Source organism: Stenotrophomonas sp. 2694 (assembly GCF_040548715.1).
GTDB classification, from domain to species: Bacteria; Pseudomonadota; Gammaproteobacteria; order Xanthomonadales; family Xanthomonadaceae; genus Stenotrophomonas; species Stenotrophomonas indicatrix.
The window spans coordinates 280,406-322,215 of the sequence record NZ_JBEPSG010000004.1; the positions used below are offsets into that span (position 1 = coordinate 280,406).

General features: G+C 67.5%; 38 protein-coding genes (1 of these 38 cut by a window edge). 26 read left to right on the forward strand and 12 right to left on the reverse strand.

What is annotated here, in order from left to right; all coding sequences use genetic code 11:
- Window positions 1–807, reverse strand: the 5' portion of a protein-coding gene (gene queG, locus ABIA73_RS07805) for a tRNA epoxyqueuosine(34) reductase QueG (protein WP_354275611.1). The gene continues 264 nt to the left of window position 1, outside the view; only the first 807 of its 1,071 coding nucleotides appear in the window; it begins with the start codon at window positions 805–807; its stop codon lies off the left edge, out of view.
- A 23-nt stretch (window positions 808–830) separates the two neighbouring features.
- Between queG and ABIA73_RS07810 the strand changes: the two genes are divergently transcribed.
- The 6 genes from ABIA73_RS07810 (at window position 831) to ABIA73_RS07835 (ending at window position 8,377) form a co-directional block, all read left to right on the forward strand.
- On the forward strand, window positions 831–2,315 hold the full coding sequence (locus ABIA73_RS07810; protein WP_354275612.1) for an NAD(P)H-hydrate dehydratase: 1,485 nt from the start codon (window positions 831–833) through the stop codon (window positions 2,313–2,315).
- A complete protein-coding gene (gene tsaE / locus ABIA73_RS07815) occupies window positions 2,312–2,794 on the forward strand; it encodes a tRNA (adenosine(37)-N6)-threonylcarbamoyltransferase complex ATPase subunit type 1 TsaE (RefSeq protein ID WP_025876369.1) in 483 nt (160 codons plus the stop codon). The genes ABIA73_RS07810 and tsaE overlap by 4 nt, the downstream gene beginning before the upstream one ends.
- Before the next feature lie 82 nt (window positions 2,795–2,876).
- Window positions 2,877–4,454 carry an N-acetylmuramoyl-L-alanine amidase gene (locus ABIA73_RS07820; protein ID WP_025876371.1) on the forward strand — a complete coding sequence of 526 codons (1,578 nt, stop codon included), beginning with the start codon at window positions 2,877–2,879 and terminating at the stop codon, window positions 4,452–4,454.
- Window positions 4,455–4,587: 133 nt separating this feature from the next.
- The gene (gene mutL, locus ABIA73_RS07825; RefSeq protein WP_025876373.1) at window positions 4,588–6,495 is read left to right on the forward strand and encodes a DNA mismatch repair endonuclease MutL; all 1,908 of its coding nucleotides are present in this window, start codon (window positions 4,588–4,590) and stop codon (window positions 6,493–6,495) included.
- 11 nt (window positions 6,496–6,506) lie between these two features.
- Window positions 6,507–7,436, forward strand: a complete 930-nt coding sequence (locus tag ABIA73_RS07830; protein ID WP_354275613.1) for a DUF1684 domain-containing protein — start codon at window positions 6,507–6,509, stop codon at window positions 7,434–7,436.
- Between the two features lie 2 nt (window positions 7,437–7,438).
- Entirely contained in the window at window positions 7,439–8,377 is a 939-nt protein-coding gene (locus ABIA73_RS07835) for a TraB/GumN family protein (RefSeq protein ID WP_025876377.1), read from the forward strand.
- Between the two features lie 81 nt (window positions 8,378–8,458).
- Here the strand turns inward: ABIA73_RS07835 and phaR are convergent, their stop codons facing one another.
- The 3 genes from phaR to gluQRS all read right to left on the reverse strand — a co-directional run bounded on the left by phaR (window position 8,459) and on the right by gluQRS (window position 10,861).
- The gene (gene phaR, locus ABIA73_RS07840) at window positions 8,459–9,004 is read right to left on the reverse strand and encodes a polyhydroxyalkanoate synthesis repressor PhaR (protein ID WP_025876379.1); all 546 of its coding nucleotides are present in this window, start codon (window positions 9,002–9,004) and stop codon (window positions 8,459–8,461) included.
- A 178-nt stretch (window positions 9,005–9,182) separates the two neighbouring features.
- Window positions 9,183–9,923, reverse strand: a complete 741-nt coding sequence (phbB, locus tag ABIA73_RS07845; protein WP_025876381.1) for an acetoacetyl-CoA reductase — start codon at window positions 9,921–9,923, stop codon at window positions 9,183–9,185.
- Window positions 9,924–9,940: 17 nt separating this feature from the next.
- On the reverse strand, window positions 9,941–10,861 hold the full coding sequence (gene gluQRS, locus ABIA73_RS07850; protein ID WP_354275614.1) for a tRNA glutamyl-Q(34) synthetase GluQRS: 921 nt from the start codon (window positions 10,859–10,861) through the stop codon (window positions 9,941–9,943).
- 92 nt (window positions 10,862–10,953) lie between these two features.
- On the opposite strand from gluQRS, the gene htpX reads away from it, so the two are divergent.
- The gene (htpX, locus tag ABIA73_RS07855) at window positions 10,954–11,820 is read left to right on the forward strand and encodes a protease HtpX (protein ID WP_025876385.1); all 867 of its coding nucleotides are present in this window, start codon (window positions 10,954–10,956) and stop codon (window positions 11,818–11,820) included.
- A gap of 716 nt (window positions 11,821–12,536) precedes the next feature.
- Here the strand turns inward: htpX and ABIA73_RS07860 are convergent.
- Window positions 12,537–13,364, reverse strand: coding sequence for an inositol monophosphatase family protein (locus ABIA73_RS07860; RefSeq protein WP_025876387.1), 828 nt, complete (start codon window positions 13,362–13,364; stop codon window positions 12,537–12,539).
- A 120-nt stretch (window positions 13,365–13,484) separates the two neighbouring features.
- On the opposite strand from ABIA73_RS07860, the gene ABIA73_RS07865 reads away from it, so the two are divergent.
- Together ABIA73_RS07865 and ABIA73_RS07870 are read left to right on the forward strand one after the other, a co-directional pair.
- A complete protein-coding gene (locus tag ABIA73_RS07865; RefSeq protein WP_059064673.1) occupies window positions 13,485–14,255 on the forward strand; it encodes an RNA methyltransferase in 771 nt (256 codons plus the stop codon).
- A gap of 413 nt (window positions 14,256–14,668) precedes the next feature.
- Window positions 14,669–16,795, forward strand: coding sequence for a putative bifunctional diguanylate cyclase/phosphodiesterase (locus tag ABIA73_RS07870; RefSeq protein WP_025876393.1), 2,127 nt, complete (start codon window positions 14,669–14,671; stop codon window positions 16,793–16,795).
- Between the two features lie 4 nt (window positions 16,796–16,799).
- On the opposite strand, the gene epmB is transcribed toward ABIA73_RS07870, so the two are convergent.
- Complete coding sequence (gene epmB, locus ABIA73_RS07875; protein WP_033831580.1) at window positions 16,800–17,840, reverse strand: EF-P beta-lysylation protein EpmB; 1,041 nt, start codon at window positions 17,838–17,840, stop codon at window positions 16,800–16,802.
- 97 nt (window positions 17,841–17,937) lie between these two features.
- Here epmB and efp point away from each other — a divergent pair, with 97 nt between their 5' ends.
- From efp to ABIA73_RS07900, 5 genes are all read left to right on the forward strand, one after another.
- Window positions 17,938–18,504, forward strand: coding sequence for an elongation factor P (gene efp / locus ABIA73_RS07880; protein ID WP_006379771.1), 567 nt, complete (start codon window positions 17,938–17,940; stop codon window positions 18,502–18,504).
- Between the two features lie 254 nt (window positions 18,505–18,758).
- Complete coding sequence (locus tag ABIA73_RS07885) at window positions 18,759–20,102, forward strand: TRZ/ATZ family hydrolase (RefSeq protein ID WP_354275615.1); 1,344 nt, start codon at window positions 18,759–18,761, stop codon at window positions 20,100–20,102.
- A 26-nt stretch (window positions 20,103–20,128) separates the two neighbouring features.
- Window positions 20,129–20,845: a bifunctional 2-polyprenyl-6-hydroxyphenol methylase/3-demethylubiquinol 3-O-methyltransferase UbiG gene (ubiG, locus tag ABIA73_RS07890; protein ID WP_354275616.1), complete on the forward strand. Its 717-nt coding sequence runs from the start codon at window positions 20,129–20,131 to the stop codon at window positions 20,843–20,845.
- Complete coding sequence (locus ABIA73_RS07895; protein ID WP_025876402.1) at window positions 20,842–21,537, forward strand: phosphoglycolate phosphatase; 696 nt, start codon at window positions 20,842–20,844, stop codon at window positions 21,535–21,537. The genes ubiG and ABIA73_RS07895 overlap by 4 nt, the downstream gene beginning before the upstream one ends.
- 11 nt (window positions 21,538–21,548) lie before the next feature.
- A complete protein-coding gene (locus ABIA73_RS07900) occupies window positions 21,549–22,253 on the forward strand; it encodes an isoprenoid biosynthesis enzyme family protein (protein ID WP_025876404.1) in 705 nt (234 codons plus the stop codon).
- Window positions 22,254–22,342: 89 nt separating this feature from the next.
- On the opposite strand, the gene ABIA73_RS07905 is transcribed toward ABIA73_RS07900, so the two are convergent.
- Genes ABIA73_RS07905 through yidD form a run of 3 tightly spaced genes read right to left on the reverse strand, consistent with a single transcriptional unit; the run spans window position 22,343 to window position 24,793 of the window.
- On the reverse strand, window positions 22,343–23,191 hold the full coding sequence (locus ABIA73_RS07905; protein WP_032978712.1) for a M23 family metallopeptidase: 849 nt from the start codon (window positions 23,189–23,191) through the stop codon (window positions 22,343–22,345).
- Window positions 23,191–24,537: a dihydroorotase gene (locus ABIA73_RS07910; RefSeq protein WP_032978714.1), complete on the reverse strand. Its 1,347-nt coding sequence runs from the start codon at window positions 24,535–24,537 to the stop codon at window positions 23,191–23,193. The genes ABIA73_RS07905 and ABIA73_RS07910 overlap by 1 nt, the downstream gene beginning before the upstream one ends.
- A 1-nt stretch (window position 24,538) precedes the next feature.
- A complete protein-coding gene (gene yidD, locus ABIA73_RS07915) occupies window positions 24,539–24,793 on the reverse strand; it encodes a membrane protein insertion efficiency factor YidD (protein ID WP_025876410.1) in 255 nt (84 codons plus the stop codon).
- A gap of 273 nt (window positions 24,794–25,066) precedes the next feature.
- Between yidD and dksA the strand changes: the two genes are divergently transcribed.
- The gene (gene dksA, locus ABIA73_RS07920) at window positions 25,067–26,287 is read left to right on the forward strand and encodes an RNA polymerase-binding protein DksA (protein WP_025876412.1); all 1,221 of its coding nucleotides are present in this window, start codon (window positions 25,067–25,069) and stop codon (window positions 26,285–26,287) included.
- A gap of 624 nt (window positions 26,288–26,911) precedes the next feature.
- On the opposite strand, the gene ABIA73_RS07925 is transcribed toward dksA, so the two are convergent.
- From ABIA73_RS07925 to cysS, 3 genes are read right to left on the reverse strand one after another with little or no spacing between them, the layout of a single operon-like run.
- On the reverse strand, window positions 26,912–28,159 hold the full coding sequence (locus tag ABIA73_RS07925; RefSeq protein WP_025876414.1) for an MFS transporter: 1,248 nt from the start codon (window positions 28,157–28,159) through the stop codon (window positions 26,912–26,914).
- On the reverse strand, window positions 28,156–28,608 hold the full coding sequence (locus tag ABIA73_RS07930; protein WP_025876416.1) for a SufE family protein: 453 nt from the start codon (window positions 28,606–28,608) through the stop codon (window positions 28,156–28,158). The genes ABIA73_RS07925 and ABIA73_RS07930 overlap by 4 nt, the downstream gene beginning before the upstream one ends.
- 55 nt (window positions 28,609–28,663) lie before the next feature.
- The gene (cysS, locus tag ABIA73_RS07935) at window positions 28,664–30,040 is read right to left on the reverse strand and encodes a cysteine--tRNA ligase (RefSeq protein WP_025876418.1); all 1,377 of its coding nucleotides are present in this window, start codon (window positions 30,038–30,040) and stop codon (window positions 28,664–28,666) included.
- 187 nt (window positions 30,041–30,227) lie between these two features.
- On the opposite strand from cysS, the gene ABIA73_RS07940 reads away from it, so the two are divergent.
- The 11 genes from ABIA73_RS07940 to ABIA73_RS07990 all read left to right on the forward strand — a co-directional run bounded on the left by ABIA73_RS07940 (window position 30,228) and on the right by ABIA73_RS07990 (window position 41,608).
- Window positions 30,228–30,791 carry a glycine zipper 2TM domain-containing protein gene (locus ABIA73_RS07940; RefSeq protein WP_025876420.1) on the forward strand — a complete coding sequence of 188 codons (564 nt, stop codon included), beginning with the start codon at window positions 30,228–30,230 and terminating at the stop codon, window positions 30,789–30,791.
- Between the two features lie 329 nt (window positions 30,792–31,120).
- Window positions 31,121–32,131 carry an N-acetylornithine carbamoyltransferase gene (locus tag ABIA73_RS07945; protein ID WP_025876421.1) on the forward strand — a complete coding sequence of 337 codons (1,011 nt, stop codon included), beginning with the start codon at window positions 31,121–31,123 and terminating at the stop codon, window positions 32,129–32,131.
- A gap of 72 nt (window positions 32,132–32,203) precedes the next feature.
- A complete protein-coding gene (locus ABIA73_RS07950; RefSeq protein WP_025876423.1) occupies window positions 32,204–33,397 on the forward strand; it encodes an argininosuccinate synthase in 1,194 nt (397 codons plus the stop codon).
- 133 nt (window positions 33,398–33,530) lie between these two features.
- On the forward strand, window positions 33,531–34,619 hold the full coding sequence (locus ABIA73_RS07955; RefSeq protein WP_025876425.1) for an acetylornithine deacetylase: 1,089 nt from the start codon (window positions 33,531–33,533) through the stop codon (window positions 34,617–34,619).
- 74 nt (window positions 34,620–34,693) lie between these two features.
- Window positions 34,694–36,022, forward strand: coding sequence for an acetylglutamate kinase (locus tag ABIA73_RS07960; RefSeq protein WP_025876427.1), 1,329 nt, complete (start codon window positions 34,694–34,696; stop codon window positions 36,020–36,022).
- A gap of 5 nt (window positions 36,023–36,027) precedes the next feature.
- The gene (locus ABIA73_RS07965) at window positions 36,028–36,627 is read left to right on the forward strand and encodes a GNAT family N-acetyltransferase (RefSeq protein WP_025876429.1); all 600 of its coding nucleotides are present in this window, start codon (window positions 36,028–36,030) and stop codon (window positions 36,625–36,627) included.
- Between the two features lie 10 nt (window positions 36,628–36,637).
- Window positions 36,638–37,594: an N-acetyl-gamma-glutamyl-phosphate reductase gene (gene argC / locus ABIA73_RS07970; protein ID WP_033831570.1), complete on the forward strand. Its 957-nt coding sequence runs from the start codon at window positions 36,638–36,640 to the stop codon at window positions 37,592–37,594.
- A gap of 19 nt (window positions 37,595–37,613) precedes the next feature.
- Window positions 37,614–38,909, forward strand: coding sequence for an argininosuccinate lyase (gene argH, locus ABIA73_RS07975; protein ID WP_033831569.1), 1,296 nt, complete (start codon window positions 37,614–37,616; stop codon window positions 38,907–38,909).
- Window positions 38,909–39,172, forward strand: coding sequence for a YciI family protein (locus tag ABIA73_RS07980; RefSeq protein ID WP_025876435.1), 264 nt, complete (start codon window positions 38,909–38,911; stop codon window positions 39,170–39,172). The genes argH and ABIA73_RS07980 overlap by 1 nt, the downstream gene beginning before the upstream one ends.
- A 10-nt stretch (window positions 39,173–39,182) precedes the next feature.
- On the forward strand, window positions 39,183–40,340 hold the full coding sequence (proB, locus tag ABIA73_RS07985) for a glutamate 5-kinase (RefSeq protein WP_025876437.1): 1,158 nt from the start codon (window positions 39,183–39,185) through the stop codon (window positions 40,338–40,340).
- A complete protein-coding gene (locus ABIA73_RS07990) occupies window positions 40,337–41,608 on the forward strand; it encodes a glutamate-5-semialdehyde dehydrogenase (protein WP_354275617.1) in 1,272 nt (423 codons plus the stop codon). Before proB ends, ABIA73_RS07990 begins: the two co-directional genes overlap by 4 nt.
- The last annotated feature ends 202 nt before the right edge of the window (window positions 41,609–41,810 follow it).

The window sequence follows — 41,810 nt, forward strand, 5'->3', positions numbered from 1 at the left end:
ATGCTCGTCGGTGCGCTTGGCGAACTTGTTCCAGGGGCAGACCAGCTGGCAGTCGTCGCAGCCATAGATGCGGTTGCCGATCAGCGGTCGCATCTCCACTGGAATCGCACCGTCATGCTCGATGGTCAGGTAGGAGATGCAGCGGCGCGCATCCAGCCGCTGCGGGGCGGTGATGGCCTGGGTCGGGCAGACGTCGATGCAGCGCGTACAGGTGCCGCAGTGCGCGCTGGCCGGCGTGTCGATCGGCAGCGGCAGGTCGATGTAGATCTCGCCGATGAAGAACCACGAGCCGCCGTGGCGGTCGATCAGGCAGGTGTGCTTGCCGATCCAGCCCAGCCCCGCGTTGCGTGCCAGCGCGCGTTCCAGCACTGGCGCCGAATCGACGAAGACGCGGTAGCCCAGCGGCGCCACTTCATCGTTGATCTGCGTGGCCAGCTTCTGCAGGCGGTTGCGCATCAGCTTGTGGTAATCGCGGCCGAGCGCGTAGCGGGCGACGTAGGCGCGCCCCGGATCGGCCAGGGTCGCCCACGCTTCGGTGTCGTCCCTGTGGCTGTAGTCCATGCCCACCGAGATCACCCGCACGGTGCCGGGAAGCAGCTCTGCCGGGCGCGCGCGCAGGGTGCCGTGGCGTGCCATCCAGTCCATCGTGCCGTACAGGCCCTGGCCCAGCCAGTCGGCCAGGTGCGCCTCGTCCTCGCCCAGTTCGATGCCGGCGATACCGCAGCGCTGGAAGCCATGCGCGCGCGCCAGATCGCGGATGCGCTGTACGGCCAGGGCCGGATCGAGGGGGGCAGGGACGGGGGACATGTGCACCAGTATAAAATCCCCGCATGGCCAACCTCGCCGATCTGTTCGATTCCCGTGCCGCACGCATACTCGATGCCCAGGCCTCCGCGCTGGCGGGCGATGGTGGCTGGGGCCTGATGGCCCAGGCGGGCCAGGCGGCCTGGCAGAGCCTGCTGCAGCACTGGCCGCAGGCGCGGCGGATCGGCGTGGTGGTTGGCAGCGGCAACAATGGCGGCGATGGCTATGTGCTGGCCTGTCATGCGCTGGAGGCCGGGCGGCAGGTGCAGCTGATCGCGCTGCCGGGCAGCCCACCTTCCACGGCGTTGGCGCAGCGCGCCGCAGCGGATTTCAGGTCCGCCGGCGGCACTGTCACTGATTTCAACGGCGAACTGGCCCAGGCCGATCTATGGGTCGATGCCCTGTTCGGCCTTGGCTTCTCCCGGGCACCAGAGGGCGCGGCACTGGCCTTGATCGAGGCGCTGAACGCGCAGCAGGCGCCGGTGTTGGCGTTGGACGTACCAAGCGGTGTCAACGCCGACCATGGCTGCGTGCCGGGCGCAGCCGTACGCGCGGCCCTGACAGTGCAGTTCATCGTCGCCCACCGCGGCCTGTACACCGGCGATGCACTGGAATACACCGGGCGCAGGCACCTGGCACCACTGGCGCTGGCCGATGCGGCCTGGCAGGGTGTCGTCGCTGCTGCAGAGTGCTGGACGCAGTCGCGCCTGCCGGATCTGCTGCCGCCGCGCCGTGCCAACAGCCACAAGGGTGAATCCGGCCACGTGCTGTGCGTGGGCGGCAACCATGGCAGCGGCGGTGCCATCGCGATGGCCGCCGAAGCTGCGCTGCGTGCTGGCGCGGGCCTGCTGAGCATCGGCACCCGCCGCGACCATGTCGGCCCGCTGCTGGCGAGGTTGCCTGAAGCGATGACGCACGCGCTGGAAGATGGCTCAGCGCTGCCGGCGTTGCTGGCAAAAGCCAGGGTGGTGGCGATCGGCCCGGGCCTGGGCCAGGACGAATGGGCGCGCGCGCTGTATGCGCGTGTGCTGCAGTCAGGCCTGCCGCTGGTGATCGACGCCGATGCGTTGAACCTGCTGGCGCAGGATGCCCATGCGCTGCCCGATGCGATCCTGACCCCGCACCCCGGCGAAGCCGCGCGCCTGCTGGAAACCACCACGGCGGCAGTCCAGGCCGATCGCTATGCCAGCGCGCAGGCGCTGGCCGAGCGCTATCACGCAGTGGTGGTGCTGAAGGGGGCGGGCAGCATCGTCGCCGCGCCCGGCCACGCACCGCGACTGATTGCGGCCGGCAACCCGGGAATGGCGGTGGGTGGCATGGGCGACCTGTTGACCGGCATCATCGCCAGCCTGCGCGCGCAGGGCCTGCCTGCGTTCGATGCGGCAGCAGGCGGTGCGCTGCTGCATGCCCTGGCCGGCGATGTCGCCGCCGCCGACGGTGCCCGCGGCCTGCTTCCCACTGATCTGCTGGCGCCCCTGCGGCGGCTGGCCAACCCGGAATGTTCCCGATGACCGAATTCTTCCTTGCTGACAGCAACGCCACCGAACTGCTGGGGCAATGGCTGGCAGCTACCCGCCCGCCGCAGGCGCTGGTCGAGTTGCGCGGCGATCTTGGCGCCGGCAAATCGACCACGGCGCGCGCGCTGTTGCGGGCGCTGGGCGTGCAGGGGGCGATCCGCAGCCCCACCTATACCCTGGTCGAGCGCTATCCGTTGTCCAGTGGCGGCGAGGCCTGGCACATGGACCTGTATCGCATCGGCCAGGCCGGCGAGCTGGATTTCCTCGGGCTGGACGAGGGCAGTGCCGTGCTGTGGCTGGTCGAATGGCCAGAGCGCGGCGCCGGTGCGCTGCCGCCAACCGATCTGGTGGTCGCACTGGAGATTGAAGGTCAGGGGCGTCGCGTGCGTCTCACTGGCATCAGCGACACGGGACGTGAATGGCTGCAGCGGCTTCCCGAAGGTGGCGACTTGCAGGCCCTTTCTGTCGGCTGACGAGAACAAACACCGGCAGGTTACGGATTATTAAGGAAAAAGGTGTTGCATTCCGTTCAGTGCGGTGATTGAATCCTGAGTCATGCGCCCGGGGAATCGACTCATTGCCATCTGTGCCGCCGTCGGACTTGGTCTGGCGAGCGTCAGTGCGTGGGCCGGTGAGGTCCGCCAGGTGCTGCTCAATACGGGTGCGACCGGAACCCGCGCGGAAATCGCGCTGGTCGGCAGTGGTGGCTACAAGACCCTGTCGCTGGCCGGCCCGAACCGGCTGGTGGTCGATTTCCCCGATTCCAGCGCGGTGCGCAACCTGAAGATGCCTTCGCCGCAGGGCGTGGTGACCGCGGTGCGGACCGGGCAGCCGGTGCCGGGCACTTTCCGTGTCGTATTCGACCTGGCCGAGACGGTTGCCCCCTTCCGCCCGCAGATGCAGCGCGAAGGCAATGAATCCAAGCTGGTGATCGAGTGGCCGGGCGATGGCCCGGCCGTGGCCGCCAGTCGCCCCGCGCCGACGCCTGCGCCGACGCAGCCGCCAGCGGCATCTTCGGTGAGTCCGGCTCCGGTCCCGGGCCCGACCCCGGCACAAACCGCACAGTCCCGTGGTGATGCCGCGCGAGCCACTGCGCTGTTGACCGCGCAGGTCCAGCAGCAGGCCAGTGCCAGCGCTGCGGCACCCGCCGCGCCGACGCCGGCACCCAGCACCACCCCGGTGCAGATGGCGGCAGCAGGCACCACCGCCAGCAGCACCCCGACGTCGTCGCCGGCAGCCATCCTGGCTGGACAGGCCACCACTGCAGTTGTGGCCACCCAGCCGAAGCCGGTGCCGACACCTGTTGCGCCGACCGAGTCGCCGCGTCCGACCATGCCCAGCGATGCCTCGCGCATCCGCATGCAGCCGGGCATGCGTCACCTGGTGGTGGCGATCGATCCGGGCCATGGCGGCCAGGATCCGGGCGCCATCGGCCCCACCGGCAAGCGCGAAAAGGATGTCACCCTGGCGGTGGCGCGTGAATTGGCTCGCCAGGTCAACGCCACGCCTGGCCTGAAAGCCTTCCTCACCCGCGACAGCGATGTGTTCATCCCGCTGCCGATGCGTGCGCAGAAGGCGCGTGCGAACAAGGCCGACATCTTCATTTCGATCCATGCCGACGCCGCCGAAAACCGCTCGGCCACCGGTTCGTCGGTGTATGTGCTGTCGACCAAGGGCGCGTCTTCGCAGCGTGCACGCTGGCTGGCGGACAAGGAAAACGCCGCCGATCTGGTCGGTGGCGTGCGCCTGCAGCAGACCGAAGGCACGCTGGCCAACGTCCTGCTGGACCTGGCCCAGAGCGGCTACATGAAATCCTCCGAGGACGCAGCCGGGCACGTGCTGGGCGGCCTGAAGCGTATCGGCAACAACCACAAGCCGAACATCGAGCGCGCCAACTTCGCCGTGCTGCGCACTTCGGACATGCCGGCGATGCTGGTGGAAACCGCGTTCATCTCCAACCCGGATGAAGAGCGCCGCCTGATCGACCCGGCCTACCAGCGCAAGGTCGCCGGTGCGGTGCTGGATGGCGTGCACACCTTCTTCAGCCGCCAACCGCCGCCGGGCACGTTGTACGCCGCGCGCGCGCAGGCCGAGATCGACGCTGCAAGCACCGTGGCGGGCGGCAGCAAGTAACCCGCTGGGATCGCCCGCGTCCGCAGGAGCCAGGCCACGCCTGGCTGGCTGGCGCCGCGTACGGTGGATCTCGACTCTCCCTGGCGCCGCTCCGCTATCATCGTGGCATGACGTCTGCCTGCCTTGCCTGCCCATGAACGCGCCCGATCCGCGTCCGATCCGGCCGCTGCCGGAAATCCTGATCAACCAGATTGCCGCCGGTGAAGTGGTCGAACGACCCGCATCGGTGGTCAAGGAACTGGTTGAGAACGCGATCGATGCCGGCGCCAGCCGCGTCGATATCGAGCTGGAAGAAGGCGGTGTGCGCCTGATCCGCATCCGCGACAACGGCAGCGGCATTGCCGCAGAACAGTTGCCGCTGGCGGTTTCGCGGCACGCCACCAGCAAGATCGCCAACCTGGATGAGCTGGAAGCGGTGGCCACGCTGGGTTTCCGTGGCGAAGCGCTGCCGTCGATCGCCTCGGTCAGTCGTTTCACCCTGGCCTCGCGCCGTGCCCATGATGAGCACGGTTCGGCACTGCAGATCGAAGGCGGCAAGATCGGCGAGGTGACCCCGCGCGCGCATGCGCCCGGCACCACGGTGGAAGTGCGCGAGCTGTTCTACAACGTGCCGGCGCGGCGCAAGTTCCTGCGCGCCGAGCGCACCGAACTGGGGCATATCGAAGAGTGGCTGCGTTCGTTGGCGCTGGCCCGTCCCGATGTCGAGCTGCGCGTCTCGCACAACGGCAAGGCCTCGCGTCGCTACAAGCCAGGCGACCTGTATTCGGACGTGCGCCTGGCCGAGACCCTGGGCGAGGACTTCGCCAACCAGGCTGTGCGCGTGGACCACAGCAGTGCCGGCCTGCGCCTCCATGGCTGGATCGCGCAGCCGCATTATTCGCGCGCCAGCACCGACCAGCAGTACCTGTACGTCAACGGACGTTCGGTACGTGACCGCAGTGTCGCCCATGCAGTGAAGATGGCCTACGGCGACGTGCTGTACCACGGCCGCCAGCCAGCGTATGTGCTGTTCCTGGAGCTGGACCCGACGCGCGTTGATGTGAACGTGCATCCGGCCAAGCATGAGGTGCGCTTCCGCGATTCGCGGCTGGTGCATGACTTCGTCTACCGCACCCTGAAGGATGCACTGGCCGACACCCGTGCCGGCATGACCGCGCAGGAGATCGGTGCCGGCGCGGGGCATCCGGCCGAAGGCGACCCTGCGGCGGCGATGCCGGGCGCGACGGCGTCCAGCTTCGGCTACGTACGCGGCCCGGCGCCCGGTGCCGGGCAGGGCGGCGGTGGTGGTGGCGGCTTCTCTGGCTGGCGCCCGCAGCAGCCGCTGGGCCTGCAGGTGGCCGACGCACCCGCCGCCTATGCTGCGTTGTATGCGTCGCCAGCGGGTGCCGAGCGCGGTGCGGCACTGCCGCCGATGCCGATGGAGAACGGATTGCCGGTCACCAGTGCCGACGCCGGCGTACCTCCGCTGGGTTACGCCGTTGCCCAGCTGCATGGCATCTACATCCTGGCCGAGAACGCCGAAGGCCTGATCGTGGTCGACATGCATGCGGCGCACGAACGCATCGGCTACGAGCGGTTGAAGAATGCGCACGATGGCATCGGCCTGCAGTCGCAGCCGTTGCTGGTGCCGATCACCCTGGCGGTGGGCGAGCGCGAGGCCGATACCGCCGAGGCGGAGGCCGATACGCTGGCTGCGCTCGGGTTCGAGATCACCCGTGCCGGACCGGGCGCACTGCACGTGCGCAGCATCCCGGCGCTGCTGGCCCATGCCGAGCCCGAAGGCCTGCTGCGCGATGTGCTGACCGACCTGCGCGAGCATGGCCAGAGCCGTCGCATCGCCACTGCGCGCGATGAGCTGCTGTCGACCATGGCCTGCCATGGCGCAGTGCGTGCGAACCGGCGCCTGACCGTGCCGGAAATGAACGCGCTGCTGCGCGACATGGAAATCACCGAGCGGTCCGGCCAGTGCAACCACGGCCGACCGACCTGGGCCCGTTTTTCGCTGGCGGAGATCGACCGCTGGTTCCTGCGCGGACGTTGAGGGGAGCACCGATGCGATTTTGCCGAATGGGCAGCCTGCTGGCGGCCCTGTTGTTGGTGGCCTGCAGCCCGGCACCCACGCCGGCACCGGCCGCCGTTGAGGATCCGGCCTTCGCCGCACAGCAACAGCAATGGCGGGTGCTGCGCTACCAGGACCTGACCCGGCCCGATGGCTGGACCGCGCTGGTCGGCTTGCACTGGTTGCAGAACCGATCGCACTTCGTCGGCAGCGTCGACACCAGCGGCATCCGCCTGGCGGTGGGGCCGGCCAAGCTGGGCCTGCTGCGCCGTGAAGGCGACCAGTGGTGGTTCACGCCGGAGTCCGGCACGGATGTCACCCTTGATGGACAGCCCGTGCGTGGGCGTGTGCGCATGGATACCGACAAGGATCCGCAGCCGACCCTGCTGGCCTTCGATGGTGGCAAGGGCCAGCTCAGCCTGATCCGTCGCGGCCCGCGCGATGCACTGCGGGTCAAGCATGCCGATGCACCGGCGCGCCGCGATTTCGCCGGCCTGCAGTACTGGCCCGGTGGCCCGCAATGGCAGGTGCAGGCGCGCTTCATCGCGCATCCGCCAGGCAAGACCCTGCCGATCGTGGACATCACCGGCCTGACCACCGAGATGCCCAACGCCGGTGCCGTGGAATTCGATCGCGACGGCCGCAGCTGGCGGCTGGAAGCGATCGGCGAACCGGGGCAGCCGCTGTTCCTGATCTTTGCCGACCGTACCAGTGGCCACGGCAGCTACCCTGCCGGCCGCTATCTGGATACCGATGCGCCCACGGCCGACGGCCACGTGACGATCGACTTCAACCACGCCCACAACCCACCGTGCGCGTTCACCGCCTATGCGACCTGTCCGTTGGCGCCGCCGGAAAACCGCCTGGACCTGCGCGTGGAAGCGGGTGAAAAGACGTATCACCTGCCTGAAGGAGAGGGTTGAACATGTTGATGAAACTGTTGCTGCGCAGTGCCGTTTTTCTCGCTGCCTGCGCCGTCGGTCCGTTGGCCGTCGCGCGCGATGCGCCGGCCGAAGCCACGGCCGGCAAGCCGCCGGTGCCGCTGCTGTGGAAGGTCACCGGGCAGGGAGATGCACGCCTGTACCTGCTGGGTTCCTTCCACCTGTTGAAGCCGCAGGACTATCCACTGTCGACCGAGGTCGAGCAGGCATTCGAAGCCTCGCAGCGTGTGCTGTTCGAAGTGACCCCTGAGGAACTGCAGTCGCCGCAGATGGCCAGCCAGATGGTGCAGGTGGCTACCCGCAAGGACGGCAGCGAACTCAAGCGTGACCTGGATGCGCCGACCTGGCAGAAGCTGCAGGCCTATGCGACGCAGAACAAATTGCCATTGGCGCAGTTGCAGGGCATGAAAGCGTGGTTCGTCGGCCTGACCATCACCGTCGGGCAGATGCAGAAGCTGGGCCTGGACCCCGAGCTGGGGCTGGACCGGCACTTCATGCAGCGGGCGCAGAAGGCCGGCAAGAAGACCGCAGGCCTGGAAGACATGTCCAGCCAGATCAACCTGCTTGATGGCATGAGCGTGCAGGAGCAGCGGCAGATGCTGTCCGAGGCGCTGGACGAAGCGGGCAAGGGGGACGCCCAGGCGCAGATGCTGCATGAGGCCTGGCGCCGCGGCGACGATCGCCTGCTGTGGAGCCGGATGGGCGTGGAGATGCGCCAGAAGTATCCGCAGCTGTACCAGCGCATCAATACCGACCGCAACGATGCGTGGGTGCCCAAGCTGCTGCCGTACCTGCAGGCCGGGCAGGGCGGCACGCTGGTGGTGGTGGGCGGCCTGCACCTGCTGGGCAACGACGGCGTGGTCGAGAAGCTGCGGGCGAAGGGGTACAAGGTCGAGCGGGTCTGCAAGGGCTGCAGGAAGTAGAACCACGCCCCGCGTGGAGGCGTTCAAAACAGAACGGCGCGCCCATGGCGCGCCGTTTTCGTATCCGCCGGGGCGGGGGGCTCAGCGGCGGGTCTTGCCGCCGGTGCCGGTGCCGCCGGTCGGATCGTTCGGCTTGCCGGCCGTACCCGCGCCGGTGCCCGTTCCGGTGCCGCCCGGACGCGGGCCACCGAAACCGCTGCCCATGTTGCGCTGGAACTCCTGCCACAACTCCAGGTTGCGCTCGGTCAGCTGGTTCATCATCGCCCACGGCGTCTGCCCCAGCAGGTTGCCCATCTGCTGGCGGAACTGCTGCTGCTGGTCGAGGAAGACCTGCATGCTGCGCTCCAGGTAGTTGCCCATGAAGCCCTGCAGGGAATCGCCGTAGAAGCGGATCAGCTGGCTCAGCAGCTGGGTGGAGAGCATCGGTTCACCGTCCTGTTCCTGGTCGGCGATGATCTGCAGCAGGACCGATCGGGTCAGGTCGTCGCCGCTCTTGGCGTCGCGGACTTCGAAGTCTTCGCCGTCGAGGATCAGCTGGCGCACGTCCTCGATGGTGATGTAGCTGGAGATCTCGGTGTCGTACAGACGGCGGTTCGGATACTTCTTGATGATGCGGGTCGCAGCCATGAAGCGGTACTCGTCACAGTAGACGCGCAGCATGGCGCAGTGCAGCAGCGGTTGCAACCGCCCCAGCCCCCGCCAGGCTTGGCTTTCCGTCGCCGGAATGTTGCGCAGCAAGGCTTTGCGTGCTGCGCAGCATGACCAACGGCAGGGTGCAGCACGGGCTTTCAGGCCCTGGCGCCGTTTACCAGCCCATGTGATGGCCGCCGTTGATGTCCAGGTTGCTGCCGGTGATCCACGAGGCCTCTTCGGCCACCAGGAAGGACACGCCGTAGGCGATTTCTTCCGGCTTGCCCAGGCGCCCGGTCGGGATGTCGGCAATGATCTTGGCGCGCACTTCCTCGGGCACCGCCATCACCATGTCGGTGGCTACGTAACCGGGTGAGATCGTGTTCACGGTGATGCCGAAGCCTGCGTTCTCGCGCGCCAGCGAGATGGTGAAGCCATGCATGCCGGCCTTGGCGGCGGCGTAGTTGGCCTGCCCGTACTGGCCCTTCAGGCCGTTGATCGAGCTGATCTGGATGACCCGGCCCCAGCCGCGTCGGCGCATGCCCTCGATGACCGGGCGGGTGACGTTGAACACCGAGTTGAGGTTGGTGTTGATCACATCGTGCCACTGCTCCGCGCGCATGCGGTGGAAGGTGGTGTCGCGGGTGATGCCGGCGTTGTTGACCAGGATCTCGACCGGGCCCAGTTCGGCCTCGACCGCGCGGATCAGACCTTCGGCGCTGGCAGAGTCGGAGACATCGCCCGGGAAGATCGCCACGTGGTAGCCGCGTTCGGTCATCGCCTGCTGCCAGGCGCGGGCCTTGGTCTCATCGCGGTAGTTGGTGGCGACCCGGTGGCCCTGGTCGGCCAGGCGTTGGCAGATGGCGGTACCGATGCCGCCGGTTCCGCCGGTGACCAGTGCGACGCGAGATGTCATGGAAAGCTGTCCGGATGTCAGGTGGGGGAAGGGGGATTCTGCAACATCGGCGCGGAAAGTGCGCCGGCCGGCAGCAGAATGTCCGCGCGCGGCAGCAGGCCGGGGTTGAAGCTGCGCTGCGCGGCGGCCAACAGCGCGTCGCGGTCGTCGATGCCGTCCAGTGCGGTGCCCGGCTGGCCCAGCAGTTCCCACAACCGGCGCAGCACCGGTACCGGCGCGCCGGCATCCACCGGCAGCGCGGCCAGTGACTTGGACAGTTTGTGGCCCGGTGCATCCAGCAGCAGCGGCAGGTGCCAGTAGCGCGGCGTCGGCAGGTCCAGCGCCTGCTGCAGCAGGATCTGCCTGGCGGTGGAATCGAGCAGGTCGGCGCCGCGCACGACTTCGTTCACGCCCTGCGCGGCATCGTCGACGACCACCGCCAACTGGTAGGCCCAGCAGCCGTCGGCGCGGCGCAGTACGAAGTCACCGACCTCGCCATGGACATCCTGTTGCTGCGGGCCGCGCAGGCCATCCTCGAAGCGCACGATGCTGCCGGGCGGCACGCGGAAGCGGACGGCTGGGTCCGGTCGTGCCTGCCGCGCGACGCAGCGATGGTGGATGCCGCCATTGGCGGCCAGATCGGTCCGACTGCAGTGGCAGACAAATGCGTCGCCATCGGCCAGCAGGCGGTCCAGCGCGGTCTGGTAGGCGTCGCCACGCGCGCTCTGCCAGATCACCGGCCCGTCATGAAGCAGGCCGAAGGCGGCCAGCGCCTGCAGTTGCGCCTGTGCGGCGCCGGCCACCGTGCGGGGTGGGTCGACGTCTTCGATGCGCAACCGCCACAGGCCGCCATGGTGGCGCGCAAGCAGCCAGCTGCCGAAGGCGGCAAGCAGCGAGCCGGGATGCAGCAGGCCGGTGGGCGAGGGCGCGAAGCGGCCGCAGGAGAGGGAGGAGGTCATGCAGCTGAATCGTCGGTCAGGTTGGCGCTTGAATTCAAGCTGACTGCACCGCAGATTGACGGATATCGACCCCTTCCGAGCCGGAATTTCCCATGTTCACCCGTATTGCCCTCTTTCTAGCGACCAACCTCGCGGTGCTGATCCTCGCGAGCATCGTGATGTCAATCCTGGGCGTGGACTCCCGTTCGATGAGCGGCCTGCTGGTCATGGCGGCCATCTTCGGTTTTGGTGGTTCGCTCATCTCGCTGCTGCTGTCCAAGTGGATGGCCAAGCGCTCCACCGGTGCGGTGGTGATCACCGAGCCGCGCAACCAGACCGAGCGCTGGCTGCTGGCCACCGTCGAGCGCCAGGCCAAGGCCGCCGGTATCGGCATGCCGGAAGTGGCGGTGTATGACGGCCCGGAGATCAACGCGTTCGCCACCGGTGCCAACCGCAACAACGCGCTGGTGGCGGTGTCCACCGGCCTGCTGCACAACATGAGCGAGGACGAAGCCGAAGCCGTGCTCGGCCACGAGATCGCCCACGTCGCCAACGGAGACATGATCACCATGGCACTGCTGCAGGGCGTGCTGAACACCTTCGTGATCGTGCTGGCCCGCGTAGTCGGCGGGGTGATCGACAGCGCGCTGTCGGGCAACCGCGAAGGTGGTGGCCGTGGCTTTGCGTATTACATCATCGTGTTCGTGCTGGAGATGGTGTTCGGCCTGTTCGCCACGATGATCTCGATGTGGTTCTCGCGCCACCGCGAATTCCGTGCCGATGCCGGCGGTGCATCGCTGGCCGGTCGCCAGAAGATGATCTCGGCGCTGGAGCGGCTGCAGCTCAACCACGGCCAGAGCACCCTGCCGACGCAGATCGCCGCCTTCGGTATTGCCGGGTCGACGGCGAAGAAGCTGTTCATGAGCCACCCGCCGCTGGAAGAGCGCATCGCCGCGCTGCGGGCGTCGACGGTGGCATAAGCCTCCGCTTGTAGAGCCGTGCAGGAACGCCTGGCCTCGCGCCGGGCGTTTTTGTTTGCGCGCCCACGCGTCGGTAGCGCCGGGCCATGCCCGGCGGATCGTTTCCGCGACCGCGGAGGGGCGTCATTTTTCTTTTCGCGCGAAAAGAAAAGTAACCAAAAGAAACGCGCCGCCGGCCGCGAGCCGTCGCTACGCGCCGGTACCCTGCGCTTCTCGGTCCGCCGAGGGACGGCGCGGGAACTCGCTACGCTCAGACACCCGCGCCTCTTCGCCCTCGCCGGACCTGCGGTGCTCGGCTTGCTGTAAGGCGGGCCGGAAGATCAAGATCAACGGCAAGAGCATCCACGCATGGCGTGGATCTACTGGGTGCAGCTGTGGCGTTTGATCTTGGGTCCGCCTTGCAGCGAGCCGAGCATCGCAGGGGAATCAGGGGCGCAGAGGCGCCGATGTCTGAGCGAGTTCGGCGCCGTCCCCTGGTTCGCCGAGAAGCGCAGGGGACCGGTGCGTAGCACCGGCTTGCGTACTGGCGGCGTGTTTCTTTGGTTACTTTCTTGATGGCGCACATCCCTGTGCGCCACCCTACGGGCCGGCTCCGCCGTTCCGCGCTGCTCCTGCAGCACGGTGCACGAGCAAAGAAAGTGACAAGCACGATCACTGCGGATACGAAAACGGCACCTTCGCAGGTGCCGTCTCCATGAACCGCTTTACGCGCGAACTCAGAACTTCGCGTCGAACTCGGCAGCGTAACCCGTGTTGACCAGCACCTTCTGCAGCGACTCGGCCACCTTCAGGTTGCCGGCCACGATCTGCTGGGTGTCCGGGCCGCGGTTGTCCATGCGGGCCGGGGTCGCGCCCTTGAAGTCGCAGACCTTGCCACCGGCTTCGCGCACCAGCAGCACGCCGGCAGCGATGTCCCAGGCCTTCACGCCGGCCTCGAAGTAGGCGTCGGCGCGGCCACAGGCCACGTAGGCCAGGTCCAGCGCGGCCGAACCCGAGCGGCGGATGTCCTCGGCGTGCACCAGCAGGGCGTCCAGCGACTTCAGCTGCGCACTGGCGCGGGCACGCTCGCGCGGGGCGAAACCGGTGTGGATCATGGTGCCTTCCAGATCCTTGCGGTCGGCCACGCGGATGCGGCGGTCGTTGAGCACGGCGCCCGCACCACGGCTGGCGGTGAACAGCTCATTGCGCAGCGGGTCGAAGATCACCGCGTCGGTCGGCTCGCCGTTCTCGACCAGGGCGATCGACACGCAGTAGTGCGGCACGCCGCGCAGGTAGTTGCTGGTGCCGTCCAGCGGGTCGATGACCCACATGTGGCGACGCTCGCTCTGCACGCCACCTTCTTCACCGAAGATGCCGTACTCGGGGTAAGCGCGCTTGAGTTCCTTGACGATCACCTTTTCCGCGTCCGCATCGACTTCGCTGGCGTAGTCCATGCGGCCCTTCTGGACTACATTCAGTGCCTCGAGCTTGTTGATGTTGCGCAAGAGGACGTTGCCGGCGAGGCGGGCGGCCTTGACCATGACGGTGACGGCGGGTTTCTGCATGGCATGGGCTCCCGGAAGGGCAGAAGAGAAGGGCTGGCGGGGGAAAAGAGCGGGTCCGGCGCAGTGGCCGGCCGCACAGTTTACCATTGGTCTTCGTCCAGCTCGACATTTTCCCTGTTCATGTCCCAGTTTCCTGTCGCCACCCGCCTCCGATTCGTCCTGGTCGGGACCCAACACCCCGGCAACATGGGGGCCGCCGCCCGTGCCCTGAAGACCATGGGCCTGGCCCGCCTGGTCCTGGTGGCGCCGGAGAAGCCGCTTGATGAAGAGGCCTTCCGGCGCTCGGCCGGCGCCGAGGACGTGCTCGGCGACGCGCCGGTGGTGGCCACGCTGGCCGAAGCCGTGGCCGACTGCCGCTTCGTGCTGGGGTGCACCGCACGTGCGCGCCGGGTCCAGCTGGAGGAGTTCCTGCCGGCAGATGCCGCCGCCCGCGCAGTGGCCAAGGCCAGCGAGGGTGCCGAGGTGGCGCTGGTGTTCGGTCGCGAGCGTACCGGCCTGACCAACGAGGAGCTGCAGCTGTGCCATGCCGCCGTGCACATTCCGTCCGACCCGCAGTTCAGCTCGCTCAACCTGGCCGCCGCAGTGCAGGTGCTGGCCTATGAAGTGCGCATGCAGCTGCTCGGCGCACAGCCGGTGGCCGCGACCGAGCCGGACAACCGCGAGCAGGCTGCCAGCCACGATCAGATGGAGAGCTTCTTCGCCCAACTTGGCGAGACTCTGGACGAGATCGATTTCCACAAGGGACGCGCGCCCGAGTCGGCGATGCGCAAGCTGCGCCGCCTGTTCCTGCGCAGCGAGCCCAGCGAGCAGGAAGTGCGCCTGCTGCGCGGCATCCTGGCCGATACCCAGCGCATGGCGCGGCTGGCGCAGAAGAACGGCAAGGACAGCTGACGACGGTCTCATTTTTTCGGGTAGTCTGTCCGGATACCCCGGGGGGATGATGCTTGTGTCGGGTCTGCGTAGGGCAATGCAGGGGGAACTGCTGCGCCTGGCCTTGGCCCTGCTGGCCGGGACGGCGCATGCTGCGCCCGGTTCACAGAAGGGGCGTTGGGCAGCGATGAGGGGCAACTCGCGATGACGCAGGATCATGCGCTTGGCAGTGTGGACCGGCAGGGTGCCGGACCGGCGCCGGGGGTATCAGGCCGGGCGTCCGCCGGCTTGCCGCGTGTCGTCTGTCTTCGACGGGTGCAGCGTGCGTTGCAGAAGGTGTTGGGGGCTTCCGGTTTCCGCCGCGTCGATGCGCATGCGCAGCCGTGGCGGGATGATTTGAAACAAGGGTCGACGCGCGTGCGGATGGAAGTGGAATGAAGTTGCTCGGCTCGGGGATGCAGGCCCGGTTCCTGCTTGCGATGGGCGGGGCGATGCTGGTGGTGGTGGCGATCCTGGCCGTGCTGCTGGGGCGGCAGGCTGCGATGCAGGGCGAGGTGAGGTCGCTCAGCAACGGCGTCATCCACGAACTGTTCGACCGCAGCGTGCGCAGCCGTGGCGAGGCCATGGTGCGCGAGCTGTCCGATGCGCTTGCCGGTCCGCTCCACAACAACGACCTGGACCAGGTCGGAGCGCTGGTGCGCAGCATTTCGCGGCAGCCGGTGGTGCGCTACGTACTGGTGTTCGACGACCGCGGGCGGCTGGTCCACGACGGCTCGGCCGGAGTGCCCGGATCCGGGCGGCCGATGACCGATCCGTTGGCGGCCGGGGCGGTTGCCGCGCAGTCGCTGGTGGTGCAGCAGTCGCCCACGGTGCTCGACAACGCGATGCCGATCAGGGTGGGCAAACAACGCATCGGTGGTGTCCGCGTCGGCATGGCGCTGGATGAAGTGCTGCAGCGTGAGCAGGCGGCCAACGCGACCCTCGGTGAGCGGCTGCAGCAGATGGGAAGCCGGCATCTGGGCTGGCTGCTGCTGATGCTTGGCCTGCTGGTGGTGATCGGCGTGGTGGTGATCCTGTACGTACAGCGCACGCTGGTGGCGCCGATCCGCGAGCTGGCCGCGGCCGCCCGGCGCATCGAAGCGGGCGACTACCAGGCGCCGCTGCGCGAAAACACCCGCGACGACGAGGTCGGGGAACTGGTGCGCGGTTTTGCCCGCATGCGTGATGCGATCGCCCGCCACGACCGCGAAGTGCGGCGCATGGCCTACACCGACGCCTTGACCGGGCTCACCAACCGCCTGGCCTTCCGCGAGGCGCTGGACCATCGATTGATGGCCGCACGTGCATCCAATCACCGGTTGGGTCTGCTGTTTGCCGATATCGATGATTTCAAGCGGGTCAATGACACGCTGGGCCATGAGGCCGGCGACGAGGCGTTGCTTCAGTTCGCCCAGCGCATCGGCCGCGCAGTGACCGAGGCCGGCGGCGACGATGCCGTGCTGGCGCGGTTCGGCGGCGACGAATTCGTGATCCTCGTTGGTGATGGCGATGTTGCGGCCAATGCGCGGTTGCTGGCCGAAGTGCTGGTGCGCGAGCTGGGCAAGCCGCTGGTGGTGCAGGGCAGGGAACTGTTCCTGGGCACCTCGATCGGCGTGACCCTGTTCCCCGACGATGCCGCGGATGCGACGACGCTGCTGAAGAACGGCGACATCGCGATGTACCAGGCAAAGATGGCCGGCAAGAACTGCTATCGCTATTACAGCCGGGCCATGGATCACGCGGTCGAGCGGCGCGTGCACATGGAACAGGAACTGCGCGGTGCCTGGGAGCGCGGTGAGCTGCGGCTGGCCTACCAGCCGATCTTCCGCATGCGTGACCGCCGCATGGTCGGTGTCGAAGTGCTGCTGCGCTGGCAGCACCCGACGCTGGGTACGATTCCGCCATCGGTGTTCATCGAGGTGGCCGAGCAGAGTGGCCTGATCGAGATCATCGGTCCGAAGGTGCTGCGTGCTGCCTGCATGGAAGCGGTGCAGTGGCCGCGCGGCGTGGCCGGTGACGAGTTGTTCGTCTCGGTCAATGTGTCGCCACGGCAGCTGCGCGGCGGGGAGCTGCCGGCGTTGGTTGCACAGTGCCTGCAGGAGTCGGGCCTGCCGGCCTCGCGCCTGCACCTGGAGCTGACCGAGACGGCGGTGATCGGCGATGAGATGCTGGCCGCGCAGCTGCTGGACCGCCTGCACCGGGCCGGGGTGAAGGTGTGGCTGGACGACTTCGGCACCGGTTTCTCCGGTCTCAGCCACCTGCGGCAGGTGCCGGTGGACGGCGTCAAGATCGACAAAAGCTTCGTCGCCGACATGCAGCGCGACCCGGACGACCTGGCCCTGACCACGGCGATCATCGCCATGGCCCACGCACTGGGCATCACGGTGGTGGCCGAGGGTATCGAACAGGAGGCCCAGTTCGAGCTGCTGGCCCAGCGTGGCTGCGACCTGGGTCAAGGCTACCGGCTGAGCCACCCGGTCACCGCCACCGAAGTGGTGCGGATGATCGAATCGGGCGCGTGAGGCGCTACAGCGGGCGCTTGCTCGGGTCGCCGGGCAGTTCGCGGACCAGCTTGGGGACCAGGTAGCCGGACAGCCGGGCAGTGAGGCCTGCAATCAGGGCCTTGGCTTGGATGTCGTCCACTTCGAAGTGGGCCACGCCCTCGACGCGATCCAACTGGTGCAGGTAATACGGCAGCACGCCGGCGGCGAAGCTGCGTTCGCTCAGGTCCTGCAGCGCCTGCACGCTGTCGTTGACTCCGCGCAGCAGCACCGCCTGGTTCAGCAGCTGGGCGCCGATGCCACGCAGGCGGGCCATCGCCATGTCGACGCTGGCGTCGAATTCATTGGCGTGGTTGGCGTGGACCACGATCGCCAGTGGCCACGGCAGGCTGCCCAGCCAGGCCAGCAGTTCCTCGTCCACGCGCTCGGGCAGCACGATCGGCAGGCGCGTGTGGATGCGCAACCGGCGGATGTGCGGGATCTGGCGCAGCGCATCGGTCAGCTCGGCCAGCTTGTGCGTGGCCAGCGACAGCGGGTCGCCGCCGGACAGGATCACCTCATCGATGTCCGGGTCTGCGGCGATGGCCTCCACGGCCTCCTGCCAGCCCCCCTTGGCTGCGTTCTCGGCGCCATAGTCGAAATGCCGGCGGAAGCAGTAGCGGCAGTTGATGGCACAGCTGCCGGTGGCCACCAGCAGGGCGCGGCCACGGTATTTCTGGATGACCCCGGTGGCCTTCTTGGCCGCGCCGTCGCCCACCGCGTCAAAGCTGAACCCGGGCGCCGGGCGCATCTCCGCGTCGATCGGCAACACCTGCCGCAGCAGCGGATCGTGGGCGTCGCCACGGCGCATGCGGGCGACGAAACCCTCCGGCACGCGCAGCGCGAACTGGGCGATGGCCGCCTCCGATACGCCCAGCGCCGCGGCATCCAGATCCAGGCGGGCCAGCAGCGTCTGCGGGTCGCGCAGGGCCTGCCGCCACAGCTGCTGCCAGCGCGCGGGCGCGCTTGGCGACTGGGTCCGGGGGAAGGCGGAAAGCTGCATGGAGAGGGGGCCTGCGGTTATCATGGACACATAAACAGTTGCCCGCCGGGGTTCCGGTGGGCTTTCCATTCTATCCGGCTCGCCGCACGCGCGGCGGTTTCGCCATTTGAGGAGCTTGAGCATGGCCACTGCGGGCATGAACGATGTCAAGAACGGGATGAAGATCCTGGTCAACAATGAACCGGCCGTCATCTCTGAGACCGAGTTCATCAAGCCGGGCAAGGGCCAGGCCTTCACCCGCGTGCGCTATCGCTTCATCAAGTCGGGCCGCACGGTCGAAATGACCATGAAGGCGACCGACGACGTGGAAGTGGCCGATGTGGTCGATACCAACATGGACTACATGTACAGCGACGGCGAGTACTGGCATTTCATGGACCCGGAGACCTTCGAGCAGGTGCAGGCCGACAAGGCCGGCATGGGCGGCGCCGAGAAGTGGCTGAAGGGCGAGGAGTCCTGCATCGTGACCCTGTTCAACGGTTCGCCGATCTTCGTGCAGCCGCCGAATTTCGTTGAACTGAAGATCACCGAGACCGATCCGGGCGTCCGCGGTGACACCTCGGGCGGCGGCGGCAAGCCGGCCACCCTGGAAACCGGCGCCGTAGTGCGCGTGCCGCTGTTCGTCAACCAGGATGAAATCATCAAGGTCGACACCCGTTCGGGCGAGTACTCCTCGCGCGTCAAGTAATCCGGCGCAGCCGGATTACGGTAGTGCCGGCCGCTGGCCGGGTACGCGCCATCGCATTCGCGCTGGCGCTCCCACGATCCGCCATGGCGGATCGTGGGCCCCCACTCACCAGCATCCACACCCCGCCGCTTCGCGGCCGCCCCTGACTCAGGGGCTTGCCTTCCAGAAGCCCAGCGGTAGCCGTTTGACCGGTGATCAGTCGCCAGGTCGGAGCCAAGGCTACGTATGGTCCTTCCCCCAGCCAGTGAGCCCGCATGAGCGATAGCCCGCACCTCCCCGAAGCCTGCGACCTGCTCATCGAAGCCGGTTATGTCGTTCCGATCGAGCCGCATGCGGTGGTGCTGGAAGACCATGCCGTGGCCATCCGTGGCAGCGAGATCGTGGCCATCCTGCCGCGCGCCGAAGCGCGTGCGCGGTTCCGCGCCACCCAGGTTGTCAGCCGCCCAGAGGCGGCGCTGATGCCGGGCCTGGTCAACGCGCATACGCACAACCCGATGACCCTGCTGCGCGGCGTCGCCGACGACCTGCCGCTGATGACCTGGCTGCAGCAGCACATCTGGCCGGTGGAAGCGGCGGTGATCGGTCCCGAATTCGTGGCCGACGGCACCACCCTTGCCATCGCCGAGATGCTGCGTGGCGGCACCACCTGCGCCAACGAGAACTATTTCTTCGGTGACGTGCAGGCCGCCGTCTACAAGAAGCACGGTTTCCGCGCGCTGGTCGGCGCGGTCATCATCGATTTCCCCACCGCCTGGGCCAGGACCGACGACGAGTACTTCGCCAAGGCCGGTGAACTGCATGACCAGTGGCGCACCGACCCGCTGATCGGCACCGCATTCGCGCCGCATGCGCCGTACACGGTCAACGATGCCAATTTCGAGCGGGTGCGGATGCTGTCCGACCAGCTGGACATGCAGGTGCATCTGCATACCCATGAAACCGCGCAGGAAATCACCGATTCGATCAAGCTGCACGGCCAGCGTCCGCTGGCGCGGCTGGATCGCCTCGGCCTGGTCAACGACCGCCTGATCGCGGTGCACATGACCCAGCTGACCGAGGCCGAGATCCACCTGTGCGCCGAGCGCGGCGTCAGCGTGGTGCACTGCCCGGAGTCGAACCTGAAGCTGGCCTCTGGTTTCTGCCCGGCCTGCGCCCTGCAGCGCGCCGGCGTGAACCTGGCCATCGGCACTGACGGCTGCGCCAGCAACAACGACCTGGACATGTTCAGCGAGAACCGCACGGCGGCGATCCTGGCCAAGGCCGTGGCCGACGATGCCACCGCGCTGGACGCGGCGACCACGTTGCGCGCCTCCACCCTGGGCGGCGCCCGCGCTTTGGGCTTCGGCGAGCGCATCGGCTCGATCGAGGTCGGCAAGCAGGCCGACCTGGTCTGTGTTGATCTGTCCGCGCTGGAGACCCAGCCGCTGCACAACGTGCTGTCGCAGCTGGTGTACGCCACCGGCCGCCAGCAGGTCAGCGACGTCTGGATCGCCGGCAAGCCCAAGCTGGTGCAGCGCGAGCTGGTCGGCATGGACCTGCCGGGCATCATCGCCAACGCGCGCCAGTGGCGCGAGCGCATCCGTCATATCCGCGCCTGAGTGCAGGCGCCGCAAGGACAACCGTCATGACTGCCCCCCACGCTTCTTCCAATTTCGATCAGGCCGAGCTGGACAAGTTCGCCGCGCTGGCCAACCGCTGGTGGGACGCCGACGGCCCGCAGAAGCCGCTGCACGCACTGAATCCGGTGCGCCTGCAGTACGTTGCCGACCGCGCGCCGCTGCGAGGTGCGCGCGTGCTCGACATCGGCTGCGGTGGCGGGCTGCTGAGTGAAGCGCTGGCCCACGCCGGTGCCGAAGTGACCGCCATCGACCTGGCACCGGAGCTGGTCAAGGTTGCGCGCCTGCATGCCCTGGAAAGTGGCGTCAGCGTCGACTACCGGGTGCAGGCCGCCGAGGACCTGGCCGCCGAACAACCGGGCAGCTTCGATGTGGTGACCTGCATGGAAATGCTCGAGCACGTGCCCGATCCGGGCGCGATCATCGAGGCCTGCAAGCGCCTGCTGAAGCCGGGTGGCCATCTGTTCCTGTCCACCATCAACCGCACCGTAGCCGCATTCGCCGTGGCCATCGTCGGTGCCGAGTACGTGGCACGGCTGCTGCCCAAGGGCACCCACCACTACCAGGAATTCATCAAGCCGGCCGAGCTGGCGCGTTGGCTGCGCGAGGCCGACCTGCAGCTGGCCGATGTCAGCGGCATGGCCTATGAGCCGTGGCGCAACCGCGCCCGCCTGAGCAGCCGCACCGACATCAACTACCTGGCCCATGCGGTCAAGGCACCGTGACCGCTGCCGTGTTCCCGCGTGCGGTGCTGTTCGACCTGGACGGTACGCTGCTGGACAGCGCCCCGGATTTCGTCGCCACCCTTGATGCGATGCTGGCCGAGCGCGGTCGCGCACCGATCGATCCGGCGCAGTTGCGGCCAGTGGTGTCCAAGGGTTCACGGGCGATGGTGTCGGCCGCGTTTCCAGAGCTGGAAGCGGCCGAGCGCGATGCACTGATTCCCGAGTTCCTGCAGCGCTACGAAGCCTCGATCGGCCAGCATGCCGTGCTGTTCGACGGCGTCGCCGGCATGCTCGGTGCGCTGGACGAAGCCGGCACCGTGTGGGGCATCGTCACCAACAAGCCCGAATACCTGGCGCGGCTGATCGTGCCGCAGTACGGCTGGCAGCAGCGCTGCGCAGTGCTGGTCGGGGGTGACACCCTGGCCGAACGCAAGCCGCATCCGTTGCCGCTGCTGCACGCCGCGCAGCTGATCGGCATCGCAGCGGAAGACTGCGTGTACGTCGGCGACGATGAGCGCGACATCATCGCCGCGCGTGCTGCCGGCATGCCGTCGGTGGCGGCGCTGTGGGGCTACCGCCTGCACAGCGATGACCCGTTGGCCTGGCAGGCCGATGTGCTGGTCGAGAACGCCGGACTTCTGCAACTGGCCAGTCTCTGGCCGAACCGGCCGGCGACCCCGGCCCAGCCGTAAGGAACAACGTAGTGAGCAGTACCGCGCTGGATAGTTTCCTCGACAAGTGGCGCAGCCGCTGGCCGGAATGGTCGGTGGCCGAGCCGTTCGTGGCCGAACCGCAGCGCCATGTGGCGCTGGCGTGGTTCGCGCTGCTGCAGGAATTCGACGACATGCTCAACACCGCTGGCGACCCGCTGCCGGCGGACGCCAAGCTGGCGTGGTGGGGCGAGGAACTGCGCAGCTGGGCCGCGCAGCGTTCGCGGCATCCGCTGGGACGCGTGCTGGAGCCGGTGCGGGCACCGTGGGTGCAGCTGGCCGAGGCGCTGCCGGATCTGGTCGAGGCGCGCACCGTAGCGCTGGACGCTGCCGGCGCCGAACGCGCACTGGGCAACTATGCCGACGCGGTGGCTGCGGTCGAGGTCGTGGTGTTTGCCGACAAGCCGCGCAAGGGGGCTGGCCATGCCGTGCTGCTGCAGACCCTGGCCCAGCGCCTGCAGGACGCTGGCGTGGCCGGGGTTCCGCGCAGCCTGCTGGACGAAGATGCCGGCAACGCTGCACAGCGTTGGGCGCAGCAGTTGCTGAAAGGGTGGGGCACCCGCGTGCCCGGTCCACGTGCACGCCGGGTGTGGTCGAGCCTGGCGCGTGCACGTCTGGCGGCGCAGGCCGCCGGCAAACCGATTGAAGCCACGCCCGTGCGCACGTTGCTGCGCGTGTGGTGGGCCGCGCGCGGCTGAGCCATCACATGGTAGTGCCGGCCGCTGGCCGGCAATCCGCATAGGTCGCTGAACACCATGAGGTTGCCGGCCAGCGGCCGGCACTACCGTTACTTGCGCTCCAGCACCAGCAGCGGATCGATGCGGGTGTCGAACCAGTTCATGCCCCAGTGCAGGTGCGGCCCGGTGGCACGGCCGGTGGCGCCGACGGCGGCGATCACCTGGCCCTGTTCGACGCGATCACCGACCTTCACGTCGATGCGCGACAGGTGCAGGAAATTCGAACTGACGCCGAAGCCGTGGTCGAGCAGCAGCGTGCCACCGGTCAGGTACAGGTCCGGCCCAGCGAACGTCACCACACCGGCCGCCGGTGCCTTCACCGGGGTGCCGGTCGGCACTGCGATGTCCATGCCGGAGTGGCCGGCACCGGGCTGGCCGTTGTACACGCGGGCGTTGCCGAAGCGGCCGCTGATGCGGCCCTGCACCGGCCAGATGAAGGTCTGGGTGAAATCGGTGCGGTTGTCGTCGCGCGCACGCGCAGCGGTGACCTGCGCCTGTTCGCGCTTGATGCGCTCGGCGATGGCCGGCGGCGGATTGACCGTCTTCGGCGGTACGCCGTTCACCCGCTCGGTCGGCCAGTCGCGTGGGGTCACGGCGATGGCGGCCGTCTCGCTGCTGCCATCCGGTCGGCGGATCTGCACCTGCAGCGGGCCCTTCTCATCGCGACCGATGCCGAACACCACGCTGCCGTAGCTGCTCACGCGCAGGTCGCGGCCTGCATAGCGCACGCTGCTGCCGGCGGGAACCTTGCCGATCACCAGCGCGCCCTGCGACGCGCTGGCCGGGAACACCACGCGGCTGTCGATCAGGTCGCCGATGCCGTCCTGTGCCTGGGCCGCGGGTGCGGAGAACAGGGGCGCTGCCAGCAGCAGTGCCGCGAACATGAGTGCCGGACGCATCAGCGGTCGTAGGTCATGCGCTGGCCGGCGGGCTCGCCCACCAGCGTGCTGCCGTCCCACACCAGCTGGCCATTGACCCAGGTGGAGGCCACGCGCGAACGGAACGTGGTGCCCTCGAACGGCGACCAGCCGCACTTGGACAGCACGTCCTCGCGCTTGACCGTGAACGGCACATCTTCCACCAGCACCAGGTCGGCGAAGTAGCCTTCGCGCAGGAAGCCACGCTCTTCCACATCGAACAACTGGGCCGGGGCATGGGCGAATTTCTGCACGACCTGCTCGCGGGTCAGCTTGCCTTCGTGCACGCGTTCCAGTGCGGCAACCAGCGCGTACTGCACCAGCGGCAGGCCGGACGGAGCCTGCGCATAGGGCTTCTGCTTCTCTTCCCAGGTATGCGGGGCGTGGTCGGTGGCCAGCACGTCCAGCACGTCGTCAGCCAACGCGGCGGTGATCGCCTCGCGATCGGCCACGTCCTTGATCGCCGGATTGCACTTGATCAGGTTGCCCTTGGTCGCATAATCCGGGCGGGCGAAGTGCAGGAAGTGCACGCAGGTCTCGGCGGTGATCTGCTTGCGGCTGCCATCAGCGCGGATCAGCGGGCCCTTCTCGAACAGCGCCAGTTCGTCGGCGGTGGAGATGTGCAGCACGTGCAGGCGGGTGCCGTGCTTGCGCGCCAGCGACATGGCCAGCCGCGTCGACTTGATGCAGGCCTCACGCGAACGGATGTCCGGGTGCATCTCCGGGGTCAGTGCGTCGCCGTACTTTTCCTGGAACGCTTTCAGGTTGGCATCGATCATCGGCGTGTCTTCGCAGTGCGTGATGATCGGGGTGGGGCACTCGCGGAAGATCGCGTCCAGGGTTTCGGGGTTGTCGACCAGCATGTTGCCGGTGGACGCGCCCATGAACACCTTCACGCCCGGCGCCTTCTTCGGATCGAGCGCACGGATGGCGTCGAGGTTGTCGTTGCTGGCACCGTGGTAGAAACCGTAGTTGGCCCAGGCACGGCCGCGCGCCAGCTCGTACTTGGCTTCCAGGATGGTCGAATCCAGGGTCGGCGGGTTGGTGTTGGGCATGTCCATGAAGCTGGTCAGGCCACCGGCCACGGCCGCGGCCGATTCGCTGGCGATGTCACCCTTGTGGGTCAGGCCGGGTTCGCGGAAATGCACCTGGTCGTCGATCATCCCGGGCAGCAGCCAGCGCCCGGCCGCATCCACCACCTGTTCGCCATCACGCGGAGTCAAACCCTTGCCGATCTGCGCGATGCGGTCGTTCTCGATACGCAGGTCGCCTTCGAAGGTGCGGCCTTCGTTGACCAGGCGGGCATTGGTGATGAGCGTGGAGGACATGTCAGTGTTTTCCTGTGCAACGGCAAGAGGGGGCGTTGGGAGAGTCGGGCACTGGATCGAAGCCGCCGGGATGGAACGGATGGCAGCGGCCCAGCCGTCGCGCCGCCAGCCAGCTGCCGCGCAGCGGGCCGTGCCGGGAGATGGCATCCATGGCGTATTCAGAGCAGCTCGGCACGAAACGGCAGCGAGGCCCCAGCAGGGGGCTGATGAAGCGCTTGTAGAAGCGCAGCACGGCGATGAGCAGGCGCGAGATCACGCAGTCATCTTAAGCCAGTTGGCATGAAGGCCGCATTTGTGCAGGATGGGTCGTTGGTCGCATGTCGTAGATGGCCTGCGACCGCTAGCGGCACCCCTCCAGGTGCCGGACAGGTTCCGTACCGCGCAAGGCGGTCCGTGTTCGTCGGACCGCACCTTGGACCCGTTGACTCCTGGACTGAATGGAGCGGGCCCCCAAGGTTGCTGCTGCGGGTCGGGTAGGCTATAAAGGCCCGCTTTCCCGGGCCCCGGGGAATCCAAGGAAGAGCGTTTCGTGGCTGCTAAAAAAACTGCAAAGAAGGCCGTCAAGGCCGCCAAGAAAACCGCCAAGCCTGTTGTGAAGAAGTTGGCGGCCAAGCCCGTTGCCAAGAAGCCGGCCAGCAAGCCGGCGACCAAGGCGGCATCCTCACAGCCGGCGGCCAGGAAGGCCACCGCAAAGAAAGCGCCGGTGAAATCCGGCAAGCCGGCAGTGGCGAAGAAGCCCGCTGCGCCGGTCAAGGCCAAACCTGCCGCTGCCAGCAAGAAGGCGCCGGTGGTGAAGAAGGTTGCCAGCAAGGCTGCGCCGGTGAAGAAGGCCGCTGCCAAGCCGGCACCGAAGAAGGCAGCAGCCAAGCCGGCGCCGAAGGCGGTGGTGAAGAAGGTTGCCGCCGCGCCTGCTGCCAAGCCGGCAGCAAAGAAGGTGGCGCCTGCCAAGCCGGCACCGGCCAAGAAGGTTGCCAAGAATGTCGCCCCGCCGGCCGCCAAGCCGACGCCGGCCCCTGTAGTGAAGTCCGCACCGAAGCCAGCTGCGAAGCCGGCCCCGGCCAAGTCTGTCCCGGCCAAGACCGCGGCAGTGGCGGCAGCCAAACCGGCCCCCAAGCCGGCCCCGGCCGCCGCTTCTGCAGCATCGACCGCCCCGCAATCCAAGAATCCCGTGCCCGTTTCGAAATCGCCTGCCAAAACCGCCGTGAAATCCGATTCCGCTCCGAAGACCGTGACCCGCCCCGTGGGCAAGGTCGCCGTGGCCGTTGCCGCCCGTTCGACGGCACCTGCGCCGCGCAGCAAGTACAAGGTCGTCGAATACAAGACCGACGAGGCCACTGGCCGCCCGATCCTGCCGGCAGGCTACAAGCCGGCCTCGGACGAGGAGTACATGAGCCCGCTGCAGCAGGAGTACTTCCGTCAGCGCCTGCAGAACTGGCGCGCCGACCTGGTGGAAGAGTCCAAGCAGACCATCGAGAACCTGCGTGAGGAAGTGCGTGACATCGGCGATGAAGCCGAGCGCGCGACCCGCGAAACCGAGAACTCGCTGGAGCTGCGCACCCGTGACCGTTACCGCAAGCTGATCGGCAAGATCGACAGCACCCTCAAGCGCCTGGAAGCAGGCGATTACGGGTACTGCGTGGACACCGGTGAAGAGATCGGCCTGGAGCGCCTTGAAGCGCGCTTGACCGCCGAGCGCACCATCGACGCCCAGGAGCGTTGGGAGCACCTGCAGAAGCAGCAGGGCGACTGATTCCGGTTCGTTGTGATGTCATGCAGAAAGCCCGGCTTCGGCCGGGTTTTTTGTTGGGTGATGGTTGGCTGCGTAGAGCGGCGCCTTGGTTGTTCCGTGAGCGAGCGGGCGGGTCACCCGGGCCAGGACACGCCGTAAACCCATCCCTGGGGGCTCGGCCGCGCCATCCATGGCGCGAACGGTCCTGGCCCGGGTGACCCGCCCGCTCCAGACAGTTCCCGAGTGCGGCCGCTGTAGAGCCGAGCCCACGCTCGGCTCAGGCCGAAGCCGGCGGGTAGGGAAGAGCAAGAGCAAGAGCAAGAGCAGCTAAGCATGGCTTGGCTCTACCAGGAGCGGCCATGAGTATGCTCGCGGCTGTTGGGTCCGCCTTGTAGCGAGCCGAGCACCGCAGGGGAATCAGGGGCGAAGAGGCGCCGCTGTTTGAGCGCAGCGAGTTCGGTGCCGTCCCCTGATTCACCGAGGAGCGCAGGGCACCGGTGCGCAGCACCGGCTCGCGGATGGCGGCGCGTTTCTTTGGTTACTTTCTTTGCGCGCGCAAAGAAAGTGACACCCCGCCGCGGTCGCGGAAAGCGCCCGCCGGGCATGGCCCGGCGCTACCGGCGCGTGTGCGCACGGAAATCCGCTCTATTGCAGATCGCGCAGATTCAATTTCCGCAGCGTCGGGTTCTTCCATGCAGTGACCCCGGCCACGCTCAGCACCGCGAATCCGCCCAGTACCACCGCCGGTACCAGCCCCAGCACCTTGGCCATGGTGCCGGCATAGAACGCGCCCAGTTCGTTGGACGAACTGATGAAGATGCCGTTGATCGACGATACCCGGCCGCGCATCTCTTCCGGCGTGGCCAGCTGCAGGATGGTGGAGCGGATCACCACCGACACGCCGTCGAAGGCGCCGTAGAACAGCAGGATCAACGCCGACAGCCAGAAGTGCTGGGACAGGCCGAAGCCGATCACGCACAGGCCGAAGCCGGCGACCGCGAACAGCAGCACCCGACCGGCATTACGGTGCAGGGGGTGGCGCGCCAGCCACAGGCCCACGCACACCGAACCCAGTGCCGGCGCCGCGCGCAGGATGCCCAGGCCCTCCGGGCCGTGATGCAGGATCTCGTGCAGGAACGCCGGCAGCATCGCCACCACACCGCCCAGCAGTACCGAGAACATGTCCAGCGCCATGGCGCCGACCATGATCCGGTTGCCGACCACGAAGCGCGCGCCTTCGGCAATGCTCTTGAAGATCGGGGCGGCTGGGCCGGCATGCACCGGCTCTTCCACCTTCAGCGTGGCCAGGCAGCCCATCGCCAGCAGCGCGAAGGCCGTGGCCACCGCATAGGACAGGCCCTTGCCACCGAAGCCGACCAGTACGCCACCCAGTGCCGGGCCGGCGATCATGCCAGCCTGGAACACCACGGCGCCAAGGCCGGCGCCACGGGCGAAGTGCTCGCGTGCCAGCACGCGGGCGAACAACGCGTTGTAGATCGGCGACAGGAAGGCACGGACCATGCCGGTCAGTGCGATCGCCGCATAGATCGGCCACACGCCCTCAACCGGCAGCCAGCCCTTGGCCACGCTGGTCAGCACCAGCGCGGTGGCGACCAAGCCGGAACAGGCGACCATGCCCAGCTTGCGGCGCGGCAGATGATCCACCAGATAACCGGCGAACGGGGCCACGCAGAAGAACGGCAGCACCTCGGCCAGGCCGATCAGGCCCAGCGAGAACGGATTGCGGGTGACTTCGTAGATGTGCCAACCGACGGTGACCGCGACCACCTGGTAGGACAGCATCGCGAAGATGCGATACGCCAGCAGCCTGGCGAAACCGGGCCGGGACAGCAGGCCCAGCGCGGTGTCTTCGGCCGTGGCGGGCTCGCTCACGACGGATCGCGCTGCAGCTGGGCCTGCGCGGTCTCGCGGATGAACGCCAGCATCGCCGCCACGCCGTTGCTGCGGGTCGGCGACAGGTGGCGGGCCAGGCCGATATCCTGGATATAGCTGGGTTCGGTGGCCAGGATCTCCTGCGCGGTGCGCCCGGAGTACACGCGCAGCGCCAGGAAGATCAGGCCGGAGACGATGGCCGAATCGCTGATGGCGTGGAAGCGCAGCGACTGCGCGTTGCCTTCCGGCACGATCCAGACCATCGACTGGCAACCGAGCAGCCGGTGCTCTTCGGTCTTCCACGCGTCCGGGAAGGCGGGCAGCTTGCGGCCGAGGTCGATCAGGTACTGATAGCGCTCGGACCAGTCGCCGAAGAAACCGAATTCCTCGGCGATGGCCGTCTGTGCCTCGGCGGCGGTGGGTTCAAGCGGGAACGGGGAGTCGATCACAACAGTCTCTACAGTAGGGAGCGTGGCCGGCGGACCGGCCACGGGGCAGGGCAGGTCAGCCGCGCTTGCGCGACCAGCGCACGCCCTGCGGGGTGTCTTCCAGCACGATGCCTTCGGCGGCCAGCTGGTCGCGGATGGCGTCGGAACGAGCGAAGTCACGTGCCTGCTTGGCTGCCGCGCGTTCGTCGATCAAGCCCTGGATACGCGCATCGTCGTCGCTGTCGCCGGCGGCGTTGCCGAACCATTGCGCCGGATCGGCCTGCAGCAGGCCCAGGGCGAGGCCGGCGCCAAGCAGTTCACTCTTCAACCGTGCGCGTTCGCCAGGATCGGTGGCGCGGCGCGCTTCACCGGCGATACGGGCCACTTCGGCCAGCGCCTGCGGCGTATTGAGATCGTCATCCAATGCCGCTTCGATCTCTGCCGGGATCACCGCGGTGGCGGCAACGTCGGCCAGCTCGCGCAGGGTGCCGTACAGGCGGTCGAGGGTGCGGCCGGACTGTTCGATCAGCGCATCGGACCAGTCCAGCGGCTGCCGGTAGTGGGCCGACAGCAAGGCCAGGCGCAGCGCCTCGGGGGCATGCCTGCGGACCAGGTCGTGGACGCGCTCGATGTTGCCGATCGACTTGCTCATCTTGGCGCCGCCGAAGTTGAGCATGCCGTTGTGCAGCCAGAAGCGCGCGAACACCTTGCCGCCGTGCGCGCACTCGCTCTGTGCGATCTCGTTTTCGTGGTGCGGGAACTGCAGGTCGACGCCGCCGGCATGGATGTCGATGGTCTCGCCCAGGTGCGCGGCGGCCATCGCCGAGCATTCGATGTGCCAGCCCGGACGGCCGCGGCCCCAGGGCGATTCCCAGCCCGGCAGGTCGTCGCTGGACGGCTTCCACAGCACGAAGTCGCCGGGGGCGCGCTTGTAGGGAGCGACCTCGACCCGGGCGCCGGCCAGCATCTCGTCCGGATCGCGGCGCGACAGCTTGCCGTAGCCCTCGAAACTGCCGACGGCGAACAGCACGTGGCCCTCGGCGGCGTAGGCATGCCCGCTGCTGACCAGCTGCTCGATCATGGTGATGATCTGCGCCATGTGCGCGGTCACTTCCGGCTCGATGTCCGGCGGCACCACGCCCAGCGCGGCCATGTCTTCACGGTAGGCAGCAGCGAAACGGTCGGTGATGGTGCTGATCGGCACGCCCTGCTCGCGCGCGGCGGTGTTGATCTTGTCGTCCACGTCGGTGATGTTGCGGGCGTAGCGCAGGGCACCGAAGCGCCGCCGCAGCAGGTCGGCCAGCACCCCGAACACCACCGGCCCACGGGCGTTGCCGATGTGCACGTAGTTGTAGACCGTCGGGCCGCACACATACAGGGTCGGACAGGCCGGATCGAGCGGAGTGAACGGTTCGAGCTGGCGAGTCAGGTTGTTGTGCAGGCGCAGGGTCATGGGTCTGTGACTGGGGGACAAGCCTGTGATTTTAGAACGTGTCGGGGCCCTTTGGGGGGACCGTTGCCACCGGTGGACGTCACCGGCGGCCGGGGTGGGGTGGGCAGGAACGGCGCGGACGGGTAATGTTCAGCCCCTTGCGGTCACCACTGCCTACACTATTGCCGTGTCCCTGCTCCCTCCGCCAATGAAAACCACCGCGTTGCTGACCCTGGCCTGCCTGTCGGCGCTGCCCGCCGTGGTCCTGGCCCAGGAGGCCGAGCCGCGCAACCGGGTGGTGATCGTGGAGAACGTGAAGTTCGACTACGCCCAGGTGCTCAACGTGGAGCCGGTGTTCCAGACCCTGCGTGCCACCCGCACCGAGGAGCACTGCGAGCCGGTCTCGACCCGTACCCTGGCCCCGGTCAATGTCACCGGCGAGGAGCCGGTGGAGGACAAGGGCCGCATCGGCCGCCTCTGGGATTCGGTTCGCTCGATGTTCAAGCGCAGCGACGAGGAGGTGCTGGAGGAACTGCCGGCCGAAGCCCCCGCCCCGGCGCCGGCCAACACGGGCCCGATGCTGACCCGGGACTGTCGTATCGTGCCCGTCGGACGCGAGTTCCGCCGCCCCATTGCCTATGACGTGGACTATGTCTACAAGGGCACCAAGTACCGTTCACGGCTGCCGGAAGACCCGGGCAACCGGCTGAAGATCCGGGTTTCGATCACCCCTTGGGTGGGCCCGGAGCAGGCTGCCGCCGGCACCCCCTGATTCTGCGACGCCGGCCTCTTGCGCCGGCCCCGGCCGCATGTAAAGATTGCCGACCAATGAAGCTCACCGACTTCCAGCACGACAGCAGCGCCGCCCGCCAGGCCACTGGCATGACGTCGCGTGCCCGTCGACCGGAACCCCACATTCTCGCTGGGTAATCCGGAGCTTTCTGCTGTTCGTCCGAAAAAAACCCAGCCCGCCGGCTGGGTTTTTTCGTTTCCGCGTTCTGAAAGCTTCATCTGCAACCTTTTCGTACCACCCTGGTTTCCGGTTTTCCCTTCCACCTTCCACCGCGTCGACCCTCGGCGCCGCTCATGCAAGGAATGATGATGTCCCCCAAGCACTTCCTGAACACCCAGGACTGGAGCCGCAGCGAACTTGACGCGCTGCTGACCCAGGCTGCGCTGTTCAAGCGCAACAAGCTCGGCGACCAGCTCAAGGGCAAGTCGATCGCGCTGGTGTTCTTCAATCCGTCCATGCGCACCCGCACCAGTTTCGAGCTGGGCGCGTTCCAGCTCGGTGCCCACGCAGTGGTGCTGCAGCCGGGCAAGGATGCATGGCCGATCGAGTTCAACCTCGGCACGGTGATGGACGGCGATACCGAAGAGCACATCGCTGAAGTAGCCAAGGTGCTCGGCCGCTACTGCGACATCATTGCCGTGCGCGCGTTCCCGAAGTTCGTCGACTGGGCCTACGACCGCCAGGACGTCGTGCTCGAGAGTTTCGCCAGATACTCGCCGGTGCCGGTGATCAACATGGAGACCATCACCCATCCGTGCCAGGAACTGGCGCACGTGATGGCCCTGCAGGAGCATTTCGGTACCCAGGACCTGCGCGGCAAGAAGTACGTGCTGACCTGGACCTACCACCCCAAGCCGCTGAACACCGCAGTGGCCAACTCGGCGCTGACCATCGCCACCCGCATGGGCATGGACGTGACGCTGCTGTGCCCGACCGCCGACTACATCCTCGACGAGCGCTACATGGGCTGGGCCGAGCAGAACGTGGCCGAGAGCGGTGGTTCGCTGAAGATCAGCCATGACATCGACAGTGCCTATGCCGGTGCCGACGTGGTCTACGCCAAGAGCTGGGGCGCGCTGCCGTTCTTCGGCAACTGGGAGCCGGAGAAGCCGATCCGCGACCAGTTCAAGCACTTCATCGTCGACGAGCGGAAGATGGCCCTGACCAACAACGGCGTGTTCAGCCACTGCCTGCCGCTGCGTCGCAACGTCAAGGCGACCGACGGCGTGATGGATTCGCCGCAGTGCATCGCCATCAACGAAGCCGAGAATCGCCTGCATGTGCAGAAGGCGATCATGGCTGCTGTTGCCGGCCGCTGATTTCCGTACGTCGTTCACGCATTCCAGACAATCCGCCGGGCATGGCCCGGCGCTACCAGGACATACCCCCCCATGAGCAACAAAGACGTCGTTCTCGCCTTCTCCGGCGGCCTTGATACCAGCTTCTGCGTGCCGTACCTGCAGGAGCGCGGCTACAACGTGCATACCGTGTTCGCCGATACCGGCGGCGTGGATGACGAAGAGCGCGATTTCATCGAGAAGCGTGCCGCCGAGCTGGGTGTCACCAGCCACCAGACCGTCGATGGCGGTCCGGCCATCTGGTCCGGCTTCGTCAAGCCGTTCGTGTGGGCCGGCGAGGGCTACCAGGGCCAGTACCCGCTGCTGGTGTCGGACCGTTACCTGATCGTCGATGCCGCGCTCAAGCGCGCTGCCGAACTGGGCACCAACATCATCGCCCACGGCTGCACCGGCATGGGCAACGACCAGGTGCGCTTCGACCTGGCAGTGAAGGCCCTGGGTGACTACCAGATCATCGCGCCGATCCGCGAGATCCAGAAGGAACACACCCAGACCCGCGCCTACGAGCAGAAGTACCTGGAAGAGCGTGGCTTCGGCGTGCGCGCCAAGCAGCAGGCCTACACCATCAACGAGAACCTGCTGGGCCTGACCATGTCCGGCGGCGAGATCGATCGTTGGGAAGCACCGGGCGAGGGCGCCCGTGGCTGGTGCGCGCCGCGCGCCGAGTGGCCGGAACAGGCGCTGACCGTCACCCTGAAGTTCGTCGAAGGCGAAGCTGTCGAGCTCGACGGCAAGGCACTGCCGGGCGAGCAGATCCTGGCCCAGCTCAACAAGCTGTTTGCCCCCTACGGCGTCGGCCGTGGCGTGTACACCGGCGACACCGTGATCGGCCTGAAGGGCCGCATCGTGTTCGAGGCACCGGGCCTGGTCTCGCTGCTGGCCGCGCACCGCGCGCTGGAAGATGCGGTGCTGACCAAGCAGCAGAACCGCTTCAAGCCGGACGTGGCCCGCAAGTGGGTGGAGCTGGTGTACGAAGGCTTCTACCACGACCCGCTGAAGACCGACATCGAAGCCTTCCTGAAGTCTTCGCAGGCCAAGGTCAACGGCGAAGTGGTGCTGGAAACCCGTGGCGGCCGCGTCGACGCCGTTGCGGTGAAGTCGCCGCACCTGCTCAACACCAAGGGCGCCACCTATGCGCAGTCGGCCGACTGGGGCGTGGAAGAAGCCGAGGGCTTCATCAAGCTGTTCGGCATGAGCTCCACCCTCTACGCGCAGGTCAACCGCTGAGCGGTTGACCACGCTTTCCACCTCAACCCCGCGCCGTTGGCGCGCCCCCTTCAACAAGAAGGGGGCTCTCCACCAGACGCGTTCCGGTAGCGCCGGGCCATGCCCGGCGGAATTCCACAGGAACTGTTGATTCATGCTTGAACAGACGCTCGATCACCTGCAGGCACTGGTGTCCTTCGACACCCGCAACCCGCCGCGTGCGATCACCACCGGTGGCATCTTCGATTACCTGCGCGACAACCTGCCCGGGTTCAATGTGGAGGTGATCGACCATGGCGCCGGCGCGGTCAGCCTGTATGCCGTGCGCGGCACGCCGAAGTACCTGTTCAACGTGCATCTGGACACCGTGCCGGACTCGCCGCACTGGAGTGCCGACCCGCACGTGATGCGCCGCCTGGACGACCGCGTGGTCGGCCTTGGCGTGTGTGACATCAAGGGCGCGGCTGCGGCGCTGGTGGCGGCCGCCAATGCCAGTGATGGCGACGCGGCCTTCCTGTTCTCCAGCGATGAAGAAGCCAACGATCCGCGCTGCATCGCGGCGTTCCTGGCCCGGGGCATTGCGTACGAAGCGGTGCTGGTGGCCGAACCGACCATGAGCGAGGCGGTGCTCGCGCATCGTGGCATCAGCTCGGTACTGATGCAGTTCGCCGGCCGTGCCGGCCATGCGTCGGGCAAGCAGGATGCAGCCGCCAGTGCGCTGCACCAGGCGATGCGCTGGGGCAACCGCGCGCTGGACCATGTCCAATCGCTGGCCTCGGCACGCTTCGGTGGATTGACCGGCCTGCGCTTCAACATCGGGCGCGTGGAAGGTGGCATCAAGGCCAACATGATCGCACCGGCGGCGGAAGTGCGTTTTGGTTTCCGGCCGCTGCCGTCGATGGATATCGATGCGCTGCTGGCGACCTTTGCCGGCTTCGCCGAACCGGAAGCGGCGCTGTTCACCGAAACCTTCCGTGGCCCCAGCCTGCCGGCAGGGGATATCGCCGAAGCCGAGCACCGCCGCCTGCTGGCGCGCGACGTGGCCGACGCGCTGGACCTGCCGATCGGCAACGCGGTGGACTTCTGGACCGAGGCGTCGCTGTTCTCGGCCGGTGGCTACACCACGATGGTGTTCGGTCCGGGCGACATCGCCCAGGCCCACACCGCCGATGAGTTCGTGACGCTGGAGCAGCTGCAGCGCTACACCGATGCCGTACACCGGATCATCGCCGCCGGCGCCTGATCGACCCACAACGCCGCTGCGCTTCTGCGCGGCGGAACTGCAACGCGGCGACCGCCGCCTGTGACGAAACCGAAATGTCTCCTGCCCTCCAGCCCCACCGCCAGACCCGCCAGACCATCGTGCGCCTGCTTTCGAGCATGGCCAGCGCGAAGGAGATCAGCCAGTACCTCAAGCGCTTTTCGCAGCTGGACGCCAAGCGCTTCGCCGTGGTCAAGGTCGGCGGCGCGGTGCTGCGCGACGATCTCGACGCGCTGACCTCCTCGCTGTCGTTCCTGCAGGAAGTCGGCCTGACCCCGATCGTGCTGCATGGCGCCGGCCCGCAGCTGGATGCGGAACTGTCGGCCGCCGGCATTGAAAAGCAGACGGTCAACGGCCTGCGGGTGACCTCGCCGGAAGCGCTGGCGATCGTGCGCCGGGTGTTCCAGCAATCCAACCTGCGCCTGGTCGAAGCGCTGCAGCAGAACGGTGCGCGCGCCACCTCCATCACCGGCGGCGTGTTCGAGGCGGAGTACCTGGGCCTGGACACCTACGGCCTGGTCGGCGAGGTGAAGAAGGTCAACCTGGCGCCGATCGAGGCCAGCCTGCGTGCCGGCTCGATCCCGGTCATCACCAGCCTGGGCGAGACCGCCGGTGGGCAGATCCTCAACGTCAATGCCGACTTCGCCGCCAACGAACTGGTGCAGGAGCTGCAGCCGTACAAGATCATCTTCCTGACCGGTACCGGCGGCCTGCTGGACGAGCAGGGCAGCGTGATCGATTCGATCAACCTGTCCACCGAGTACGACCACCTGATCGCGCAACCGTGGATCCACGGTGGCATGAAGGTGAAGATCGAACAGATCAAGTCCCTGCTGGACCGGTTGCCGCTGGAATCGTCGGTGTCGATCACCCGGCCGGCCGACCTGGCCAAGGAACTGTTCACCCACAAGGGCTCGGGAACGCTGGTGCGCAAGGGCGAGAAGGTGCTGCGTGCAACCGCCTGGAGCGAGCTGGACCTGCCGCGCCTGAAGGGCCTGATCGAATCCAGTTTCGGCCGCACCCTGGTGCCGGACTATTTCGAGAGGACCACGCTGCTGCGCGCGTACGTCAGCGAGAACTACCGCACGGCGGTGATCCTCACCGATGAGGCCGAGGGCGTGTACCTGGACAAGTTCGCCGTGCTCGATGATGCGCAGGGCGAAGGGCTTGGCCGCGCGGTCTGGAACGTGATGCGCGAGGAAACCCCGCAGCTGTTCTGGCGCTCGCGCAACGGCAACCCGATCAACCACTTCTACTACGCCGAGTCCGATGGCTGCTACAAGCAGGGTCATTGGAAGGTGTTCTGGTACGGTGCCGATGGCATCGACCGGATCAGGACCTATGTCGACCACTGCGCGGTGCGTGCGCCGAGCCTGGAGGGCTGAGCGCGATGAACCACGCAGACTGGACCCGGGTACCCACGTTGACCGGCACGCATGCGCGGCTGGAACCGCTGCAGATGAGCCACATCGACGGCCTGCGCGGCGCGTTGGGCGAAGGCGCGCTGTCCAGGCTCTGGTACACCCAGGTGCCCGATGCGAAGGCCATGACCGGCTATGTGCAGGCCGCGCTGCAGGCACAGGCCGAAGGCAAGGTGCTGCCATTCGTGGTGTTCGATGCCAACGACCAGATCGTCGGCACCACCCGTTACTACGATCTGCAACCGGACGTACCGCGGCTGAGCATCGGCTACACCTGGTATGGCGAATCGGTGCAGCGCACCGGGGTCAACTCCGAAACCAAGCTGATGCTGCTCAGCCATGCCTTCGAGCGGCTGGAATGCCTGAGCGTGGTGTTTGAAACCAGCTGGTTCAACTTCACCTCGCGCACCGCGATCGCACGCCTGGGCGCCAAGCAGGATGGCGTGCTGCGCAATCACCGCCGGCATCCCGACGGCACGCCGCGCGACACCGTCATCTTCTCCATCATCGATGCGGAATGGCAGGGCGTGAAACGCCACCTGCAGCACCGCCTCGATTCGCACGCATGAGCACGCACGCATGAGCACTTCCTCCTCGTTCACCGTCGGCATCGTCGGCGCCCGCGGCCATACCGGCGCCGAGCTGATCCGCCTGGTGGCAGCGCATCCGAACCTGCAGCTGGGCTTCGTGTCCTCGCGCGAACTGGCCGGGCAGCGCGTGTCCGACCACTACCCGCAATGGCAGGGCGAACTGCAGTTCGAGAATCTCGACGCCGACGCCGTTGCCGCCAAGGGCGTGGACGCGGTGATCCTGGCCCTGCCCAACGGCCTGGCCGCGCCGTTCGTGGCGGCGCTGGAAACGGCGAAGCCGGACACGGTGATCGTCGACCTGTCGGCCGACTACCGTTTCGACAACACCTGGTACTACGGCCTGCCCGAGCTTACCCGCAGCCGTTACCGCGGACAGAAGCACATCAGCAACCCCGGCTGCTATGCCACCGCGATGCAGCTGGCGATCCATCCGCTGCTGGATCTGCTGGCTGGTCCGCCGCAGTGCTTCGGCGTGTCCGGCTACTCGGGTGCGGGCACCTCGCCGTCGGACAAGAACAACGTTGAACTGCTGGCCGACAACCTGATGCCGTACGCGCTGACCAACCACGTGCATGAGCGCGAGGTTTCCGTGCAGCTGGGCGTGGCGGTCGAATTCATGCCGCACGTCGCGCCGCATTTCCGTGGCATCACCCTCACCGCCAACCTGTGGTTGAACCGCGTGCAGACCCGCGAGCAGATCGTCGAGCGCTTCCAGCACGCCTACGCCGGTGAAGCACTCATCGAGGTCGTGGACGAGGCGCCGTGGGTGAGCCGCATCGCTGGCCGCCACGGTGCCCAGGTCGGTGGCTTCACCCTGGCCCCGGGCGGCAAGCGGGTGGTGGTGGTGGCGACCCTGGACAACCTGCTCAAGGGCGCGGCCACCCAGGCCATGCAGAACCTCAATCTTGCGCTGGGCATCGACGAACTGACGTCGATCCCGCACTGAAACCGTACAGGAGCTCCCCATGGCAGACCTTCTTTGGCAGAAGCCAGGCGTCGCTGTCGATGCCCAGATCCAGACCTTCCTCGCCGGCGACGACGTGATCCTCGATCGCGAGTTCTTCCTGCATGACATTGCTGCCAGCGCCGCGCATGCGCAGGGCCTGCAGCACATCGGCATCCTCAGCGCCGACGAACTGGCCGGGTTGCTGCGTGAACTTGAGGTGCTGGCGCAGGACTTCCGCGAAGGCCGCTTCGTACTGGATACGCAGTATGAGGATGGCCATTCGGCGATCGAGGCACGGTTGACCGAACGCCTGGGTGATGCCGGCCGCAAGATCCACACCGGCCGCAGCCGCAACGACCAGATCCTGGTCGCCACCCGGTTGTGGTTGAAGGAAAAGCTGCAGCGCGTGGCGCAGGTCAGCGCCGAAGTGGCAAAGGTGGCACTTGACCGTGCGCAGGCCGAGCAGCATCTGCCGATTCCCGGTTACACGCACATCCAGCGTGCCGTGGTGTCCTCGGCCGGCATGTGGTGGGCCGGTTGGGCCGAAGCCTTCATCGACAACGCCGTGCGTGCCCGCGATACCCATGCACTGGTCGATGCCAATCCGCTTGGCACCGCCGCCGGTTACGGCGTGAACCTGCCGCTGGATCGCGAGCACACCACCGCCGCGCTCGGCTTTGCGCGCATGCAGATTTCGCCGATCTACGCGCAGCTGTCGCGTGGCAAGTTCGAACTGGCTGCGCTGGAAGCGCTGGGCGGCGCGACCCTGGACCTGCGCCGCATTGCCTGGGACCTGTCGCTGTTCACCAGCGCCGAATTCGGTTTCGTCGCGTTGCCGGCGCAGTACACCACCGGCAGTTCGATCATGCCCAACAAGCGCAATCCGGACGTGATCGAGCTGATGCGGGCGACCCATGCCAGCGTCGCCGCTGCACGCACCGAAATCGAGCAGCTGCTGTCGCTGCCGTCGGGCTACCACCGCGACCTGCAGTCGTCCAAGGGCGCCATCTTCCACGGCTTCGGGCGCGGCCTGGCCGCGCTTGAACTGCTGCCGGCGCTGCTGGCCAACCTGGAATGGCGCGATGACAAGCTGCGTGCAGCGATCGATTCGGGGATGTATGCCACCGATGTCGCGGTGGAAGCTGCGGTAGCGGGCGTACCGTTCCGCGAGGCCTACAAGGCTGCTGCTGCCGGTGCCGACAGTGCCGGGCAGGGGCGCACGCCGGAAGGCAGCCTGGCGGCGCGCGTATCGCCGGGTTCGGCGTCGGACCTGCGCCTGGATGAACTGCGCGCGCGCTGGCAGGCGCTGTCCTGATGGCCGGCACCGTCTACCTGGTGCTGGCGATGCGCCTGCCGGGCTTCACCGACGCCGTGGTGCAGCCGCACCGCGACTTCCTCGATGCGTTGCAGGCCGAGGGCCGGCTGCAGCTGACCGGCGGCTTTGCCGACGGCAGCGGTGGCGCCTATGTCCTGTGCAACCTCGACAGCCTCGCGCAGGCGCAGGCCATCGTCGCCACCGATCCGCTGGTGACGATGCAGGCATCGGCGCTGAGCGTCCATGAATGGAATACCCGCTGAGGCGCCCCTGATGACTGTCCACGCCGCCCACGTTGCATCGCCGTTCCCCGAACAAGCGCTGCCGTCGTGGCGGCGCGCCGTGCTCAAGGTTGGCAGCAGCCTGCTGGCCGCCGACGGTGGTGGCCTGTCGCCGCGCCACGCGCTGGGCCTGGCCCAGTTCGTTTCGGCCAACGTGCTGGCCGGGCGCGAGGTCGTCATCGTTTCCTCCGGCGCGGTCGCTGCCGGCCGCGCGATCCTGCCCCGGGCCGATGAACCCGGTGCTGCGATGGCGGCGCGGCAGGCGTTGGCGGCCCTGGGCCAGGCGCAGCTGATCGGTCTGTGGCAGCGCTTCTTCGAGCGCCCGGTGGCGCAGGTGCTGCTGACCCATGACGATCTGCGCAACCGCCGCCGCTATCTCAATGCGCGGGCAACCCTCAACGAGCTGCTGCGGCTGGGCGCGCTGCCGGTGGTCAACGAGAACGACACCGTTTCGGTGGATGAGCTCAAGCTCGGTGATAACGACAACCTGGCCGCGACGGTGGCAGCGCTGGTCGATGCCGATGCGCTGTTCATCGCCACCGACATCGACGGTCTCTACAGTGCCGATCCGCGCACGCATGCCGATGCCCGGCCACTGCATGAAGTGGCCGAGTTGAACGATGCCGTGCTGGCGATGGCTGGCGGCGCCGGTTCGGTCGCCGGTACCGGCGGCATGCGCACCAAGCTGGAGGCCGCAGCCAAGGCCGGCCGTGTTGGCATCGAAACCTACCTGTTCAACGGCCGCAGTGGCGAGGTGGTGCGCGCGCTGGCGCAGGATCGCCTGTTCGGCACCCGTATCCATGCAGCACGCAGCCGTGAGGCGGCCCGCAAGCACTGGCTGCGCCACGCTCCGCTCGCCGAAGGCGCGATCCTGATCGATGCCGGCGCCGCCCAGGCGATGCGCGAGAAGGGGGCATCGCTGTTGCCCGGTGGCATCACCGGTGCCGACGGCGCGTTCCGGCGCGGTGACATGGTGCAGGTATGCTGGAACACCGACGCCGGCCGGGTGTGCGTGGCCCGTGGAGTGAGCCAGTACGCCGCCGATGACGTGCGCCGCATTGCCGGCCGCCACACCCGCGACATCCAGACCGTGCTCGGCTACAACTACGGCGGTACCGTCGTCCATCGCGACGATCTGGTGCTGCCATGAACCTACTGCAGGATATGCCGATGAGTGAGATCGAATCGCAGGCCCGTGCCTGCCGCGACGCGGCCCAGGTGGTTGCCGGCCTGGACAGCGATGCGCGCAGGGCACTGCTGCAGGCGATGGCGCAGGCGCTGGAGGTCAATGCCGGACAGATTCTTGCAGGCAATGCACGCGACCTGGCCGCCGCCCGCGACAAAGGCGTGGGCAGCGCGATGCTCGACCGCCTGGCACTTGACCCCGCGCGCCTGCTGGCGATGGCCGACGCCGTGCGCGAGGTGGCCGGCCTGCCGGACCCGGTCGGGCAGGTGACCCGCGACGACGTGCGTCCGAACGGCATCCGCGTACAGAAAGTGCGCGTGCCGCTGGGAGTGATCGCGATGATCTACGAAGCTCGCCCGAACGTGACCGCCGAAGCCGCCGCGCTGTGCCTGAAGGCGGGCAACGGCGTGATCCTGCGTGGCGGCTCGGAGGCGATCCATTCCAATACCGCCATCGCCCAGGCGTTGGCGGGGGCATTGAAGGCCAACGGCGTGCCCCCTGCCGCTGTGACGGTGCTGACCGACCTGCGTCGCGAAGCAATGCTGGAACTGCTGCAGCTGCACGAGCTGATCGACCTGGCCATCCCGCGCGGTGGCGAAGGCCTGATCCGCTTCGTCGCCGAGCACGCACGGGTCCCGGTGATCAAGCACTACAAGGGCGTCTGCCACCAGTTCGTCGATGCCAGTGCCGATCTCGACAAAGCAGTCGATCTGCTGGTGGACGGCAAGTGCAGTCGCCCGTCCGCGTGCAATTCACTGGAAACCCTGCTGGTGCACCGGGACATTGCCGCAGTGTTCCTGCCGCGTGCTGCACAGGCGCTGGCCGAACGTGGCGTGCAGCTGCGCGCAGACGAGCGCGCGCAGCCATTGCTGCCGGGGAGCACCGCGGCCAGCGAAGACGACTATGCCGCCGAATTCCTTGATCTGGTACTGGCGGTCCGCGTGGTCGACGATCTTGATGCAGCGATCGCGCACATCCGTACCTATACCTCCGACCACACCGAAGTGATCGCCACTGAAGACGTAGCCAGTGCCGAGCGTTTCGTCAGCGCATTGCGCTCGGCGGTGGTGATGGTCAACGCGTCTTCGCGTTTTTCCGATGGTGGCCAGCTTGGCCTCGGCAGCGAGATCGGCATCTCCACCACGCGCCTGCACGCCTATGGCCCGATGGGGCTGGAAGCGCTGACAGTCGAACGGTTCGTGGTGCGCGGCGAAGGCCAGGTCCGAAGGTAGGGTCACAGCCGGGCTGCGCCCGGCACCCGCAGAGGCCACGGCAACAGCCGAAGCAACAGCCGAAGCAACCGCAAATGCAACGGCAACAGCGGGGTTCCTGCGGGATGGCGGGGTGGGTCCGGTTGCGGGGGACGCTGCAAGTACGTCCATGTAAGCTCGGTCGCGCCATCCATGGCGCTCACACCCCCGCAACCGGACCCAC

Excerpts from the sequence above, each read along its gene's own strand:
- ABIA73_RS07810 (WP_354275612.1), top strand. The coding sequence starts at position 831 with ATGGCCAACCTCGCCGATCTGTTCGATTCCCGTGCCGCACGCATACTC.
- tsaE (WP_025876369.1), top strand. The coding sequence starts at position 2,312 with ATGACCGAATTCTTCCTTGCTGACAGCAACGCCACCGAACTGCTGGGG.
- ABIA73_RS07820 (WP_025876371.1), top strand. The coding sequence starts at position 2,877 with ATGCGCCCGGGGAATCGACTCATTGCCATCTGTGCCGCCGTCGGACTT.
- mutL (WP_025876373.1), top strand. The coding sequence starts at position 4,588 with ATGAACGCGCCCGATCCGCGTCCGATCCGGCCGCTGCCGGAAATCCTG.
- ABIA73_RS07830 (WP_354275613.1), top strand. The coding sequence starts at position 6,507 with ATGCGATTTTGCCGAATGGGCAGCCTGCTGGCGGCCCTGTTGTTGGTG.
- ABIA73_RS07835 (WP_025876377.1), top strand. The coding sequence starts at position 7,439 with ATGTTGATGAAACTGTTGCTGCGCAGTGCCGTTTTTCTCGCTGCCTGC.
- phaR (WP_025876379.1), bottom strand. The coding sequence starts at position 9,004 with ATGGCTGCGACCCGCATCATCAAGAAGTATCCGAACCGCCGTCTGTAC.
- phbB (WP_025876381.1), bottom strand. The coding sequence starts at position 9,923 with ATGACATCTCGCGTCGCACTGGTCACCGGCGGAACCGGCGGCATCGGT.
- gluQRS (WP_354275614.1), bottom strand. The coding sequence starts at position 10,861 with ATGACCTCCTCCCTCTCCTGCGGCCGCTTCGCGCCCTCGCCCACCGGC.
- htpX (WP_025876385.1), top strand. The coding sequence starts at position 10,954 with ATGTTCACCCGTATTGCCCTCTTTCTAGCGACCAACCTCGCGGTGCTG.
- ABIA73_RS07860 (WP_025876387.1), bottom strand. The coding sequence starts at position 13,364 with ATGCAGAAACCCGCCGTCACCGTCATGGTCAAGGCCGCCCGCCTCGCC.
- ABIA73_RS07865 (WP_059064673.1), top strand. The coding sequence starts at position 13,485 with ATGTCCCAGTTTCCTGTCGCCACCCGCCTCCGATTCGTCCTGGTCGGG.
- ABIA73_RS07870 (WP_025876393.1), top strand. The coding sequence starts at position 14,669 with ATGAAGTTGCTCGGCTCGGGGATGCAGGCCCGGTTCCTGCTTGCGATG.
- epmB (WP_033831580.1), bottom strand. The coding sequence starts at position 17,840 with ATGATAACCGCAGGCCCCCTCTCCATGCAGCTTTCCGCCTTCCCCCGG.
- efp (WP_006379771.1), top strand. The coding sequence starts at position 17,938 with ATGGCCACTGCGGGCATGAACGATGTCAAGAACGGGATGAAGATCCTG.
- ABIA73_RS07885 (WP_354275615.1), top strand. The coding sequence starts at position 18,759 with ATGAGCGATAGCCCGCACCTCCCCGAAGCCTGCGACCTGCTCATCGAA.
- ubiG (WP_354275616.1), top strand. The coding sequence starts at position 20,129 with ATGACTGCCCCCCACGCTTCTTCCAATTTCGATCAGGCCGAGCTGGAC.
- ABIA73_RS07905 (WP_032978712.1), bottom strand. The coding sequence starts at position 23,191 with ATGCGTCCGGCACTCATGTTCGCGGCACTGCTGCTGGCAGCGCCCCTG.
- ABIA73_RS07910 (WP_032978714.1), bottom strand. The coding sequence starts at position 24,537 with ATGTCCTCCACGCTCATCACCAATGCCCGCCTGGTCAACGAAGGCCGC.
- cysS (WP_025876418.1), bottom strand. The coding sequence starts at position 30,040 with ATGACCCTGCGCCTGCACAACAACCTGACTCGCCAGCTCGAACCGTTC.
- ABIA73_RS07940 (WP_025876420.1), top strand. The coding sequence starts at position 30,228 with ATGAAAACCACCGCGTTGCTGACCCTGGCCTGCCTGTCGGCGCTGCCC.
- ABIA73_RS07945 (WP_025876421.1), top strand. The coding sequence starts at position 31,121 with ATGTCCCCCAAGCACTTCCTGAACACCCAGGACTGGAGCCGCAGCGAA.
- ABIA73_RS07950 (WP_025876423.1), top strand. The coding sequence starts at position 32,204 with ATGAGCAACAAAGACGTCGTTCTCGCCTTCTCCGGCGGCCTTGATACC.
- ABIA73_RS07955 (WP_025876425.1), top strand. The coding sequence starts at position 33,531 with ATGCTTGAACAGACGCTCGATCACCTGCAGGCACTGGTGTCCTTCGAC.
- ABIA73_RS07960 (WP_025876427.1), top strand. The coding sequence starts at position 34,694 with ATGTCTCCTGCCCTCCAGCCCCACCGCCAGACCCGCCAGACCATCGTG.
- ABIA73_RS07965 (WP_025876429.1), top strand. The coding sequence starts at position 36,028 with ATGAACCACGCAGACTGGACCCGGGTACCCACGTTGACCGGCACGCAT.
- argC (WP_033831570.1), top strand. The coding sequence starts at position 36,638 with ATGAGCACTTCCTCCTCGTTCACCGTCGGCATCGTCGGCGCCCGCGGC.
- argH (WP_033831569.1), top strand. The coding sequence starts at position 37,614 with ATGGCAGACCTTCTTTGGCAGAAGCCAGGCGTCGCTGTCGATGCCCAG.
- ABIA73_RS07980 (WP_025876435.1), top strand. The coding sequence starts at position 38,909 with ATGGCCGGCACCGTCTACCTGGTGCTGGCGATGCGCCTGCCGGGCTTC.
- proB (WP_025876437.1), top strand. The coding sequence starts at position 39,183 with ATGACTGTCCACGCCGCCCACGTTGCATCGCCGTTCCCCGAACAAGCG.
- ABIA73_RS07990 (WP_354275617.1), top strand. The coding sequence starts at position 40,337 with ATGAACCTACTGCAGGATATGCCGATGAGTGAGATCGAATCGCAGGCC.